At 59.4% G+C, this 57,671-nt stretch carries 45 protein-coding genes and 1 pseudogene (2 of these 46 cut by a window edge); 39 read left to right on the top strand and 7 right to left on the bottom strand.

Annotated features, from left to right (window positions below):
• Nucleotides 1-94 carry the end of an isoprenyl transferase gene (locus tag OZX64_RS02715; RefSeq protein ID WP_277156161.1) on the top strand. 707 nt of this gene lie to the left of the window's left edge, so 94 of the gene's 801 nt are visible here — the last part of the coding sequence; its start codon lies off the left edge, out of view; it ends in the stop codon at nucleotides 92-94.
• A gap of 152 nt (nucleotides 95-246) precedes the next feature.
• Here OZX64_RS02715 and OZX64_RS02720 read toward each other — a convergent pair whose 3' ends face one another.
• Complete coding sequence (locus OZX64_RS02720; protein ID WP_277156160.1) at nucleotides 247-1,296, bottom strand: LacI family DNA-binding transcriptional regulator; 1,050 nt, start codon at nucleotides 1,294-1,296, stop codon at nucleotides 247-249.
• Nucleotides 1,297-1,384: 88 nt separating this feature from the next.
• A complete protein-coding gene (locus OZX64_RS02725; protein WP_277173668.1) occupies nucleotides 1,385-1,762 on the bottom strand; it encodes a thiamine-binding protein in 378 nt (125 codons plus the stop codon).
• A 153-nt stretch (nucleotides 1,763-1,915) separates the two neighbouring features.
• Between OZX64_RS02725 and OZX64_RS02730 the strand changes: the two genes are divergently transcribed.
• The 19 genes from OZX64_RS02730 to glnA all read left to right on the top strand — a co-directional run bounded on the left by OZX64_RS02730 (nucleotide 1,916) and on the right by glnA (nucleotide 24,046).
• Entirely contained in the window at nucleotides 1,916-3,436 is a 1,521-nt protein-coding gene (locus tag OZX64_RS02730; RefSeq protein WP_277173670.1) for a glycine--tRNA ligase, read from the top strand.
• Between the two features lie 375 nt (nucleotides 3,437-3,811).
• The gene (dusB, locus tag OZX64_RS02735; RefSeq protein ID WP_277173672.1) at nucleotides 3,812-5,125 is read left to right on the top strand and encodes a tRNA dihydrouridine synthase DusB; all 1,314 of its coding nucleotides are present in this window, start codon (nucleotides 3,812-3,814) and stop codon (nucleotides 5,123-5,125) included.
• A gap of 343 nt (nucleotides 5,126-5,468) precedes the next feature.
• Entirely contained in the window at nucleotides 5,469-6,653 is a 1,185-nt protein-coding gene (gene ftsZ / locus OZX64_RS02740; RefSeq protein WP_277156156.1) for a cell division protein FtsZ, read from the top strand.
• Nucleotides 6,654-6,674: 21 nt separating this feature from the next.
• Nucleotides 6,675-7,163: a cell division protein SepF gene (locus tag OZX64_RS02745; protein ID WP_277156155.1), complete on the top strand. Its 489-nt coding sequence runs from the start codon at nucleotides 6,675-6,677 to the stop codon at nucleotides 7,161-7,163.
• 6 nt (nucleotides 7,164-7,169) lie between these two features.
• Nucleotides 7,170-7,448, top strand: a complete 279-nt coding sequence (locus OZX64_RS02750) for a YggT family protein (RefSeq protein ID WP_277156154.1) — start codon at nucleotides 7,170-7,172, stop codon at nucleotides 7,446-7,448.
• A gap of 37 nt (nucleotides 7,449-7,485) precedes the next feature.
• The gene (locus tag OZX64_RS02755; RefSeq protein WP_277173674.1) at nucleotides 7,486-7,800 is read left to right on the top strand and encodes a DivIVA domain-containing protein; all 315 of its coding nucleotides are present in this window, start codon (nucleotides 7,486-7,488) and stop codon (nucleotides 7,798-7,800) included.
• A gap of 135 nt (nucleotides 7,801-7,935) precedes the next feature.
• Nucleotides 7,936-9,204: a DivIVA domain-containing protein gene (locus OZX64_RS02760; RefSeq protein WP_277156152.1), complete on the top strand. Its 1,269-nt coding sequence runs from the start codon at nucleotides 7,936-7,938 to the stop codon at nucleotides 9,202-9,204.
• Nucleotides 9,205-9,217: 13 nt separating this feature from the next.
• Nucleotides 9,218-9,784 (top strand): signal peptidase II, encoded by a 567-nt coding sequence (locus OZX64_RS02765; RefSeq protein ID WP_277173676.1) that lies wholly within the window; start codon nucleotides 9,218-9,220, stop codon nucleotides 9,782-9,784.
• Complete coding sequence (locus OZX64_RS02770; RefSeq protein ID WP_277173677.1) at nucleotides 9,781-10,707, top strand: RluA family pseudouridine synthase; 927 nt, start codon at nucleotides 9,781-9,783, stop codon at nucleotides 10,705-10,707. Before OZX64_RS02765 ends, OZX64_RS02770 begins: the two co-directional genes overlap by 4 nt.
• 77 nt (nucleotides 10,708-10,784) lie before the next feature.
• Entirely contained in the window at nucleotides 10,785-14,354 is a 3,570-nt protein-coding gene (dnaE, locus tag OZX64_RS02775; RefSeq protein ID WP_277173679.1) for a DNA polymerase III subunit alpha, read from the top strand.
• Between the two features lie 457 nt (nucleotides 14,355-14,811).
• A complete protein-coding gene (gene hisD, locus OZX64_RS02780; RefSeq protein ID WP_277173681.1) occupies nucleotides 14,812-16,194 on the top strand; it encodes a histidinol dehydrogenase in 1,383 nt (460 codons plus the stop codon).
• 67 nt (nucleotides 16,195-16,261) lie between these two features.
• The gene (locus OZX64_RS02785) at nucleotides 16,262-16,660 is read left to right on the top strand and encodes a GNAT family N-acetyltransferase (RefSeq protein WP_277173683.1); all 399 of its coding nucleotides are present in this window, start codon (nucleotides 16,262-16,264) and stop codon (nucleotides 16,658-16,660) included.
• A 210-nt stretch (nucleotides 16,661-16,870) separates the two neighbouring features.
• Nucleotides 16,871-18,037: a histidinol-phosphate transaminase gene (locus tag OZX64_RS02790; protein WP_277173685.1), complete on the top strand. Its 1,167-nt coding sequence runs from the start codon at nucleotides 16,871-16,873 to the stop codon at nucleotides 18,035-18,037.
• Nucleotides 18,038-18,554: 517 nt separating this feature from the next.
• Nucleotides 18,555-19,157 carry an imidazoleglycerol-phosphate dehydratase HisB gene (gene hisB / locus OZX64_RS02795; protein ID WP_277156145.1) on the top strand — a complete coding sequence of 201 codons (603 nt, stop codon included), beginning with the start codon at nucleotides 18,555-18,557 and terminating at the stop codon, nucleotides 19,155-19,157.
• Complete coding sequence (locus tag OZX64_RS02800) at nucleotides 19,157-20,002, top strand: hypothetical protein (protein ID WP_277173687.1); 846 nt, start codon at nucleotides 19,157-19,159, stop codon at nucleotides 20,000-20,002. The genes hisB and OZX64_RS02800 overlap by 1 nt, the downstream gene beginning before the upstream one ends.
• A 163-nt stretch (nucleotides 20,003-20,165) precedes the next feature.
• Nucleotides 20,166-20,864, top strand: coding sequence for an imidazole glycerol phosphate synthase subunit HisH (gene hisH, locus OZX64_RS02805; RefSeq protein ID WP_277174944.1), 699 nt, complete (start codon nucleotides 20,166-20,168; stop codon nucleotides 20,862-20,864).
• 172 nt (nucleotides 20,865-21,036) lie between these two features.
• A complete protein-coding gene (gene priA, locus OZX64_RS02810; RefSeq protein ID WP_277173689.1) occupies nucleotides 21,037-21,765 on the top strand; it encodes a bifunctional 1-(5-phosphoribosyl)-5-((5-phosphoribosylamino)methylideneamino)imidazole-4-carboxamide isomerase/phosphoribosylanthranilate isomerase PriA in 729 nt (242 codons plus the stop codon).
• Nucleotides 21,766-21,911: 146 nt separating this feature from the next.
• Nucleotides 21,912-22,568: a beta-phosphoglucomutase gene (gene pgmB, locus OZX64_RS02815; protein ID WP_277173691.1), complete on the top strand. Its 657-nt coding sequence runs from the start codon at nucleotides 21,912-21,914 to the stop codon at nucleotides 22,566-22,568.
• 140 nt (nucleotides 22,569-22,708) lie between these two features.
• On the top strand, nucleotides 22,709-24,046 hold the full coding sequence (glnA, locus tag OZX64_RS02820; protein ID WP_277156141.1) for a type I glutamate--ammonia ligase: 1,338 nt from the start codon (nucleotides 22,709-22,711) through the stop codon (nucleotides 24,044-24,046).
• 156 nt (nucleotides 24,047-24,202) lie between these two features.
• On the opposite strand, the gene OZX64_RS02825 is transcribed toward glnA, so the two are convergent.
• The 3 genes from OZX64_RS02825 to OZX64_RS02835 form a co-directional block, all read right to left on the bottom strand.
• A complete protein-coding gene (locus OZX64_RS02825; RefSeq protein ID WP_277173693.1) occupies nucleotides 24,203-25,126 on the bottom strand; it encodes a hemagglutinin in 924 nt (307 codons plus the stop codon).
• Nucleotides 25,127-25,539: 413 nt separating this feature from the next.
• The gene (locus tag OZX64_RS02830; protein WP_277173695.1) at nucleotides 25,540-29,874 is read right to left on the bottom strand and encodes a DUF3418 domain-containing protein; all 4,335 of its coding nucleotides are present in this window, start codon (nucleotides 29,872-29,874) and stop codon (nucleotides 25,540-25,542) included.
• A gap of 102 nt (nucleotides 29,875-29,976) precedes the next feature.
• Nucleotides 29,977-30,630: a methyltransferase gene (locus OZX64_RS02835; RefSeq protein WP_277173697.1), complete on the bottom strand. Its 654-nt coding sequence runs from the start codon at nucleotides 30,628-30,630 to the stop codon at nucleotides 29,977-29,979.
• A gap of 151 nt (nucleotides 30,631-30,781) precedes the next feature.
• Between OZX64_RS02835 and hflX the strand changes: the two genes are divergently transcribed.
• The 5 genes from hflX (at nucleotide 30,782) to OZX64_RS02860 (ending at nucleotide 37,291) form a co-directional block, all read left to right on the top strand.
• The gene (gene hflX, locus OZX64_RS02840) at nucleotides 30,782-32,257 is read left to right on the top strand and encodes a GTPase HflX (RefSeq protein WP_277173699.1); all 1,476 of its coding nucleotides are present in this window, start codon (nucleotides 30,782-30,784) and stop codon (nucleotides 32,255-32,257) included.
• Between the two features lie 232 nt (nucleotides 32,258-32,489).
• Nucleotides 32,490-33,650: a hydroxyacid dehydrogenase gene (locus OZX64_RS02845; RefSeq protein WP_277173701.1), complete on the top strand. Its 1,161-nt coding sequence runs from the start codon at nucleotides 32,490-32,492 to the stop codon at nucleotides 33,648-33,650.
• Entirely contained in the window at nucleotides 33,647-34,540 is an 894-nt protein-coding gene (locus OZX64_RS02850; protein WP_277173703.1) for a sugar phosphate isomerase/epimerase family protein, read from the top strand. Before OZX64_RS02845 ends, OZX64_RS02850 begins: the two co-directional genes overlap by 4 nt.
• A 458-nt stretch (nucleotides 34,541-34,998) precedes the next feature.
• Nucleotides 34,999-35,958, top strand: coding sequence for an L-lactate dehydrogenase (locus OZX64_RS02855; RefSeq protein WP_277173705.1), 960 nt, complete (start codon nucleotides 34,999-35,001; stop codon nucleotides 35,956-35,958).
• 460 nt (nucleotides 35,959-36,418) lie between these two features.
• A complete protein-coding gene (locus tag OZX64_RS02860) occupies nucleotides 36,419-37,291 on the top strand; it encodes a cation diffusion facilitator family transporter (protein WP_277174945.1) in 873 nt (290 codons plus the stop codon).
• 226 nt (nucleotides 37,292-37,517) lie between these two features.
• Here OZX64_RS02860 and lexA read toward each other — a convergent pair whose 3' ends face one another.
• Nucleotides 37,518-38,303, bottom strand: a complete 786-nt coding sequence (gene lexA / locus OZX64_RS02865) for a transcriptional repressor LexA (protein ID WP_277174947.1) — start codon at nucleotides 38,301-38,303, stop codon at nucleotides 37,518-37,520.
• Nucleotides 38,304-38,391: 88 nt separating this feature from the next.
• Here lexA and OZX64_RS02870 point away from each other — a divergent pair, with 88 nt between their 5' ends.
• Together OZX64_RS02870 and nrdR are read left to right on the top strand one after the other, a co-directional pair.
• On the top strand, nucleotides 38,392-38,724 hold the full coding sequence (locus OZX64_RS02870; RefSeq protein ID WP_277173707.1) for a LysM peptidoglycan-binding domain-containing protein: 333 nt from the start codon (nucleotides 38,392-38,394) through the stop codon (nucleotides 38,722-38,724).
• Nucleotides 38,725-38,904: 180 nt separating this feature from the next.
• Nucleotides 38,905-39,366, top strand: a complete 462-nt coding sequence (gene nrdR, locus OZX64_RS02875) for a transcriptional regulator NrdR (protein WP_277173709.1) — start codon at nucleotides 38,905-38,907, stop codon at nucleotides 39,364-39,366.
• A gap of 195 nt (nucleotides 39,367-39,561) precedes the next feature.
• On the opposite strand, the gene OZX64_RS02880 is transcribed toward nrdR, so the two are convergent.
• Entirely contained in the window at nucleotides 39,562-41,898 is a 2,337-nt protein-coding gene (locus tag OZX64_RS02880) for an AAA family ATPase (RefSeq protein ID WP_277173711.1), read from the bottom strand.
• Nucleotides 41,899-42,426: 528 nt separating this feature from the next.
• Between OZX64_RS02880 and mraZ the strand changes: the two genes are divergently transcribed.
• The 12 genes and pseudogenes from mraZ to OZX64_RS02940 all read left to right on the top strand — a co-directional run.
• Nucleotides 42,427-42,918: a division/cell wall cluster transcriptional repressor MraZ gene (mraZ, locus tag OZX64_RS02885; RefSeq protein WP_277174948.1), complete on the top strand. Its 492-nt coding sequence runs from the start codon at nucleotides 42,427-42,429 to the stop codon at nucleotides 42,916-42,918.
• An 8-nt stretch (nucleotides 42,919-42,926) separates the two neighbouring features.
• Nucleotides 42,927-43,907, top strand: a pseudogene (rsmH, locus tag OZX64_RS02890) (16S rRNA (cytosine(1402)-N(4))-methyltransferase RsmH); the annotation flags it as partial.
• An 80-nt stretch (nucleotides 43,908-43,987) separates the two neighbouring features.
• On the top strand, nucleotides 43,988-44,434 hold the full coding sequence (locus OZX64_RS02895; protein WP_277173713.1) for a hypothetical protein: 447 nt from the start codon (nucleotides 43,988-43,990) through the stop codon (nucleotides 44,432-44,434).
• A gap of 1 nt (nucleotide 44,435) precedes the next feature.
• On the top strand, nucleotides 44,436-46,235 hold the full coding sequence (locus OZX64_RS02900) for a penicillin-binding protein 2 (protein WP_277173715.1): 1,800 nt from the start codon (nucleotides 44,436-44,438) through the stop codon (nucleotides 46,233-46,235).
• Between the two features lie 91 nt (nucleotides 46,236-46,326).
• Complete coding sequence (locus OZX64_RS02905) at nucleotides 46,327-47,214, top strand: UDP-N-acetylmuramyl peptide synthase (protein WP_277173717.1); 888 nt, start codon at nucleotides 46,327-46,329, stop codon at nucleotides 47,212-47,214.
• A 141-nt stretch (nucleotides 47,215-47,355) separates the two neighbouring features.
• Complete coding sequence (gene murF / locus OZX64_RS02910; RefSeq protein ID WP_277174951.1) at nucleotides 47,356-48,942, top strand: UDP-N-acetylmuramoyl-tripeptide--D-alanyl-D-alanine ligase; 1,587 nt, start codon at nucleotides 47,356-47,358, stop codon at nucleotides 48,940-48,942.
• Entirely contained in the window at nucleotides 48,939-50,042 is a 1,104-nt protein-coding gene (mraY, locus tag OZX64_RS02915) for a phospho-N-acetylmuramoyl-pentapeptide-transferase (RefSeq protein ID WP_277156129.1), read from the top strand. Before murF ends, mraY begins: the two co-directional genes overlap by 4 nt.
• A gap of 130 nt (nucleotides 50,043-50,172) precedes the next feature.
• Entirely contained in the window at nucleotides 50,173-51,600 is a 1,428-nt protein-coding gene (murD, locus tag OZX64_RS02920; protein ID WP_277157442.1) for a UDP-N-acetylmuramoyl-L-alanine--D-glutamate ligase, read from the top strand.
• Entirely contained in the window at nucleotides 51,593-52,996 is a 1,404-nt protein-coding gene (locus OZX64_RS02925) for a putative peptidoglycan glycosyltransferase FtsW (protein ID WP_277173719.1), read from the top strand. The genes murD and OZX64_RS02925 overlap by 8 nt, the downstream gene beginning before the upstream one ends.
• A gap of 59 nt (nucleotides 52,997-53,055) precedes the next feature.
• Nucleotides 53,056-54,228, top strand: coding sequence for a UDP-N-acetylglucosamine--N-acetylmuramyl-(pentapeptide) pyrophosphoryl-undecaprenol N-acetylglucosamine transferase (locus OZX64_RS02930; protein ID WP_277173720.1), 1,173 nt, complete (start codon nucleotides 53,056-53,058; stop codon nucleotides 54,226-54,228).
• 448 nt (nucleotides 54,229-54,676) lie between these two features.
• On the top strand, nucleotides 54,677-56,347 hold the full coding sequence (gene murC, locus OZX64_RS02935; protein ID WP_277174952.1) for a UDP-N-acetylmuramate--L-alanine ligase: 1,671 nt from the start codon (nucleotides 54,677-54,679) through the stop codon (nucleotides 56,345-56,347).
• Nucleotides 56,347-57,671: the 5' portion of an FtsQ-type POTRA domain-containing protein gene (locus OZX64_RS02940; protein WP_277173722.1), read on the top strand. 64 nt of this gene lie beyond the right edge of the window; only the first 1,325 of its 1,389 coding nucleotides appear in the window; it begins with the start codon at nucleotides 56,347-56,349; the stop codon falls past the right edge of the window. Before murC ends, OZX64_RS02940 begins: the two co-directional genes overlap by 1 nt.

A 57,671-nucleotide genomic window follows, 5' to 3' on the forward strand; every position in this document is an offset into this window, starting at 1 on the left:
CCCGGACTACGGACGCGAGGCGCTCTGGCGTTCCATCGACCACTATGTCCACCGCGACCGTCGTTTCGGCGGCGTGAAGACCAAAGCAAGGTGATGGCTGTTCAGCCGATGAATGGACGGTAGGGATATATGCGAGTAGCGGTGCTTCCAAAAAGGTTTGGAAGCACCGCTACCGTGTGAAAGACCGAAATGCGGCCATCATATACTCAACGAGATGATCGATGCACAATCGAGCATCTCATCGACTTATTCCGCGCCGATAACCGACTGGTTTTCGATAATCTGGCAATGGATGCAGGCCGGAATGGCCGAATTGATCGGCGGCAGATCGATAAGTTCCTTGGGGAACGGGTCTTCGCCCAGCGAACGCTTTTCGATCAGCGATACCAGCTTGCAGACCGCCCAATACCCCATCTCGTAATAGGGCACGGCGACCGAAGTCAGCTTGGGGGAGAAGGTGTCGACGATGTTGCTGTCGTTACCCACGCCGATAACCGACAGATCCTTGCCTACGGTCAGGCCACGGCGTGCCGCGCATTCGTAGATGTACCAGGCGCGTGCGTCATCATAGCAGAAGAACCCGTCGGGATGTACGTTATCGAATAGCGAGGAAACCATGCCGAGTGCGTCGCCGTCCTGTGAAACATTGACGACCATCTCCTGATTGAAGGGAATCTTCGCCTCATAGAGCGCCCGACGATAGCCCTCAAGCCTGGTGGCCTGGGCGATGGTCGGAGCCGCATTGCCGATATAAGCGATTTTCTTGGCGCCGGAATCGATCAGCCTCTTGGTGGCATCGTAGCCGGTGGCGAATTCGTCCGGCTCGACGATGGGGAAGCGGTTGTCGACGGTATTGGTGGAAATCAGCACCAACGGGGAATGGACGAGATCTTCGGGAACCTCGGTGACCTGGCTCGACGGCTTGGAATAGAGGAATCCGTCCATCCCATAACGTTGCAGCACCGAAATCTGATCCGTCTGGCTTGCGGAACCATCGGTGTCGACGAACAGGATGATATAGCCGTAGTGGCTTGCTGCGTCCTGCGCGCCTTGCAGGGTCTGCGCGGTATAGGGGATGTCGTATATTTCATCGGCGACGAAACCCAGAATCCCGGTTTTGCTGGTACGTAGGCTGCGTGCCATCGGATTGGGCTTATAACCAAGTTCGTCGGCTATCTCTCGCACCTTCGCAGCGATTTGCGTTTTTACGCGCCCGGCATCTCTGTTGTTGAGTACCAAGGAGACAGTGGAGATCGAAACTCCGGCCTTCTCCGCGACGTCTTTCATTGTCATCATGTGTTTTAATCTATACCTATTTACGGACTAACTAAAACCTGACGGCTTGTATTTGAAATAAATGCTCGTTTCATTGGAAATTGGCGGTTTATTTCGTTTGACTTAAAATGTCGTCAACAAGTTGTTGTTTCTCTTTGATTTGTCCGGAAAAACCGGGACGTATATCGAGTTTAAGTGTGACGCCGGTACGGTATCCCTGGGCGGCCAGCACCATCGTCGCGTCTCGGACGGTCTTGAGCACGTCGTCAAGATCGCCTTCGATGTTGGTGAACATGGCGTTCGTCTCGTTCGGCAATCCCGACCTGCGAATCACATCGATGGATTGGGCGACGTAAGTGCTCAATTCCGATCCGGTGCCGCTGGGGGCAATGGCCACGGCTGCCACCGTGTTGATATAGGGCTTGCCGGTTTTCGGATCGGTGGGTACGTCTTGCCTGACGGCGTTGCGGTCGATGTTTTCACTCATCTTCACTCCTTGAATCGTTGATTGCATGCTACCTGCAAGGCTTCGCATTGCCGCCGTTGCGTCTGCCGGGTGTGTCACGCTCTGCCGATAAAGTGGGCACACAAGCAAATGTCATGGAACGGCTGATTAAAGCCGATAATCGGAAGGTGTGTCGTGGCTCAATCCAAACTTGATGAAGTCGTATCGTTGGCCAAGCGTCGTGGTTTCGTGTTTCCCGCCGGAGAGATCTACGGCGGCACGCGTTCCGCATGGGATTATGGCCCGCTCGGCGTCGCTCTGAAAGACAATATCAAACGTGAATGGTGGCGTTCGATGGTGGTCACCCGTGGCGACGTCGTGGGCGTGGACACCTCCATCATCCTTCCTTCCGCAGTTTGGGAGGCCTCCGGGCATGTCAAGGTCTTCAACGACCCGTTGATCGAATGCCTCAACTGCCACAAGCGCCAGCGCGCCGACAAGCTGCAGGAATCCTACGCCGAGAAGCACGGCGACAAGATGCCTGAGGATGGCTTGAAGTCCATCGTCTGCCCCGACTGCGGTACCCGCGGCCAGTGGACCGAGCCGCGTGACTTCAACATGATGCTGCGCACCCACCTGGGGCCGGTGGACGACGAGAACTCGCTGCACTATCTGCGTCCGGAGACCGCTCAGGGCATCTTCGTGGACTTCAAGAACGTGATGACCTCCGCCCGTCGCAAGCCGCCGTTCGGCATCGCCAACATGGGCAAGTCGTTCCGCAACGAGATCACCCCCGGCAACTTCATCTTCCGCACCCGTGAGTTCGAACAGATGGAGATGGAGTTCTTCGTCGAGCCCGGTACCGACGAAGAGTGGCACCAGTACTGGATCGACACCCGCACCCGCTGGTACACCGATCTGGGCATCAACCCGGAGAACCTGCGCCATTACGAGCATCCCAAGGAGAAGCTGGCGCACTACTCCAAGCGTACCGTCGACATCGAATACAAGTTCGGCTTCAAGGGCAGTGATTGGGGTGAGCTCGAAGGCGTGGCCAACCGCACCGACTTCGACCTTTCCGCGCACCAGGAGCACTCCGGCGAGGACCTCAATTTCTTCGACCAGGCCAGCGGCAAGAAGTACATCCCCTACGTCATTGAGCCGGCGGCGGGCCTGACCCGTTCGTTGATGGCCTTCCTTGTGGATGCCTATGCAATCGATGAGGCGCCGAACACCAAGGGCGGCGTCGACCGCCGCACCGTGCTGCGTCTCGATCCGCGTCTGGCCCCTGTCAAGGCAGCCGTCTTCCCGTTGAGCAAGAAGGCGCCGCTGCAGGGCATCGCACACGACCTGGCCGCCGAACTGCGACAGCACGATTGGATGATCGACTACGACGAGGCCGGTGCCATCGGACGCCGCTACCGTCGTCAGGACGAGATCGGCACCCCACTGTGCATCACCGTCGACTTCGACACGGCCGACGACCATGCGGTGACCATCCGCGAACGCGACTCCATGAAGCAGGAGCGCGTGGATCTCGACAACGTCGCCAAGTACGTGGCCGACCGCATCGGTGAGAAGCGCGTGCGCTACCCCGAAGGCCCGGCCTCCATCGTGGGCAACGCCGCTGCCGACGGCGGTGTCGATTTTGCCAAGGAATCCGGCATCGACGAGTCCGCCCCGGTAAAGATTGCCGAAGCCGGAGGCCTCTACTGAGTCGCTAAAATTCCTGCGATTAGTTCCCAACTGTTGGCAGATTTAGATTGGCGTGGTTGGGCGGAGATATACAATGCTGAGGCACCCTCCAGGCCGGTAGGCCAAGCTTTATGCCACAGCATCGCATATCTCCGCCCAACCACTCAACACATTCTGATTCTATAGTGAATAACTCTATGACAATTCAATGCATGAGGCTTTTAGATTTGGATATCGATTGAGTGTTGGGCGTCGGGATATGCGATGACTAGACGTAAAGCTTGGCCTACAGGCCTGGAGGGTGTCTAGGCATTGTATATCCCGACGCTCAACACGTCAGTTGGAATATTGATGAATACCGTTGACGAATGAATGTAATAAGCGAATAGGGGATACGTGAAGAACTTTGAGGAATGGCTGAAGAAAGTCGATTATTCGGAGGCTAGACAGCACTTTGATAAAGGCTGGGACGAAGCGCTCAAGGCGCTGCCGGGGCTCGATCCGAACGACACCAGTGCCCAGGCCGGCGAATACGAGGCCGCTGACGACGGCAAGCCGCTGCCGAAGATCGCTCCGGTCGACTTGGGACCCATCCACGTTCAGACGCCGGTGGTGCTCTCTCCGATGGCCGGTGTGACCAACTGGCCGTTCCGCTCGATCTGCCGCGCCTACGGGCCCGACGGGCTCTATGTCGCAGAAATGGTTACCGCGCGGGCGCTGGTGGCCCGCAATCCCAAGGCGCTGCGCCTCTGCCGGTTCGCCCCTACTGAGAAGATTCGTTCCTTGCAGCTCTACGGAGTCGATCCCAACATCACCGCGCAGGCCGCGCGCATGGTCGTCGACGGCAAGTTGGCCGACCATGTCGACCTGAACTTCGGCTGCCCGGTGCCCAAGGTCACCAAGCGCGGGGGAGGGTCGGTGCTGCCGTGGAAAATCGACCTGTTCCGCGAGCTCATCCACCGTGTGGTCGAAGTGTGCCGTGATGCCAATATACCGGTGACCGCCAAGATTCGCGTCGGTATCGACGCCGACCATACCACGTTCCTCGATGCCGCCCGCATCGCCGAGGACGAGGGCTGCGCCGCAGTGACCCTGCACGCCCGCACCACCGCCGAATATTATGGTGGTCACTCCGATTGGAGCCGTATCGCCGAGCTCGTCCAAGCCGTTGATGTTCCCGTGTTCGGCAACGGCGACATCTGGGGAGCCGAAGATGCGCTGGAAATGGTGCGCCAGACCGGTTGCGCCGGCGTCGCCATCGGTCGTGGCTGCCAGGGCCGTCCGTGGATTTTCTCGGACATCAAGCATGCGTTCGCCGGTAGTGACGAACGGTTCAGCCCGACTCTGGGCGGGGTCTTCAAAATCATCATGGCCCACGGCCAGTTGCTGCGGCTCTTCTATGACGGTGACGAAACGATGGCCGTGCACGACCTGCGCAAGCATATCGCCTGGTATCTCAAAGGATTCCCGGTAGGCGGATCGACCCGTCGAGCATTCATGGAATCGGAGACCTTGGACGATGTCAGAACGGTGATGGACCGGCTCGACCCCACCGTCGAATATCCGGAACGTGTCACCGATAAGCCCCGCGGACGTGTTCGCTACGCGAAAAAGGTTCATGTCCCATACGGTTGGTTCGATTCGCGCACCACGACCCACGAAGAGCGCGAGCGGCTGTTCGGCGATGACCCGATGGACGCCAGCTACTGATTCGGATTCCGTTAACAATCAGTGCGGTTGAGTGGCGGAGTGGAGATATACGATGTTCGGGACGCTCCGGGCTGAGCCGTTTCGCAGACAGTCCTGTGGGCTGTCTGTAGGCGAAGTGAGTGCGACGTATCGAGCGCGAAAGCAAAATCTCTGATTTTGCAGGCCGTGTCTTACGCCCGAACATCGCATATCTCCACTCCGCCACGTCAGTCGTATATCCATATCGAGATTTCGAATACAATCATAAAAAATAAAAAATATGCGGTACACCCCGGGAAATAGTCTTAATATAGGCGTGTTCTGCGATAGAGTAATAGGCATAACCGTGAAGTGACAGGAGACTATGGTGAGCGAGATTGCCCAAAATGACAATTTCAACGATAAGACGAGTATCAAGGTAGTCGGGGTTGGTGGCGCCGGTGGTAACGCCGTCAATCGCATGATTGCCGAAGGCTTGCAGAATGTTGAATTTGTAGCGATTAATACCGATGCGAAAGATCTGCTCCGCAGCGACGCGGATGTCAAGATTTCCTTGAGCGACCATTCCAGCCGTGGGCTCGGGGCTGGGGCCGACCCGGAAAAGGGCGCCAAGGCCGCGCAGGATCATCAGTCGGATATCGAAGAGGCGCTCAAGGGCGCCGATATGGTCTTCGTCACCTGCGGTGAAGGCGGTGGCACCGGTACCGGTGCAAGTCCCATCGTCGCTCGTGCGGCGCATCAGCAGGGCGCCTTGACCATCGCGGTGGTCACCCGTCCGTTCGCTTTCGAAGGCCCGCAGCGTGCGGCTTCGGCAAAGCTCGGCATCGAAAACCTGCGCAAGGAAGTCGATGCGCTGATCGTCATTCCCAACGATCGTCTCCTCGAGCTTTCCGACAAGACCATCGGCATCGTCGATGCCTTCAAGACGGCCGATACCGCACTTTTGGCCGGCGTGCAGGGCATCACCGATCTCATCACGATGAACTCCTACATCCACGTCGATTTCTCCGACGTCACCGCCATCCTGCGCGGTGCAGGCACGGCGCTCTTCGGCATCGGCTCGGCCCGCGGCGAGGACCGCGCCACCCAGGCCGCCGAGATCGCCATCAGCTCCCCGTTGCTCGAAGAGAGCATCGAGGGCGCTCACGGTGCGCTGATCAACATCGCCGGTCCCACCGACCTGAAGTTGCAGGAAGCCAGCGACGCCACCGAGCTGGTGCGCAAGGCCATTCACCCTGAAGCCCAGATTATCTGGGGTCTTGCCCTGGACGATGCCTATGGCGACGAGGTTCGTGTCACCGTCATCGCCGCCGGCTTCGACACCGACGGCAAGAAGGACGCCGAGAATCTGGATACGGTCTCAACGTCAACGGAATCTGCAGGCCACGGCTTTGAAACCGAATCGCAGACCCCGCTGGTGCGTCACGTGCCCGATTTGGACACCCCGACCGTCGCGCATACCCCGGAAGCCAATCCGTATGATGATTCAGATGAATCGTCCTCACCTGACGATCCCGGCGATCTCGATATCCCCGATTTCCTGCGCTAAAAAGTAGACGAAAGGATTGTTATGGCTGGATATATGAAAAAGGCGATGTCATATCTCGGCATGGCTGACGTCGTTGATGACGATGACGACGAAACGCAGGAAACCGAAGACACCGCACTCTCCGATTTCGATTCGGACACCACGGTCACGCCTATCACTCCGCAAACGACTCCGGCAGCCCGCAGCCAGGATAGTGCGTCCTCGACGCGAACCGCCAAGCCTTTCCCTACAGGCCGTATCAACCGTATCACCACGATTCATCCCAAGACCTATGATGAAGCCCAGAAGGTCGGTCGCGCCATACGAGACGGCATTCCCGTGGTCTTGAATCTCACCGGCGTCTCGGAAGCCATCGCCTACCGGATCGTCGATTTTTCGGCAGGCGTGGTCTTCGGTGTCCGCGGGTCGCTGGAACGAGTCACTCCAAGGGTCTTCCTGCTGAGTCCCGCGCAGGTCAACATCAAGGTGGACCAGTCCTCATCCGATGAATCCGAAGACGACCTGTTCTGAGGTGTTATGCTTTCCATTCTCCTGTATCTGATCAAGTGGCTCATCGGCGTTTATGAGACGGTGCTTTTTATCAGGGTGCTTATCGACTGGGTGTTCGTGCTGATGCCACGTTGGCGTCCGGGTCGCGTGATCGGGTCGATCGTCAACGTCTTCTATGTGCTGACCGACCCGCCGTTGCGCTGGTTGCGCCGCTACATCCCGGTCATCCGTATGGGTAACGGTGGATTGGACGTCACCCCGATGGTTTTATGGTTCATCTTGGCAGTGGTGGAATTCATCATCTAGAAAGTCAAATCCGACTTTTGCATAGTGAAAGGGCATTATGGCATTGCTGACCGCGCAACAAGTAAGCGAAAAATCGTTCAAGATAGTTCGTTTCAAAGAAGGCTATGACCTCGGGGAGGTCGATGATTTTCTCGATCAGGTCGTAGCGGCCATGACCCAGCAGCAACAGCGGATTGCCTATTTGGAGGGCAGGCTTTCAGGCTCGGCTTCCGGTGGCACTGATTCCGGCATGGGTGCGCTTGATCGGGCGACGGCCTCGGAATCAATGCCACCACTGACTTCGCCGGATTCCAAAACCTTATCGCAAAGTGATGGGTTCTCGTCCTCGCAGCAGGTTTCGTGGGAACAATAAATATCTGTCAACAGTAAACATATAGTAAGTATCACATGCGCAGTTGTATGAACTTCGGGTACACTGCGTAGTGTAGGATTTGTATAAGAGTCCAAAAATCAGAGGCATTATGCCCAAAGTGAGGTGTAAAAGTTTATGGCACTGTTAACGCCGAAAGATATCAGGGAACATGCCTTCCAAACCGTGCGTTTTAAAGAAGGATACGATGTCGAAGAGGTCGATGACTTCCTCGATCAGGTCACCGAGACCGTAGAAGCTCTCGGCAAGCAGGCCATGGCGAACGGCAACGGTCAGTCGACGCAGTCGCTCGGACCGGATGTCAGCAAGCTCAATTCCAAGATTTCCGACCTGACCAGCCAGGTACAGACCCTGAGCCGCGAGAACCAGACTCTGAAGACGGCGGCAAGCCAGCAGAACACCGCCAATCAGCCCGGCGCAAGTGTGGATGCCTCCAAGCTCGCCGAGGCCGAGGAAAGCAACCGTGCCTTGGCCGAGCAGAACAAGCAGCTGAAGGATCAGGTTGACCGCCTGAATTCCCAGATCGATCAGCTCACCGCCCAGGCAGCCCAGGCTGCGGGCAAGAAGGACATCGGCAACCAGCTCGCCGCGGTCCAACACGAGCGCGATGAATTCCGCAACGGCAACGAAAAGCTTTCCCGTGAGCTGGAGCAAGCCAAGAAGCAGCTTTCCAACGCCAGTCAGCAGACCAAGCAGCTGCAGGATCTTTCCCGCCAGCTTGAGGAATCCAAGCAGCGTGAGAACCAGCTGCGTGCCCAGGTCTCCAAGATCGAGCCGAACACCGAGACCGGCAGCCTTCAGAAGATCGCGGGGGCAGCAGCCGGGGCTTCAAGCGAGCCTGAGCGCGCGACCGCTATGCTGACGCTCGCCATGCAGCTGCACGATCAGTACGTGGACAAGGGCAAGGCCAAGGCCAAGGAGATTACCGACGCCAGCCAGAGCAAGTATCAGGAGCTGGTCAGCAAGGCCAACGATTATTCGACCCGCACCCGCAGCGAATCCGACGAGTACGCCAAGCAGACCCGCGGCAAGGCCGAGGAATATTCCAAGCAGACCCGCGCTGATGCCGATACGTATGCGCAGAAGACCCGCACCGCCGCTGACGATTATTCCACCCAGAAGCATTCCTCTGCCGATACCTATGAGGCCGAGGTCCAGCGTCGCGCCGGCGAATATGACCAGAAGACGCGTGCCGCTGCCGAGACCTATGCTCAGCAGGTGCGCGACAACCTCGCATCCCAGTCCAAGGTCATCGAGTCGAATATTCAGAGCCTCAAGCAGTTCGAGACCGAATACCGTACTCGCCTGACCGAATTCCTGGGTCAGCTTGTCTCCCAGGTAAGCGATACGAATACATACAACAAGATGGAAGAACCCAAGGACTGATTCGGCCATCGATATGAAGAAGGTATCTCCTCAACGGCCGCGCAATCGTGTGGCCGTTTTCGCTATCGTCGCGCTCTTGGCGCTGTTGGCCGACCGGCTGACCAAACTGTGGGCGCAGGTCGCACTGGCCGACGGCAGGACTGTCGTCATCATCCCCAGGGTTCTGTGTTTGACGTTGCTGCGCAATCCCGGGGCGTCGCTGGGGATGGGCTCGTCGGTCACTTGGCTGATTTCCTGCTTGGCGTTCGTGGCCTGCGTAGTGTTGGCCTATCTGTCATTGACCAGGACCTCACTATGGTGGACGGCTGCGCTGACGTTGGCGTTCGCCGGGGCGTTCGGCAATCTCATCGACCGTGTTGTTTTCGCCCATGGGTTCCTCAACGGTTCGGTGGTGGATTTCCTGAACTACGGCTGGTCTGTCGGCAATGTGGCCGATATAGAGCTTGCAATCGCCGCGGTGCTTATCGTTCTTCTCCTCTTGGCGAACGTGCCATTTGGCGATCAAGAAAGCGACGATGGTCAGGATGCCGCAAAAGAACCGGCCGGAAGCGTCGAGAGTAGGGGAGCGGACAGCCGATGAGCCGACTGGTACCTGCCCCGGATGCTTTGATCGGCAAGCGATTCGATGTTGCCGTCGCCAAGATGCTTGGTGTCTCGCGTTCCAAAGCCGTCGAATTCATCGAAGCCGGTGAAGTGTCCGTATTGCAAAGAAGCATTTCGAAATCCGGAACGTTGGCCAGCGGCGATACCGTCGAATTCGATATCGTCGAGCCTGATCCCGAACCTGAACCGTTGGCAGAAGGCATGGCCGTCGTCTATGAGGATGACGATATCGTTGTGGTCGACAAGCCGGTCGGTGTCGCCGCGCACGCTTCCGCAGGTTGGACGGGGCCCACGGTGTTGGGCAGTCTGCTGGCCCGGGGAGTGCATATCACCTCTATGGGGGCTCCCGGCAGGCAGGGCATTGTCAGCAGGCTTGATGTCGGCACCAGCGGGCTTATGCTGGTTTGCAAATCCGATCTGGCCTATCGTGAAATGCGCCGCCAATTCGCCAATCATGAAGTGACCAAAATCTACCATGCCTTGGCTCAGGGCAACTTGACCCACGACAAGGCGACCATCGAGGCCCCTATCGGACGTGCCAAGGTCTCGGATTTTCGTTTTACCGTCACGCCGCTTGGCAAAAAGGCGATCACGCATTTCGATGTGTTGGAACGGTTCAGCGAAGCGACGCTGGTGAGCGTCAACCTTGAGACGGGCCGTACCCACCAGATCCGCGTGCATTTCTCGTCCATCGGCCATCCGCTGGTAGGTGACCCGATGTACGGGGCCAATCCCGTATTCGCGCAACGTCTGGGACTGACCCGCCAGTGGCTGCACGCGATGCGTCTGGAGTTCAGGCATCCTCGTACCCACTTACACACCGTGGTGCAGTCTCGGTATCCCGCCGATCTGGCGCATGCCCTCAATGCCGTGCGTGAGGACAAACGCGAAAAAGAATAAATGCGGCAAAAGCGTATAACCTCAAAATGATTCGCTGAAGGCTTTCCGGGTCTCGCCGGCTCGGTATCGTGGAGACCATGGCCAATTCCGGAAATTTTGTTCAGTTGCATAACCACACGCATTATTCGTTGCTCGACGGTGCGTCCAAGATTCCCGACCTGATCAACCGTGCCAAAGAACTTGAAATGCCGGCCATCGGTATCACCGACCACGGCAATATGCACGGTGCCTACGAGATGTGGAGCAACGCCGTAAGCGCCGGTATCAAGCCGATCATCGGTATCGAAGCCTACGTCACCCCCGAAACGTCGAGGACCGACAAGACCCGTGTGCACTGGGGGACAGAAGCCCAACGAAGCGATGACGTCTCCGGTGGCGGCTTCATCACCCACATGACCCTTTGGGCCGAAAACGACGAGGGGCTGGTCAACCTGATGAAGGCCTCGTCCGTTGCCAATCTGGAAGGCCGCGTCGGCAAGTGGCCCCGCATGGATTACGAGGTTCTGGAACACTACCACAAGGGTGTCATCGGCACCTCCGGCTGCCCCTCCGGCATCATCCAGACCCGCCTGCGCCTAGGGCAGTACAAAGAGGCCTTGCGCGCCGCGCACCAGCTGCAGGATATCTTCGGGCGCGATAATTTCTATATCGAGCTGATGGACCACAATCTCGAAATCGAGAAACGTGTCTCCACCGACCTGCTCAAGATCGCAAAAGATCTCGGTGCCCCCATCATCGCCACCAACGATTCCCATTACGTCCACGAGGCCGATCGCGGTTCGCAGGATGCGATGCTCTGCATCAATTCCGGTTCGCATCTGGATGACCCGAACCGCTTCAAGTTCGACGGTTCCGGCTACTACATCAAGTCGGCCGAGGAAATGCGCGAGCTGTTCCGCGACCTGCCCGAGGCCTGCGACAACACGCTGGAAGTGGCCGAACGCTGCAACGTCATGTTCGACGACCACGAGGACGGCGCGTTCATGCCGCTCTTTGACTGCCCGGAAGGCTGGGACGAGACCTCGCTTTTCCTTCACGACGTGCAGGCCGGCCTTGAGAAACGCTACGACGGCAATGTGCCCGACGACGTGCGTCGCCAGGCCGACTACGAATGCGGCGTGATCTGCCAGATGCAGTTCTGCGGCTACTTCCTTGTCGTCTCCGATTACATCAACTGGGCCAAGACCCACGGCGTGATGGTCGGCCCCGGCCGTGGATCGGCGGCAGGCTCGATGGTGGCCTACGCCATGGGCATCACCGAACTCGACCCGTTGAAGCACGGTCTGATCTTCGAACGCTTCCTCAACCCCGAGCGTGTCTCGCTGCCTGATATCGATATCGATTTCGACCCTGAGGGCCGCCAGAAGGTGCTCGATTACGTGGCCGACAAATACGGTCATGACAAGGTGGCGCAGTGCGTCATCTACGGCACCATCAAGACCAAGCAGGCCCTGAAGGATTCCGCGCGCATCATGGGCTACGAGTTCTCGGTCGGCGACCGCATCGTCAAGGCGTTGCCACCGAGCAAGAACGGCAAGGACGCGAGCCTCAAAGAGATGTTCGACCCGACCAGCAAGAAGTATGCCGAGGCGCGCGAGTTCCGTGAGCTTTACGATTCGGATCCGGACGCCAAGCGCATCACCGAACAGGCCAAGGGCATCGAGGGCCTGATTCGCCAGACCGGTGTGCACGCCTGCGCCACCATCATGTCGGCCACGCCGATCACCGATACCTCGCCGTTGCTGGAACGCACCGACGGCACGGTGACCACGACCTTCGAATACCACACCTGCGAAACGCTGGGGCTGGTCAAGAACGACTTCCTCGGCCTGTCCAACTTGACGGTCATCCGCGATACGCTGAAAAACATCGAGCTCAACGGCAAAAAACCCATCGACTACACCAAGATTCCGTTGGACGATAGGCCGACCTACGACCTCTTAACACGAGGCGACACTCTCGGCGTCTTCCAGCTCGATGGCGACGGCATGCGCGCGCTGCTCAAAAGCCTCAAACCCGATAACTTCAACGATATTTCGGCATTGATCGCCCTTTATCGCCCGGGCCCGATGGATGTGGATTCCCACAACAACTACGCCAAGCGCAAGAACGGCCTGCAGCCGATCACCCCGATCAACGACGAGGTGGCCGAGGCGCTCGCCCCCGTCCTCGACGAGACCTACGGCCTGATCGTCTATCAGGAGCAGGTGCAGTCCGCGGCGCGAATACTGGCCGGTTACTCGCTCGGCCGAGCGGACGTGCTGAGGCGCGCGATGGGCAAGAAAAAGCCCGAGGTACTGGCCAAAGAGCAGGTGCCGTTCTTCGAGGGTATGAAGGAGCACGGATACTCACGCAAGGCCGCACAGGACGTCTGGGACATCTTCGTGCCCTTCGCCGGCTATGCGTTCAACAAGGCCCATTCCGCCGCCTACGGCCTGATCTCCTACTGGACCGCCTATCTCAAAACCCACTATCCGGTTGAATTCATGGCCGCCCTGCTGCAGAACGAACGCAGCAACAAGGACAAGACCGCGCTCTACCTCGGCGAGGCGAGGCGCATGGGCATTAAGGTGCTGCCGCCGGATGTCAACGAATCCCGGCTCGAATACGCGCCTGTCGGCGACATCATCCGCTTTGGCCTGGGCGCCATCCGCAATGTCGGCGACAAGGCCGTGCAGGACATCATCGCCGAACGCGAGACCAAACGCGGCAAGTTCGTCAACTTCATGGACTTCATCCGCCGCGTGCCGCTGACCGCGCTCAACAAGCGTCTTGTCGAATCGCTGATCAAGGCCGGCGCCTTCGACTCCATCGACCCGAACCGCCGCGCCCTCTTCCAGATTCACGAACCCGCCATCGACTCGGTGGTGAGCCTCAAGCGCAAGCAGGCCGAAGGACAGTTCGATCTGTTCAGCGATCTGGGTTCCGACGGCGATGACGGCGGAGCTGGAGCGGACGCGATGGGGGACGCCCAGGTCAGCGTTCCCGATATCGAGGAATGGGACAAGAAGACCAAACTCAACTTCGAGCGCGAGATGCTCGGACTCTACGTCTCCGACCACCCGCTTTCCGGCATGGCGTCGGTGTTGAACAGCCTGCGCGACATGTCCATCGCCCAGCTGATCAACAGTGCGCCGAAGATGGACGACCGGCAGCAGGTCACCATCGCCGGACTCATCACTTCCGTTGACAGGCGTGTCTCCAAGAAGGGCAATCCCTGGGCCATCGTCACCATCGAAGACATGGAAAGCTCCATCCAGTGCATGTTCTTCGGACGCGCCTATACGTCGGCCGCCGAATCGATGGCCGTTGACGAGGTGGTCCAGATCCGCGGGCAGATCGAGCTGCGCGACGAGACGGTGAGCTTGCGGGCCAACGAAATGGAAGTGCCGAACCTGGTGGACGAAGACGAACGCCCGTTGGTGCTTACCTTGCCGCAGACCGCGCTGAATCGTTCGCATGTCATGCATCTGGGGCAGATTCTCACCAAGCATCCCGGGGTCTGTGAGGTGAAGCTGGCGATCATGGATTCCAATGGCAATGCCCAGGTGCTCACGTTCGGTGACCGGTTCCGCGTCAAACGGGATACATCGCTGTTCGCCGAAATCAAGATTCTTTTCGGCCCCAAGTGTCTGCCTGCGGCGTAGCCTGCGCCATTTTTGTTCCAGCACATGTGGTGAATGGATGACGCCAATATATTCGGGCGTGCTTCTATTCGGGCGTGCTCATCGACGGATGCTCATTGAAACCGGTTCTTTTCAATGAGCATTTGTTCATCTTTAGCCATCTTGGTGCCGCCAACCCCCTCCAAAAATGACGAATGAGTGTGAAATTCGCGTTTTTTAGGGGTCTTGGTGCACCAAGATGGCTGAAAATGGCGAATATGGTGTGGATTCTTTGATTTTTAGGGGTCTTGGTGCCACCAACATCTCTAAAAATGGAGAATGTGTTGCTGCTTCGTGACTTGTTTGGCGGAAATATGGAGTGGCGTTCGAATACACGAGAGAAATCGCCGCTGCATTCCGAAGATATCTCAATATATGAGTGTTTAAGAAGATGGACGCAAGGTCATAGCTACCATGAACGAGTATGGATAATCAAACTATGCGAATTATCGATCTGCGCGGAAAGCGCCTCACACGCGCGCAAATGCTGGAGGCCATGCCTCGTGCCGAAATGGGCACGAACGAAGCCAGCAGCGCTGTGCGCCCTATTCTCGATGATGTCAAGGCCCGTGGAGCTGCGGCCTTGCGTGATTTCGAGGAGAAGTTCGATCATATTCGCCCGTACCATCTGCGCGTGCCCGTCGAGGCGATGCAAAGCGCGCTGGAAGAGCTGGATCCGGAGGTTCGCGCCGCCATCGAGGAATCGGTGCGTCGTATCCGCAAGGTTTGCGCCTCGCAGGTGCCGAAAGATTTTTATACCGATCTGGCCGAGGGCGCACGTGTCGCTGAGCGCTGGATTCCCGTCGAACGCGTCGGTCTTTACGTGCCCGGCGGCAAGGCGGTCTATCCCACTTCCGTGATCATGAACGCTGTGCCGGCCCAGGTTGCGGGCGTCTCCTCTCTCGCCATCGCCACGCCTCCGGCAGCCGATAACGACGGTCTGCCGAACAAGACCATCCTCGCCACCTGCGCCATTCTCGGCGTCGACGAGGTCTACGCGGTCGGCGGGGCACAGGCTGTTGCCATGTTCGCCTACGGCGCCAACGGCAGCGAACCGCAGGACGGCGAAGTGCTGTGCGAACCGGTCGACAAGATCACCGGTCCCGGCAACATTTTCGTGGCCACAGCCAAATCGATGGTCTCCGGCATCGTCGGTATCGACGCGGTCGCAGGGCCTACCGAGATCGCGATCCTTGCGGACAAGACCGCCAACCCGAGCTGGGTGGCCGCCGACCTGATCGGTCAGGCCGAGCACGACGAGCTGGCCGGTTCAGTGTTGATCACCGACAGCGAGGAACTCGCCAAGAAGACGCAGGAAAGCCTTGATGATCGCGTGCCGCGCACCATGTCGCACGAACGCGTCGCCACGTCGCTGACCGGTCGCCAGTCCGGCATCATCCTGACCGATGGGCTTGACCAGTCGGTGGATGCTGCCAACGCCTACGCCGCCGAGCACTTGGAAATCCAGACCGCCAACCCCGATGAGGTCGTGCCGCGCATCAAGAACGCCGGCGCCATCTTCCGCGGTCCGTATTCGCCGGTCCCGCTGGGTGATTACATGTCCGGTTCCAACCACGTGTTGCCCACCGGCGGCACTGCCCGCTTTGCCTGCGGTCTGGGGGTGCACACCTTCATGAAGCCGGTCGAGGTCATCGAATACGACGAGCAGGGCCTGAAGCCTTTGGCATCGCTGATCAACGCCTTCGCTGTTTCCGAGGACCTGCCCGCCCACGGCGAGTGCGTGCTGAGCCGCTTTGTCGACGATCCTTACGACAAGGCCACCTTGAAGGAACAGGAACGCAAGGCCGGTCTGCGCAAGTAGCTAGTTCGATGCTCGGAATCATGAGATGCGTTAGCGGCAAGGATGATTCTTTTGGAAAGGCATGTGCATGATTATCGTTTCAGATGACCGGAAAATCGACGCCAAACAACTGGCATCGGTGTTCGACAGGTCGACGATTCATCGGCCGACCGGTGACCTGAAACGATTGCAGACCATGCTCGATAACAGCGATATTCTGCTGACTGCGTGGGACGGCGATAAGCTGGTCGGCGTCGCCCGCGCGTTGACGGATTTCAGTTATGCGTGTTATCTCTCCGATCTTGCCGTCGATGCGGATTATCAACGACAGGGGATTGGCAGGAAACTGGTCGATGGCGTTCGCCGGATCATCGGGCCTGATGTGTCGTTGGTGCTCTTGGCGGCAAGTGGTGCGATGCAATATTATCCTCGTATCGGTTTCCGTCATGTGGACAACGCATTCACCATTGCCAGACGTCCATTCTAAAAGGTGCTTATTAGCCGCTTTTCGGCACGAATGATATCGGATGCGGAAAAGTGTCCACGAGCTGTGGCTTATTGATTGCTTTTGGCGAAGAAACGCTAAAATGCTAGAAAATGTTTAATTTCAATTATCCAGTAACGCTTCCCGGCACGAACGAGGTTGTACGTCGGGAATGCGTGAGTATCGCAATGAATGATTGCGATGAAGGGAAAGATGATGAGCGATACCATTCCTACTGGCCTGCCGCTGCGAAATGACTTGATCGGCGAGGTACCGTATGGTGCGCCGCAGCTCGACGTACCGGTGTGCCTGAACGTCAACGAAAACCCGTACCAGCCCGCGCCGGCGGTGGTCGATGAAATCGCCGAGGACGTCCGTAGGATCGCTCCGAGCTTAAACCGTTATCCCGACCGCGAGCATACCGCGCTGCGTCAGGCCTTTGCGGATTATCTCGAACGCGAGTCGGGTGTGAAGCTCGGCGTCGAGCAGCTGTGGGGCGCCAACGGCAGCAACGAGATCATGCTCCAGCTCTTCCAGGCCTTCGGCGGGCCGGGTCGCAAGGCGCTGGGCGCGGACCCCACCTATTCGATGTACCCCGAATATGCGCGCGACACGTTCACACGTTGGGTCACGGTTGATCGCAATCCCGATTTCTCGCTCAATCTTGAGGCTTTGCTTGCGGCGATGGAACGCGAACAGCCGTCGATCATACTGCTGACCAGCCCGAACAACCCGACCGGCACCATTCTGCCGCCCGATCAGCTTGAGGCGGTGCTTAAGGCCGCACAAAACGCCAAGGTGGATGGCGCTGCAGCCGGCGTACACCCTGTGGTCGTGGTGGACGAGGCCTACATCGAATTCCGCACTCCCGGCACGCCGAGTGCGCTTGAACTGCTGGCTGGTTACCCGAACCTTGCGGTGAGCCGCACCATGAGCAAGGCCTTCGCTTTCGCCGGCGCTCGTGTGGGCTATCTGGCCGCGGCACCCGGCATCATCGATTGCGTGCGCATCGTGCGCATGCCCTACCATCTTTCCGCCGTCACCCAGGCCACGGCGCTCGCGGCGTTGAAACACACCGACGAGCAGTTGAGCCAGGTTGAGCATCTTCGTAAGACACGCGAAGCGACCGCCGCATGGCTGAAAACGCTGACCTGGCATGGCAAGCCGATCCGGGTGGCGGATTCGCAATCCAACTTTGTTCTCTTCGGCGGAGCGTTCGAAGACCGGGAACGTATTTTCGATGAACTATTGAAACGTGGCGTCCTCATCCGGGTGGTCGGGCCTGCCGGTTGGCTGCGTGTGTGCATGGGCACCGACGAGGAGATGACCCGTTTCCGCGAAGCATTAACGCAGGTGCTGGCACAGCTTGAAAACGAATAGCGGCCATCGCGATTCGTTGTGTCGGACGAATCGGGTCCTCTGCCACGTACTCATCGGCAACGCCGGCTATCGCAATCCATGGCGTTGGAGAAGGAGGAAACCGTTGGGAGGGGAGGTTTTCTTCGTCTTCCGTGCGTCGGCAGAGGACGTTGTCGCAGCGTGTTGTATTGGTCACGGTCACTTGGTTCCTGGCCTGCCAGATAGCCTGACGACAATGGCAGATGTTTGGCATAGCGCGCAAGAGCAAGTACATATAAACGGGAATCGGTGACACGGTCGCATCCCGCGAAAAACTTTCGATTTTCCATCGTATACTTAAGTTGCGCATCTTCTGTTTTGGCTCGCCTGTTGCGTCATCGGCGTGGAAGGCTGCTGGTGGGGACAGGCGCTATTATCTGATGGAGGCTGGGTTTGCGACTGATCGTCGAGACGATGCGTAAGAGGCGATTTCACTTGGCCTCGCGATGAATTATGATGGTATGAGCGTTGCGTTGTGTACAGCGACAAAGGAGTGGATATGGCGAGAGCGGCTACGATAGTACGCGAAACCAGCGAATCCAAGGTGGAGTTGAGCCTGAATCTTGATGGCACCGGAAAAACCGACATCGACACCTCGGTGCCTTTTTATAATCATATGATGACCGCGCTCGGCAAGCATTCGTTGATCGACCTCAAGATTCGTGCAAGCGGCGATACCGACATCGACGTGCACCACACTGTCGAGGACACGGCCATCGTCTTCGGAGAAGCGCTGAAGCAAGCTCTAGGCGACAAGCGGGGCATCCGCAGGTTCGCCGACGCCACCGTGCCGCTTGACGAGGCGCTCGCCCGTGCCGTGGTCGACATCTCCGGGCGTCCCTACGCTGTGTGCACCGGAGAACCGGCAGGGTTCGAATACGCGATGATCGGCGGCCATTTCACCGGTTCGTTGGTGCGTCACGTTATGGAATCCATTGCCTTCCACGCCGACCTCTGCCTGCATATGCAAGTGCTCGCCGGCCGCGATCCGCACCATATTGCCGAAGCCGAATTCAAAGCACTGGCCCGCGCACTGCGGTTTGCGGTCGAACCCGATCCGCGCATCGCCGGCATCATTCCCAGCACGAAAGGGGCGCTGTGATGAACGAACGCAGCGATGACAACGAGCAAAACAACCATTTCGATGGTTTCGACAATTCCAACGACGAAAACGGCGGGTTGTTCAGCGATGAGGAGCTTGAAGCGGCACTGGCCGGTTTCGAAAAGGAATTCGCGGATGACCCTGACGGCAAGGATGTTGACAACAACGACGGGACGGATTCCGACGGCTTAGACCTTGACGGTGACGCTTCCGGCGATACTCGAGGCAGCGGCTCCGACATGCAGTTCGGCGCCGCGAATGCCGGTGCGGCCGGTGCAGCCGGTGCGTATGGAGCGGGCGACGCCTCCGGGCAATCCGACCGTAAGATTACCGATGAGCTTGAGAAGATGGACTTTGACGAGGAGCTCGAAGGACTTCTCGGCAACCGTGCCAAGGTGGCCGTGCTCATTACCAGGCTGATTTCGGCGGAACTGCTTGCCGCATTCTGCCAGATCGCCGATATCTCCGCCGATTGCATTGCCGATGAGAACGGTGCCGTCGCCATTTTGCACAATCTCGACGGCGATGCGCCCGAAGGAGCCGCAAGGGATCTGACGAGCGTGGTCAACGGCATGCCGGCCGTGCTCTCGGTCAACCGTGCGGACAAGCTTGTCTCCACCCTGTACATGGGAGGGGAGCCGGGCCAGCAGTTCGCGCCCCCGGTGCTTTTCGCCACCACGCCCAAATGCGTCGAAGACCTGATGCTGGGCATCACCGACGTCTCCAGGCTCAAAGAGCAGGGCGAGCATATTGTGATGACTGCTGATTTCGACCGTAAGAAGGCCATGGGAGTGATTGCCGACCATACGCGTTCGCGTGGGCGCGGCAAACCCGATATCGAGTAGGGCGTTTGAGCTGGGCGAAGCATAACCCGACGGTGTGCCGCGCAGGAGATGTCGGCAGCGAACCCGGCCGATCCGTTTCGCATGGTGAATGATTCTGATGTGCTGCAAGAATCTGGACGATACTTGAGATATCCGGACAAGTCCATGGAAACGAGGAATGACAATGACCGCAGTGGTGGTGTTCGATTACGGCTTCGGCAATGTACGCTCGATGATGCGCGCACTGGCCCATATCGGTCTTGAGCCGACCCTGACCAGCAATCACCGTCAGGCACTTGAGGCCGATGGGCTTGTAGTGCCCGGTGTCGGTGCGTTCGCGGCATGTATGGACGGTCTCAAAGCCGTTGGCGGCGACCGAATCATTATCGAGCGTCTCAAGGCGGGGCGGCCGGTGCTGGGCGTGTGCGTCGGCCTGCAGATCATGTTCGTGCAAGGCAGCGAAGGCGGAACGGTTGCGAAGGGCCTTGGCATCATCGACGGCAGTGTGGACCTCCTTGACGCGGATGTGGTGCCGCATATGGGCTGGGACACCATTGCCGCACCGAAGGGTTCGGTGATTCTCAGAGGGCTTGAGGACCAGCGCTTCTATTTCGTGCATTCCTACGCTTCCATGAGCGCGTCCGTTCCCGCAAGACCTGTGGCTGCGGCGAATGCGACGGCCATGCAGGCCGATGAATATCACGGTCACACACAATCCTCCATCGACGAGGTCGATACGCAAAAGGTGGGCTTCTGCGATTACGGACGCAGCCATTTTGTGGCCTCCTACGAGCGCGGCCCGCTTTCGGCCACCCAGTTCCATCCGGAGAAATCAGGGGAGGCCGGGGCGCAATTGCTCAAGAACTGGGCGGCGACGCTCTGAACCGACAACGACATTGGGGCGTACCTTGTCGCTGAACGATGTCGCTGAACGAAGTTGCGGGCCTATGCGACAGCACTATCGGCGGCGTTGCGCAACGGTCCCGTTTTGGTGTTCGCTATGATGAAGTAACCGGCGATTGACAAGATCGCACGGCATGGTTAAGGAGAACAATATGCTGACATTGCTTCCGGCCGTTGATGTCCGGGGTGGCAGGGCCGTGCGTTTGCGGCAGGGCAAATCCGGTTCCGAAACCGATTACGGCAGCCCTTACGAGGCGGCGCGGACATGGTTTGACGAGGGCGCGGACTGGATCCATCTGGTCGATCTCGACGCCGCGTTCGGCTCTGGTGACAACCGTTCGCGCCTGCGTGAGATCGGCGAAAAACTGGGCGACAAGGTCCATATCGAAATGAGTGGCGGCATTCGCGATGACGCCAGCCTCGGAGCCGTCTTCGCAGCCGGAGCGGCACGGGTCAATATCGGCACCGCCGCGCTGGAAAACCCCGAATGGACCGCCGAAGTCATTAAAAAATATGGAGACAAAGTGGCCATCAGCCTCGATGTCAAAGGCCATACCCTGGCCGGCCGCGGCTGGGTGAGCTCTGGCGGCGACCTCTTCGACACCATGGCCATGCTCGATAAGGCCGGCTGCCGGCGCTACGTGGTCACGGACGTCGCCCATGACGGGATGATGGACGGGCCGAACCTGACATTGCTACGGAAGGTCGCCGAACGCACGCCGGCCCGCGTCACCGCTTCCGGCGGCATCTCGAGTCTTGATGACATCCGTGCGGTCGCGGGACTGGAGGATATCGGCGTCGATGCCGCGATCCTCGGCAAGTCCCTGTATTCGCATGCCTTTACCTTGAAACAGGCGTTGGCCGTGGCGCGGCGGCAGTAGCGTTGTAGCCGCTGGGCTGGTTGGATTTTCGGGCACGACGTATAGCGATATTTTCGGTATGCTGAAAAGTGATCGAAAATGATTGCCGGATGTGTATGATGCCTTCTTGGATGCAATCATGCGAAGAGCAGGGAAAGAGGAAAGCGATGAAAGGTGCGCTTTTTGATTTGGACGGCGTGATCGCCGATACCGCCGTCTATCATTTTCAGGCGTGGCGCAAGCTGGTGCGAGACCACTTCGGCCGCGAGCTGCCGGATGCGCTGGAGGAGAAGACCAAGGGCGTCAGCCGTGTCGACTCGCTCAAGGTGATTCTGGACTATCTGGGCGTCACTGTTCCGCAGGAGCAGTTTGACGCGCTGGCCACAGAAAAGAACGAGGCGTACCGCGCTCTTTTGGCCGGGCTCACCTCGGCCGATATCCTGCCGGGCATCCCCGAACTGATCGAGCAGATGAAACAGCACGGCGTGAGGCTATCGCTGGCCTCGGCGAGTATGAACGGGCCGTTTATCCTTGAAAAACTTGGACTTTCGGATACGTTTGACGCTATCGCCGACCCGAGCAAAGTGGCGGCGGGCAAACCGGCTCCCGACATCTTCCTGGAGGCGGCATCCGAAATCGGCTTCGACCCGAGTGATTGCGTCGGTCTTGAGGACTCGGTCGCAGGCATCACCGCCATCAACGCCGCCGGTGCGTTTTCGGTGGGTGTAGGCGATCCCGACGAACTCGGCCATGCGAAGATGCTGGTACCGGATACCGCAGCGTTGCGTTTCGATGACATCGAAAATGCATGGGAACGTCGGTAATTCCTGGAACATATCGCAGGTCGATAGAGGTCGGATTGCGAATGGCAGAATTCCGCCAATCCGAAACATTCATCGGCCGACTCTAAAGCCGGACTGCGGGTTTAACTGGAATGTAATGTGAGGGTGAGACCATAGTAACTATGGATAAACAGCAAGAATTCGCCTTGCGTACCGTCGAGGAACGCGATGTGCGATTTATTCGTTTGTGGTTCACCGACGTGCTGGGGACGCTGAAGTCCGTGGCCATCGCCCCTGCTGAGCTCGAGGACGCGTTCGAGGAAGGTCTGGGATTCGACGGTTCCGCGATCGAGGGCATGACCCGCGTCTCGGAGGACGACATGATCGTCAAGCCCGATCCGTCGACCTTCCAGCTGCTGCCTTGGCGCGACGGGCCGCAAGGCACCGCCCGCATGTTCTGCAACATCCTGACCCCTGACGGCGAACCGTCGCTCGGCGACCCCCGCCACGTCCTGGAGCAGGAACTGGACAAGGCCAAGGAGAAGGGATTCACCTTCTACGTCCACCCCGAGATCGAGTTCTATCTTTTCCAGCAACAGGATGACTGGGGGGTGCCGCCAACTCCCGTCGACTACGGCACCTACTTCGACCATGTGCCGCGCAGCCCCGGGATGGACTTCCGTCGCGCCGCCGTCAACATGCTCGAGCAGATGGGCATTTCCGTCGAATACTCGCACCATGAGGTCGGCCCCGGCCAGAACGAGATCGATCTGCGCTACGCCGACGCGATGGCGACCAGCGACAACATCATGACCTTCCGCACGGTGGTCAAGGAGATTTCGCTGGAACGCGGCATCCACGCCAGCTTCATGCCCAAGCCCCTGACCGACCAGCCCGGCAGCGGCATGCACACCCACCTAAGCCTCTTCGAAGGGGATTCGAACGCCTTCTACGAAGCCGGCCAGGAGTTCAACATGTCGCTGATCGCCCGCCAGTTCGCCGCGGGCATCCTCTACCATGCCCGCGAAATCAGCGCGATCACCAACCAGTACGTCAACTCCTACAAGCGGCTGTGGGGCGGCAACGAGGCTCCGAGCTACGTGTGCTGGGGCCACAACAACCGTTCCGCTCTGCTGCGCATCCCGCAGTACAAGCCCGGTAAAGGCAATTCGGCGCGTATGGAATACCGTGCGCTCGACCCGGTCGCGAACCCGTACCTCGCATTTTCGGTGCTGCTGGCCAGCGGTCTTGACGGCATCGAGCAGAAGATGACGTTAGCCGAACCCACCAGCGACGCGGTCTGGGACCTGACCGGCGCGGAACGCAAGGCCATGGGTATCGAGCCGTTGCCGGAGAGCCTCGATGAGGCGTTGAAAGTGATGGAGAAATCCGACTTCGTCGCCGGAGTCCTCGGCGAGCATGTCTTCGAATATTTCCTGCGCAACAAGCGTCAGGAGTGGAACGATTATCGTCGTCAGGTGACCCGCTACGAGCTGGAGAAGTTCCTTCCTAAGCTCTAGGAACCGCCTCTTCTGCGGCTCCATACGAATTGCGCCATAAATAAGCCGTTGCTCGTCGGGAAATGGCTTAAATATGGCGTATTTTTGTTTTCCCGTCATAATTGAGCTGATGAGCGCCACTCAGAGGCTCAATTATGACGGAAATGGGTGTGTGGTTTATTGGCGTGGATCGCCGAACCAGTTGTTGTAGATCAGGGCGAAGTTGCGGTTGCCGTAGCTGGAACAGGAGTCGCCCTCGCCGAAGCCGGCCTTCAGCGAAGCGGTATTTGGCTGGTAGGGCGTGTAGACGTAGAGCAGGGCGGTAGCTTGGTTGCGGATATAGACCTGTGAGCCGCCGCAGCTTTTGTTCGGATGGTACTGCACGTAGTTGAGCGTGCCGACATGGTAGCCGTACTGGCTTTCGTGGGCCTGATAGTACTTGAACCGTTTGGCCGAGCCGTAGACCTGGTTGAAGAAGCCGGCATATTGCGGGTCGCAATCGGCGTCGTCCGGGCAGCTCAGGCCCATGGCGGCCTTGTATTGGAAATCGGTGGGGTTGGCCGAACCGATGAGATGCTGCTCCTTTTGCATCACGGTCAGGAGCACTTTTTCGCTGACGCCGCAGGCCTGCGAGGATTTGTAGATGATGGCGCTCGCGGATTCGGCTTTGGCGCCTTTGTAGGCATTGCAGAGACTGTTGGCGGCGATGTCGGTGGTGTCGAAGGTCTTGACGGGCAGGCAGTTCGCCGAGGTACAGTTCGGTCCATGCTTGATAATGAAGGCCTGCACTTCGGCCTGGTTCATGGCGTCCGCATTGAAGAACTGTGCGTCGGAGATGATGTCGCCGGGGTCGAAATCGTATTGCCGCACCATTTCTTCCTGTCGCTTCTGCGCATCCGTGACCTCGATATGCCATTGGACCAGGCGAACGAGTCCCATCACCAAGGCCATCACGCAGATGACCGCAACGATGCCGCCGAGAACGACACTTACTTTCGCAGGAACACTGGCCTTGCGCCACTTGCATTTGTAGCTCGCAAGGAATGCGGCGTGGGAACGGGAACGACTACGAGACTTGGAAGATGAGGTCACAGCAACCATGCTATCGTGCGCCCCTGAGAGTTTTCGGGGGAGTGCGGTTGGAGGTTTGGCGACGCTGGTGGGCGGTTGCGCGTCATGTTTCCTCCGGTAGTGTGTGTTGCTGGAGGTTTTGCGACGTCAATGGCCGATAAAGTGTCGCAAAACCTCCACTAGCTTAGGACGCTGGAGGATTCACGACGCCAAGTGGCGGGAAGGTGTCGTAAGTCCTCCAGTTGTCAGTGTTGGTGGAGGATTCATGACGCCAAGCGGTGGAAAAGTGTCGTAAGTCCTCCAGTTGTCAGTGTTGGTGGAGGATTCACGACGCCGATGGTCGGTTTAGCGTCATAAATCCTCCAGCAGCATAAGCTTAAAGCCGGATTCGACCATGTCGAGCTGGCGATGAAGCTGTATCGGGCTCTAGCAGTCGAGGCGGCTCAGGCTAGTGTCTTGCGGATGCGTTTGAGGCTGGCCGGTGTTTTGGTGCCCAGCTCCTGCGCCCAGAGCGAGACGTGGAACTCCTCGAGCATCCAACGTGCCTGCTCCACCTGTTTGCCAAACGTCTCCCGGCGAGGACCGGCGGGTTCGGCCTTGAGCTTTTCCTGTGCCTTGGTGACCAGATCTTTGGCTTCGTCGGCTTCCCACGCCCAGCGCACGTCGCGGTTCTTGTCGGCCTTGGCCTTGTCGAGGCGCATCAGATCGGCGTGCAGATAGCGTTCGATATTCGGCAGGGCGAGCGGAGGGGTCTTGCCGATGAATCCGGGGTAGACGAGCGTGGCGATATGTTCGCGCACCGATTGCAGCACGGCCAGCATCGTCAGGTCCGCTTTGCCGCCTACCGCAGAATCGACGGCGGCGTAGCGTTTGAGGATGGCGATGACATCGTGGGCGACGGCATAGACCGTGTCTTCGAAGGTCTGCGTCACGCCGCTTACCGCCTCGGCCAGCGCGGTGTCATCGGGGAGCTTGTCGATTTGAGGAAGCAGACGCTTAACGGCCGCCAACTCAAGGTCATCGACCAGGAGTTTGGTGGACTTGTAGGGTGCGCTCGCCAGCATCAGTGCCTCGCCGCCAAGCCAACGTGAGGAGATGCGGTCCTCGGGCAGCTTCAGCTTTTCGTATGCTGCCTGCCACAGCATCTCGGCACGGGAGATGGTGGTAGCGCCGGCCTTGTTCAACAGGTTCGCCTGCGCGACCACCAAGCCCCGCGACTTGGCCTTGCTGGCCTGACGTTCCACCGTTTTCCGTGCGCTGGCCTGGGCCTGACGGGCGAACTTGCGCTGCAGCTCAACGAGCGATTTGCCGCAGCCGAGCACTCGGTAGCGTTGTGCTTTGCCGTGGCGTTGGGCACGGAAAGTCGCGTCATCGATGATGGTCGGATTATTGGCGCTGCCTGAATTGTTTCGGCTATCCCGTCCCGATTGGGCGTCGGCCTTGCCGTTATCTTTGCCGTGAACCGAGTCGGAACCATTTGCGTACTTATTGTAGGGTTTCGCTGTATTGCTGGCATCAATGTGATTGCGTTTGCTTTTACCGTCATGTTTGCCGCCGTGACGCCCCTTGACTGGTGCTGGTGGCAATGGTTCCTCGACACTGAACATGACGCGCAGATAGGGTGAAAGCTTGCCCAGCTGGTCGCTGTTGAAATCCTCCGGGTGGATGGTGGCATTGACGCTCGTGATGGCGGCATAGGTGAAGGCGTGCGCGAAATCAGGCCAACGCGCGGTTCCGGTCGCTTCGTCTACCGGTGGCAGGTTCGGTTTGCCTTCCGAGCCGGAACCGGGCAGGTCCGGGTAGCGTTCGTCGATGGCCGCGCGAATTGTGCGGGCCGTGTCGGGAGCAGGGACGAACTGGACGCGCAATGATTTCGGCAGCGATTTGATATAGCCAAGAATGAGTTCGTCTAACAACCCCGGCACGTTCCAAGTGAACTGCTCGGGAGTCAAGCGAGACAAGGCCTTGATTGGTATATGCACCGTCACGCCGTCGGCCGGGTCGCTGGGATTGTAGATATAACTCAGACGCAAATCGATGGGGGTGCCGTCGCTGCCAAGTGTATGCCATTGGTCGGGATAATCGCGCAGGTCCACGGATTTGTGCGATTGCAGGCGTTCGACCTTCTCCGGATCGAAATCAAGCAGGTGCGGCTGAGAGTCGTGGATGGACCTGACCCACTTGCCGAGGTTGGCCACGCTGGTCACGTCGGCCGGAATGACGGCGTTGTAGAAGTCGAAAAGATCCTCGTCGCTGACGCTGTCGGCAATCTGGCGGGTGCGGTTGGTGTCGTCCACGGCGTCTTGCAGGATGTCGCGGTTGGCGACGATGAAATCATCGTAGGAGAAGCGCTGCTGGATATCACCTTCAACCAGGCCCTGACGGATCAGGAAATCGCGGGCCTCGCCGGGGTTGATACGTCCCCATTGCACCGGACGGTCGGCCACGATCGGCAGGCCGTAGAGCAGCACCTTCGAGCTGGCGATGGCGCTGCCACGCGAGCCGGACCAGTGCGGCTCGGCATAGGTGACGCGGGTGAGGCTTCCGGCCAGCGGCTCGGCCCATGCCGGGTCGATGGCGGCCGAGTAGCGTGCCCAGAGACGCGAGGTTTCGGTCAGGTCGGTCGACATGACCCAAGGCGGGGTCGACTTGGCCACGCTTGAGGCGGGGAAAAGTGCGAAACGGGTGCCGCGCGCACCCTGATACTCGTTCTTCGACTGCTTCGCTGCACGCTTCATGGCTCGTGCCTTGGCGGCGCCCTTGAGACCGGAGAAGTCCGAGGCCTTGGGTTCGCGCACCACCTGCATGCCCATCATCGACAGCAGACCGGCCAGCATCGAGGAGTGGATGTCCTGTGCATCCCACGAGCAGCACAGCGCGTGCGCCGCCTGCTGGTTGATCGGCAGCATGAGGATTTCGGGCGCCGGACGCGAGATCGGTTTGGGTATGCCGACCTTGAAATGCATCTGCCGGCACATCTGCCGCAACTGGGAGACCAAGTCACGCCATTGCCGGAGCCGGATGAAGCTGAAGTATTCGGACTTGCAGATCTTGCGCAGTTTGGCGTTGCCGGTGTGATTGCCGTCGTTGCCTTCGTCAGGGCCGAAGATATGGTCCCACATGTTCAGGGCGGTCAGGAAGTCGCTGGTCTGGTCGGCGTAGCGGTTGTGGACGCGGTCGGCTTCCTCGCGGATTTCGTCTGGTCGTTCGCGCGGGTCCTGCAGGCTTAAAAAGGCGACGATGACGATGACCGCGGCGAGTGTGTTCGGCGTGGTGGAATGCGCGGCTTCGAGAATCATGCGACCGAGTCGGATATCGATGGGGATGCGCGAAAGCTGCCGGCCGATGTGGGTCAGGCGAACCTCGCCGTGCTTGCGTGCAATGGCCTTGAGTTCCGTGAGCTCGTTGAAGCCGTCGGAGACGGAACGGGTGTCGGGCGGGTCGATGAAACCGAAATGGGTCACGTCATCGGCCGTGCGTGCCACGCCCACCGAAAGCATGTGCAGCACTACAGCGCCCAGTGAGGTGCGCAGGATTTCCGGCTCGGTGAAGCGCGGACGAGCCTCGTAGTCGTCCTTGGAGTAGAGGCGGATGGCGATGCCGTCGGCGATACGTCCGCATCGGCCGCTTCTCTGGTCGGCGCTGGCCTGGCTGATGGCCTCGATGGGCAGGCGTTGCACTTTGGCGGATTTGGAATAGCGCGAGATACGGGCCTCGCCGGGGTCGACCACGTAGCGGATACCCGGCACCGTCAGCGAGGTCTCCGCCACGTTGGTGGCGATGACGATGCGTTGGTGGGCATGGTGCTCGAAGACGCGGTGTTGCTCCTTGGATGAAAGCCGGGCGTAAAGCGGCACGATTTCCAGCGCGTCCGGGCGTCGCATATCGGCGGCTCGTGGGCCGAAATGATGGCGAATGGCATCCTCGTATTCGTGGATGTCGCGCTCGCCGGAAGCAAAAACGAGAATGTCGCGCGGGCCGCGGTCGTGCGAGGAATGGATGACCAGCTCGGCGCAGGCGCGTGCCACCGCTCGTGGCATATCCTCGCTGCCGGTGGAGCCGGAGCCGCGGCCTGTGCCGCCACCGTTATCCGTTCCCGGAATCTCGCCGTTCTGGTCGGGCAGCGACCCGTCGGCGAAGCCTGGCACATGCCGCATCAATGCGGGCATGCCGCCCAGCGGTTCGTAGACGATCTGCACCGGGTAGGTGCGGCCGGAGACTTCGATGACGGGAACCTTCGTATGCAGCGCGTCTTCGAAATGCTCCTTGAATTTCACCGAGTCGATGGTGGCCGAAGTGATGATGAGTTTCAGATCGCGGCGCTTGGGCAGAAGCGCGGTGAGGTAGCCGAGCAGGAAGTCGATGTTGAGGCTGCGTTCGTGCGCCTCGTCGATGATGATGGTGTCGTAGCGTGAAAGCCGCGGATCATGCTGAATCTGGGCCAGGAGAATGCCGTCGGTGACGATGCGCAGACGGGTCTTCGGCGAGCTTTCATCAGTGAATCGGACCTGATAGCCGATTTCCTCGCCGAGTTTCACACCCATCTCGTCGCAGATGCGCTCGGCCACGGTTCTGGCGGCCAGGCGGCGCGGCTGAGTGTGCACGATCTGATGGCCGTGGGTGCCGCGCCCCATTTCCAGAAGCATTTTGGGGATCTGGGTGGTCTTGCCCGAACCGGTCTGCCCGGAGACGATGACGACCTGCGAATCACGCACGGCACGTTGAATTTCGTCGTGTGCCGCACTGACCGGCAGCTCTGTTGGATAATGGTATTTCATGTGTTTCTCTATTGTACGCACACCCAAAAAGCTATTGGAAAAATGAGGCTTAGGATTCTGGGATTCTTGTTTTCAATGGTCTCTTTTGGGTATGCGGATTTTTCAGTGTCGAACTTCGATGACGCGGTAGCCTTTGGAACTGGCGTATTTCGTGACGCTAAAACCGTCGCCGAGTTCCGCCGACAGCCACTTGATCAGCGAGTCGCTGCCCAGGTTTTTCTGTACGACCAGATAGGCGCATCCGCCCGCTTTGAGTCTGGGGAGCCAAGCCATCAGCAACGAGTGCAGCTCCGGTTTGCCGACACGGATGGGAGGATTCGACCAGATCAGATCGAAGGTGAGATCGGAGGGGATATCGGCGGCGAGGGCGGTATGAATGCGTCCGCCGAGTCCTAGCTTTTCGGCGTTGGTCTTCGTCAGTTCCAGCGCGCGCTCGTTGACGTCAAGCGCCCATATATCGGCTTTCAGCGACTCCAGCCCCATCGCCAGCGCAATGGGTCCCCAGCCGCAGCCGATGTCAAGAAAAGTGCCGGTTGCAGGAGGTTCGGGTGCATGCCGCAGCAAAACGGAGGTGCCCAAATCCAAGCGGTGCGCTGAAAACACGCCGTTGGACACCTCTACGTCCACCTCGTGGCCGCGCAATGAAACGTGCAGGTTGCGCCGCACGTCGCGCGATGAGGGCTGTGCCGAGAAATACTGCTCGTTCGACTGGTTTCCCGAGTCGGTGTTCTGCTGCTGTTTCGTTTTTTCGCTCATTTCACCCCGAATGTTCCCGAATTCTCTGACTTCGGCCATATCTGAATAACAGATATTCAATATTAGTTGTATACCGGAACAGCGAAACGAGTTCACCGCACCGAATATGCTTGACTCAAAGACGGTGTGTCAGCTTTCGAAAGGAAATTTATTGGCAGCAAGCGAGAGGCATAACGATGACCAGAATGCGGTGTTGGGTCGCCAATCCGACATTCTGCAGGAGAGCAGCGACGGTCGTGCTCCCGGAGCCGAGGAATGGAGCGAGCGTGAGTCACGCAACCAGCTCAAGCATGTCGTCGGCTTGGGCGAGATGCAGGACGAGACCGACGTCGAATACCGTAAGGTGCGTCTTGAACGCGTCGTGCTGGTGGGGGTGTGGTCGAACGTCGAGACCACCATCGAGCAGGCCGAGGAATCGTTGCGTGAACTGGCGGCGCTCGCGCATACCGCAGGTGCCGTGGTCTGCGATGGCGTCTTGCAGCATCGTCTGAAGCCCGATGCGGCGACCTACGTGGGCCGTGGCAAGGCCAAGGAAATTGCCGGAATCGTGGCGCAAAGCGAGGCCGACACCATCATCGTCGATGGTGATCTCGCGCCAAGCCAGCGTCGTGCGCTTGAGGACGCCACCAAGGTCAAGGTGGTCGACCGCACTGCCGTCATCCTGGATATTTTCGCCCAACATGCCACCAGCCGTGAAGGCAAGGCTCAGGTGGAGCTGGCGCAGCTCGAGTACATGCTTCCGAGGCTTCGTGGCTGGGGCGGTTCGCTTTCCCGTCAGGCCGGCGGTCAGGCGGCAGGCGTCAACGGCGGCATCGGCTCGCGTGGCCCGGGCGAGACCCAGATCGAGATGGACCGCCGTGTCATCCGCACCCGTATCGCCCGCCTTAAAAAGCAGATTCGCGCGATGGCCCCGGCCCGTGCCGTCAAGCGCGGCTCGCGTCACCGCTATGGCCTGCCCACAGTCGCCGTGGTCGGTTATACCAACGCCGGCAAATCCTCGCTCGTCAATCGCCTGACCAATTCCGGCGAACTGGTCGGCAACGCTCTCTTTGCCACCCTCGACACCGCGGTTCGTCGCGCCAAAGCCGCCGACGGGCGCCTGTACGCCTACGTCGATACGGTCGGATTTGTGCGCCGTCTGCCCACCCAACTGGTCGAGGCATTCAAATCCACGCTTGAGGAAATCGGCGAGGCCGACATCATCCTGCACGTCGTCGACGCCTCCACCACCGACCCGTTCGCACAGGTCGTCGCGGTCAACGACGTGCTCGCCGGCATCGACGGCGTTTCCGACATCCCGCGTATCCTCGCCTTCAACAAGGCCGATCAGGTCGACCGTGGCACGCTTGAGCGTCTGCACAATATCCGCCCCGACGCGCTCATCGTTTCCGCCGCCGACGACAGTGGTCTGGACGATCTGCGAGCTACCGTCGAAAAGGCGTTGCCCGTCCCGTCGGTACATGTCGAGGCGTTGCTGCCGTATACCGATGCGGCCGGTTCGCTGCTGTCCCGTGTACGTGAATACGGAAAGGTCGAGAAAGAGGATTATCGGGCCGACGGTGTTGCCCTCGAGGCCGACGTGGATTCGCGCTTGGCGGCTCAGGTGATGGAACAGGCGGTCGGCTAGGTGTTTTAGACAAGGTTGCAATTGGGTGCCAGAATTTGCCTCCAAGCATGGTTCGACGAGACAGGCAAGGCATTAAGCCGGACTTCGTGGGTAGTCGCAGCCTCGTAGAATCGATGGTCGAGCGTTGGCGTTTCCTGCCGATTCTCTTGCGTGATAATCTTTAGTCCGTTGTGATGTGTGTGACGGATTTCGGCACGGGTGCCGATGCCTCACCACCTGGCGAAGGAGCGTTATGGCGGGAAAATTCAAAATCGGCATATCGATGAAACCGGGTTTGCCGGAGATGCTGCTGACGGATTCGATGTGGGAGCGATTGCGCAAAGTCGCGGATTTCACGCGGCACCAAGAGGTGATGGACTACGGCAATCCGGCCGAAATGGCGCGTCTTAGCGATATCGACTACCTTTGGTACGGCTGGGAAGCGCCCGAGGTCACGCCGCAAGTTCTTGCCGCCATGCCGAATCTCAAGGGCATCGTCGCCTCGCAGGGCAGCGCATACGTGAAGTTCACGACGGAAGCGCTTGAGGTCGCCAAAGAGCGCGGTATCTTCGCCACCAACGTCCAGGTCGCCAATTCCCTTCCTGTCGCCGAATATTGCCTTGGCGTGACGTTGCTTGAGAGTAAGTATTACATGCTTTCGCAGCGCCAATACGAACGCGACCGTAAGCCGGTCGACCGCGAACAGGCTTATCCGGAAGCCGGAACCTTCGGCAAGACCGTCGGCATCGTCACCGCCACTTCGCAGATCGCCCGTGACTTCATGACGCTCTTGAAACCCTTCGATTTCAAGGTGATCGCATGGAGCCGCCACTTAAGCGACGAAACCGCGGCACGCTACGGGGCCACAAAGGTCAGCCTCGATGATGTGTTCCGCTATTCCGATATCGTTTCGATCCACACGCCCGGCATTGCGCAGACCAAAGGCATGATCGGCGCGCATGAGCTGGGCCTGATGAAGGACGGGGCTCTGCTGATGAATACCGCCCGTGGCATCGTCATCGACCCGGAAGCCCTCGAAAGGGAACTGGTTTCCGGGCGTATCCGCGCGGTGCTCGACGTGACCTATCCGAGCGAGCCGTTGCCGCCGGACTCGCCGCTGTGGAACCGCGACAACGTCATCCTCACCCCGCATATCGCCGGGTCGATGGGCTGCGATTTGAAGCGTATGGGCGAATCCGTGGTGCGCGAATTCGAGCATATCGCCGCCGGTGAGCCGCTCGACCATCCCGAGCCGAATCCGCTGGGCGACGCGAATCACCCGATTGTGGAACACGATCCCAAAGATTGCAACGCTACTGAGGCCGATACCGGTGCCCATGGAGTTGGCAGCAAACGCTCTGTCGCCGGCCAATCGGCTGCAAGCGCCGACAGTGGGAAAGGCGATCGGCGATGACGTGGGAATTGGCCGCGAGCACGCTCGGTGCGCCTTACGATTCGATTGACGAGCTGGCTGAGACGTTCAGGGCGACCGGGGTAAAGACCATCGAGGTCTCAGTAGGCGAGGAGATGCTGTTTCGCATGGATTCGAGTGATGACGAGCTCAAGGCCATGCGCGATCGCTTGGCCGATAAGGCGTCGGTCGGCATCGTCTCACTCGATTCCCGCGTACAGATATGCAATACGTCACGCAAGGACGACGAGCTGGTCGAAAGTCTCGAACACTGCCTCAACATGGCAAGCGTGCTGGGTGCGCGATTCGTGCGCATTTTCCCGACCGCGCCGCTCGATGCCGGTAGCGCCGCCACGCCCGACCGATTGCCCGGCCTTGATCTGCCGGATGGCATGAACCTTGCCGGGGTCTCGAAACGCGGCGCGCAGATTGTGGTGCGGGCCTTGCCGCTTGCGGACCGACTCGGCGTCCAGCCGTTGATCGAGACGCACGACAGCCACACCAACGGTGCCCGCAATGCGCTGATTCACCATTATCTTGACAAGATCGCTCCCGGCAACCGCGTCGGCTCGATCTGGGATATCGCGCATCCGTGGAGGGTAGGTGAGGACCCGCAGACGACGTTTGACTATATCGGCCGATATCTGGTCGATGGCCGTGGGCTGGTGCAGATCAAGGACTGCGCGTATCCCGGCGACCAGACGCCGGTGCTGCAAGGTTCCGGACGTGTGCCGCTTGCGCAATGCTGCCGGGTGCTGAAGGCGGGCGGCTACTCCGGTCCGCTTTCCTTGGAATGGGAGCGACGCTGGTACCCGGACGTCGAACCGTTGCGCGAGGCGCTTGTGGCCGCGCGTGCCGCCATTGGTGCGTTGCCGGCCGATGCGCAACGGTGAAAGGTGCATTGAACGTCTTGACGGGTTGAACCATGGCGATACAATATGGCCCGGCTTGCCGGTTGATTGCAGTTTGCCTGCATGGTGCCCTTGGGCGGTTTGTCCGATCGGCGCGTTTGCGGGATACCCGATGTATTAGACGGGCCAAAAGACATACGTACAAAAGGTTATGTATGCCACCTGATAAAATAAGTGAAGTCACAAGGTTTCGCTTTGACGCCGATTTGGATTCGACTGGGCGATTGCCAACGGTGCGAGGACGGATGATTCATTCCTTGCGATTCGCGCTGGTCGAGTTTGTGGCTATCACAATGGCGAGAAGCATGGCGCTGCTATACCGCTGTGTCATGGTCTGCTCGCATGGCTGTGTGAAAGAGGTTTGGATGAAGAGACGAAGAAAAGCGCAGCCGATTATCGTTCTTCTTCAAAGTCATTCATGCTGAAAGGGGTTCAATCATATGTCCAATTCCGTTAAACCAACCAAGCTTGCCATCATCGGAGCAGGGGCCGTCGGTTCCACGCTCGCCTTTGCCGCCGCCCAGCGCGGCGTTGCCCGTGATATCGTGCTTGAAGACATCAACAAGGAGCGTGTCGAGGCGGAAGTCCTTGATATGCAGCACGGTTCCAGCTTCTATCCTTCCGTTTCCATCGACGGATCGGACGATGTGGAGATCTGCCGCGATGCCGATATGGTGGTCATCACCGCAGGTGCTCGCCAGAAGCCCGGGCAGACGAGGCTCGATCTCGCCGGCGCGACCATCAGCATGATGAAGTCCATCGTGCCCAACGTGGTCAAGGTCGCCCCGAACGCCATCTTCATGCTCATCACCAACCCGGTCGATATCGTCACTCATGTGATGCTCAAGCTTTCGGGGCTGCCGGCCAACCAGATCTTCGGTTCGGGGACCAACCTCGACACCGCGCGTCTGCGTTTCCTGATCGGTCAGCAGACCGGCGTCAACGTCAAGAACGTTCACGCCTACATCGCCGGTGAGCACGGTGATTCCGAAGTGCCGCTCTGGGCCGAGGCCACCATCGGCGGTGTCTCCATGTGCGATTGGAAGGCGTTGCCCGGTCATGAGCCGCTCGATGCCGCCAAGCGCGAGGAGATTCATCAGGAGGTCAAGAACGCCGCCTACCGCATCATCAACGGCAAGGGCGCCACGAACTTCGCCATCGCCATGTCCGGCGTCGACATCATCGAATCCGTCCTGACCGACTCGAACCGCGTGCTGCCCGTGTCCTCGCTGCTGCAGGACTTCCACGGCATCTCGGACATCTGCATGTCGGTACCTACCTTGGTCAACCGTTCCGGCGTCAACTCCCATATCAACACCCCGCTTTCCGACCATGAGCTCTCGTTGCTGCGCAGTTCGGCGGAAACGCTGAAGGCTGCTGTGGCCAAGTTCGGTTTCTGATTTCGGCCTGCCGATAAAAGCGTTTCATCGATTGTTTTTTCGATACGGCGAATGCCGCCCTTGCCTTCTTGGCGGGGCGGCATTGTTTTTCGCGGCTTTTGACACGGCATTTCCTGAAACGTTGGCAATGAGAAGGATTGTCGGTTTCAGTGTCAAATAACAATGAAATTCACAATATTGTGCGACCTGTTTGTTCTTCGGCTCTGAGCCGTAAAACCCAAGTCTTGTATAGGTTTTGACGCGTATAGTGTCGTCAATGAAGGGATGCGCGGATACCGAAAGCGCATTACGTCAACAGGCGAAGTCCAATAGAACCATGAGCGTTGACTTCGTTGATGGCGATGATTGACGGCAGGGAGAGGGCATGACTGTGCAAGCTCAGAAGAATAATCAGCAGGCCGCCGCAGGCAAAGGGCCGGGCGATGGAGGAATCAGGGCGAAGGAGCATCAGACCCGATTGATGGTCACGGTGGGGCTGACCTTGACGATTTTCGTCGTCGAGGTCATTGGTGCGGCCATCACCGGATCGCTGGCGTTGCTGGTCGATTGCGCCCATATGCTTACGGATGTCGCGGTGCTTACCGCCTCCACCATCACGGCCGTGCTGATGCGCAGAAAACCCGACAAAGAGCGTACTTGGGGCTGGGCCAGACTGGAGCCGATCACCGCGGGTCTGGGTGCGCTGATATTGATGGCCGTAGGCGTTTACGCCTTGGTCGAAGCGGTTCTGCGTCTGGCCGGTGTCTCCGGTGACGAGGTCCAAAACGTGGGGATGCTGCTGGGATTCGGCATTCTGGGTTTGGTGTTCAACGTGATTTCCGTTCTTGTGCTTTCCGGCCAGCACAAGGACAACATGAACATGCGCGCCGCTTTCCTGGAGACCATGAACGATGCGCTTGGTTCATGTACCGTCGTGATCTCCGCCATCGTCATCATGACCACCGGCTGGCATGGTTTCGATGCGCTCGCCGGTGCGGTTATAGCCTTGCTGATCGTACCCAGGGCTTTTGTGCTGATGAAGAATGCCGTCAAGGTGCTGCTCGAGGAGACGCCGGAAGGCCTTGATCTGGACGAGGTGCGCAACCATATGAAAAGCGTCGACCACGTCATCGACGTCCACGATGTGCATGCTTCGACCGTAGCGACCGGCATGCCGATTCTCACCGCACACGTCGTGGTGGAGCCGGGTCTGACGATGGAGCAGGGTGCCGACATTCTGCGCCATCTGCACACCTGTCTGACCGATCATTTCTCGGTTTCGATTCCTCACACCACCTTCCAGCTGGAGCCGCAGGGCTTCAGCCGTTCCCAAAGCGAGGAAATCCATCGCTGAACGGGATGAGATCGTGTTCTTTCATGGCAAACGGCACATCTGAATGTGTGTGCTGGGCTCTGTGGTTCGGGCGTATGGGTCGTAGGAGTTGCATGGAGAAAGCGACAGCGGTGCCGCGTGCTGTGGAATCTGATGTCTCCCGGGGGCCTACGATTCGCCTGCTGAAACACGGGTGCCGGTATGCGCATTGACTGCGATGCCAGCATCTTGCTCGATGGGCACTTGTTCAGATCTTGCGCAGGACCGTGACGACCTTGCCCATCACCTTGGCATACGTGCCGTCGATGGGGGAGTAGGACGGGTTGTGCGGCATCAGCCAAACGTGGCCGTGATCTTTCTGGAAGGTCTTGACCGTGGCCTCGCCGTCGAGCAAAGCGGCCACGATATCGCCGTTTTCCGCCGTCTCCTGTTCGCGCACCACCACGAAGTCGCCGTCGCAGATGGCTGCGTCTATCATCGAATCTCCGTGGACCTCGAGCATGAAGAGATTGCCGTTGCCGGTGAGCCGTTCCGGCAATCTCATCACGTCGTCGACATGCTGTTCCGCGGTGATGGGGGTGCCTGCCGCGATACGACCCACCAAGGGAATATCGTGCGACTGGGCGATGGCCTCGTCGGCATCGTCGCCGGAGCTGAATGGCAGCACCCTGGAGGCGTGGCTGCTCTCACTGGTATTGGATTGTGCTTCCACCAATTCGATGGCCCGGCCTTTGTTGGCGTTCATCCTGATATAGCCCTTGCCTTCAAGGACCTCAAGCTGGTGCTTGACCGAAGAAGGGCTCCTCAGCCCCGCTTGTTCGCCTATCTCGCGGAAGGAGGGGGCGAAGCCATACCGGGAGACATGATTGCGCACTGCATCCAATACTTTGCGTTGCCTGTCCGTCAACGGCTGGTTCGGCGCGGCCTGGGTGAAGTCGCCATGTGGATTATGGATAGGTGGAAGGGTGCTCACGGTAATTCCTTTCGGCATTTGACTTATAGCATAACTCATGTTTCCCAATAAATCAAACAGATGTTCGATTCGGGCTTGCTTTTTTCGAACAAGTGTGCCAATATAGAACAAACGTTCGTTGGTACAAATGTTCGAAGGAGTGCAGAGGATGAGTGTGCAAGCAAGTAATTCCCAAGCCCGCAATGCCGCCAAGCGTCATCGTGTCTCGCGCAACAGGGTTGTTGCGGCGCTCGTGTTCGCCGTCGTGGTGTTCTTCGCCTGGCAGGTGATTGCCCCGCATATCGCCAATTCGGCCACGGGCGATGCCAATGTCGTCAGCTATACGGTTCGTCCCGGCGATACCTTGTGGTCGTACGCCCGTCAGATTACGCCGGAAAACAAGAATGTGGGAGACACGGTCGTCGAGATCATGGATATGAATCAGCTTGATTCGGCTCAGCTGCAGCCGGGTCAGCGGATTGTGGTGCCTGAAGAGTCCTAGGCCGTGCGGGGCGTCGTTTCCTGTTGCCCGGGATCAGGCGTTGTGCGCCGATGACAATATGGTTCGTGACATATCCGGTTGAATGGGCCGCTCTGTCCTCTGCTCAGCGGACGATATCAATCAGAACGCATCGAAGCGTCTAGACACACCGTTTTCCCGGCCTGTGGATAGGGTATCAGTATGCATTGTCCTTTCTGCCAGAATAATGATACTAAAGTCGTTGATACGCGTATCAGTGAAGACGGCCATTCCATCAGACGCAGGCGCGAATGCCCGGAGTGCGGGCGCAGGTTCACCACGGTGGAGACGACGATGCTTCTGGTGACGAAGCGTTCTGGCAATCTTGAGCCATTCGACCGTCAGAAAGTCATCGGTGGGGTGCGTAAGGCATGTCAGGGCAGGCCCATCGATGAAGACGCGCTGAAGCAGCTGGGGCAGCAGGTGGAAGAGGATCTGCGCAGTCAGGGGTTGGCGCAGGTCAAGTCGGAAGACATCGGCAAGGCCATCCTGAAGCCGTTGCGCGAACTTGATGAGGTGGCCTACCTGCGTTTTGCCAGCGTGTATCAGAATTTCAACGGACTGACTGATTTCCAGAACGCCATCGACGAGCTGAGACAAGACAAGTCCTCTGCTGAACAATAAAGCGCCGGCAACGAAGATTGCTTCAATGGTACGGGTGGTTGAACTCCTATGATTTCAACCACCCGTACCATTATGACAGTGTGGGTTATGGCGCGTTGACGCCGGCAACAGGACAATTGCTACGGCAGTCTGATTGTCGCTCGGCGGTTTGCTCATGCAATGCGTCGAACAACGGCAACCGTGTCTTTCGCGCTGTCAGATGCCCAGCAGGTTCCTGTCGTTTTCGGTTTGGACGATGACGAGGCGTTGGGTCGGGCGTGTCAGGGCGACATAGAGGTCGGCGGCCCCCGAAAGGCGAGATGGCGCGTCTTGGGCGATTGTTCCCGGTTGCACAAGAACCACTGCGTCGTATTCCAGGCCTTTGATCATCTGCGTGTCGCAGACGCTCAAAGGTGCGTCGCTGGGAGATTCGTCGAAGTCGGGATTCGCGCCGGTTGCGTTGTTCGAGTTGCCTATCTGCATGAGTTTCGTAGCGGTTGGTTGACCTTTAACGCTAACCAATCGACGATAAAGGTTTTGGCGTATCGTGGTGTTCAATGAATCCGGGGCGATGACGGCAACGCGGCCTATCCCGTCATCGGAAATGAATTGTTCGACCAAGTCCAGCGCTTCGTCGCCAATGGTCTGCAGCATTCCGCTTTCGTTGTCGTCGACGTTTCCTCTGTTCGCTCGTTTGACCGAATCCGCCATCGTACGCACGCCTTTGGTGGTGGAGACATACAGCCCCTCGCGTTCTGCGAAACGTGTCGCCAGTTGCGAGACTTCCTGAGGATTTCTATAGTTGATGGTCAGCTCTTTGAGATCCCAGCCGTCGGCACCGAACAGGCGGTCCATGGTCTTCTCCCAGCGCCGGGTGCCGCCCAAAGCCGAGGTCTGTGCCACATCGCCCACGATGGTGAACGAGCGCGAGGGGCAGCGACGCATGAGCATTCGCCAGTCCATCGCCGTAAGCTCCTGGGCTTCGTCGACGACGATATGCCCGTAAGTCCATTCGCGGTCGGCTCCGGCCTTCTGGGCCACGGCCTCGGCGTCCAGGCCGTTGATGTTGTCGACCAGCATGGAGGAAGTCACGATGCCCGAGCCGATGCCGGCCTGAGCCAGCGTATCGCGGGCGAAGCGTTCCTCCTCCTCGCGCTTGGCTTGAGCCGCGGCTTCGCGCGCCGAGACCTTCGGGTCGGGGCCAAGCAGTTCCATGGCTTCGTCGAGAAGCGGGATGTCGGAAACGGTGAGCGGCGAATGCTTCGGCCGGGTCAGCGCTTCGATGTCGGCGTCGGTGAGCCACGGCGCGAATCGTCGCAGTTGCGTTGGTTTGGCGAACATCTGATCGATCAGCCATGGCGCGTTCATCGGCAACCAGGCGAGATTCAGCGTTTTGCGAATCTCGTCATGCATTTTCAGTTGCATTGCCACATCGGAGATTTCCGATTGCTCCGGTGTGTAATCGAGATTTTCGACGTACCGGTTGCGCATTGCGCTCAAGACGCTGCGCACAAAGGTCTTCCGGGCTTTGTTGTGAGGCGAACGGGTGCGTTTGGCGTCCTCGAGCGCACGTATTACGTCGGATTTGCGCATGGGAACGCTCATGCCGTTGATTCGCACGTTCGGCAGATGCTTCGGCACCCTTTCGCGTGCGGCGACGGCGTTGGCGACGGCATTGGCCATGCGGGCCTCGCCTTTCAGCTGGGCGGCACGGGGGGTGTCCGATTTCTGGGCGACGAAGCCCGGGACCAGATCGCCGATGGTGCGCGACACGACGCCGGTTTCGCCCAACGATGGGAGCACCTGATTGATATATCGCAGAAAAGCGGAACTCGGCCCCACGACGAGCACGCCGGAACGTTCGAGCCTGCGACGATGGGTATAGAGCAGGTAGGCCGCACGGTGCAACGCCACGGCGGTCTTTCCGGTCCCAGGCCCGCCCTGTACCACGACGGCACGATCCATAGGTGCGCGGATGATGCGGTCCTGCTCGCCTTGGATGGTGGCCACGATGTCGGTCATCTTGCCGGTGCGCTTGGAATTGAGTGAGGCGATCAATGCCCCTTCGCCCGTCAGCGTCCCGGCCTGTTCGGCCTGACCGACCTGGCCGGAGTTGACGTCAAGCACTTCGTCCTCGATGCCGACCACCTTGCGGAAATTCAATGTGATATGCCGGCGCATGACGATGTCGCCGTGATGGGAGGGCGTCGCCTCATAGAACGGTCGGGCCGCCTCGGCCCTCCAATCGGTCAGGATCGGTTCGTGACTGGCGCTCGAAAGTCCCATGCGTCCGATATAGCGTTTCTCGCCCTTGTCGCTGTCGATGCGGCCGAAAACGAGTCTGTCTTCGACGCCGCGCAACTGGGTGAGCCGGTTTTCATACATGGTGGCGAACGAGTCCCGTTCGGTGCGCATGGTCGGGGAACCGTGTGCACCGGCTGCACGGACCGTATCGAGGCGTGAACGGGTCTGGGTGCGCAGTGAATCCAACCGTTGATATGCACGATCCACCGCGTGCTGTTCTTCGTCGATTTGCGAGGAGTAGCTCGACATCTATAGGTTCCCCTTTATCCGGGCAGTTCCGGTTGTGTTGGTTGCTTGAAAACTCGAATTAACGATTCTAGTCTGTGCTCCCTATTTCCGTGGGGGCGATTGTGCTGTTGGGAAATGAGCTCTGGCCTGTGAGGATTGTGCCGTCAAACCCGTCCGGGGATGAAGCGGCCGGCCCGGGGATGATGGCTCGACCGCGATGGTGCGCCTAACGCCGTACTCGGCAGGGCGAAGCGTCAAAGCCTCCTTTGGCGACGGCAGAAATCTGTAAAGCCGGTGCTGCGTGATTATTTTTGAAGAAAAAATGAGTTTTTTGCGTTTTTGTGGGGAAGAATGGTGATAAGTGGGGTAAAGTGGTGAGCTAGTGTAAGACTGAGCACAAAAGTTGGTAAATTCGAATAAGGAGGCGGAATGGCGGGACCAAACGACAACCCCATCAATGACAAACCGTCTTCTGTTTCCTCGAACCCTGCTATTGCTCCCACGGATGCCGCCATCGCTTGCGTTCCTGCGGATTGCGCAACCTCGTCGATGCATACGCCCGCGATGGCCGAAGGCGTCGCGGTGCCGAATTTTCCAAACGAACCATTACTGCTCGGCACGTACACCCCGAAAATCGACCGGAAAGGGCGTATGGCCTTGCCTGCCAAGATGCGCGCGCAACTCGGTGCGGGCATGGTGATGGCCCGCGGTCAGGAAAAGTGCGTATATCTGTTGCCGCAGAACGAATTTCGTCGTATAACAGCGCGTATCCAGCGTGCCTCGATGGGCAACAAGGCGACCAGAAGCTACCTGCGCGTCTTCCTTTCCGGCGCTGTGGAAAGTGAGCCGGACAAGCAGGGTCGCGTTTTGGTGCCGCAGACCTTGCGCAGCTACGCAGGTCTGGGTGACGACATCGTGGTGATCGGCGTGGGCACGCGTGCCGAAATCTGGAACAAGGAATCCTGGGACGCCTATCTTGCCGATCAGGAGGAAGGCTATTCCGACATAGCCGATGACGTATTGCCGGCGATGGAATGGTGATGGGCGAGATGACTGATTTGACCAACATCCATACCCCAGTTCTGCTCGACGAATGCGTCCGGCTTGTCACGCCTGCGCTACAAAAGCCCGGAGCCGTCGTGGTCGATTGCACGCTTGGTCTGGCAGGGCATGCGACCGCGTTTTTGAAGGCCGCCCCGAACGCCCGGCTCATCGGTATCGACCGTGACTCCGAAGCGCTGGGAATGGCCCGCGAACGCATGAAGGAAGAAGGGCTCGAAGCCCGGTTCACCCCGGTTCATGCGGCGTTCGACGAATTCGACAGCGTACTCGAAGATCTTGGATTGAGGCGTGTGGATGCCGCCTTTATGGATCTGGGACTTTCCAGCCTTCAGATCGATGAGACCGACCGCGGGTTCTCCTATTCTCACGATGCCCCGCTGGACATGCGCATGGACACCAGCCAAAGCCTCGACGCCGCGCGGATTCTGGCCGAATACTCGCAAGACGAGCTTGTCCGGATTTTCCGTGAGTACGGGCAGGAACGCTTCTCCAAACCGATTGCCCGCGCCATCGTCCGGCAACGCGACAAGGAACCTCTGACAACCTCGCGCCAGCTTGATGAACTGGTCGACCGTGTCGTTCCCAAATCCCACCGTGCCAAGGGCAACCCCGCCAAGCGCGTCTTCCAGGCCCTGCGCATCGAGGTCAACGGTGAACTCGACAAACTCAAACGCACGCTGCCGCAGATAGCCAACAGGCTGGACCTCGGCGGCAGGCTGGTTGTCGAATCCTACCATTCGTTGGAGGATCGTACGGTCAAGACGTTCATGGCCCAGGGGCTCAACATCGATGCGCCGGTCGATCTGCCCGTGGTTCCTGCAGACGCACAGCCGTTCTTCAGTGAATTGACCCGAGGAGCGTTGAAGGCCGACGAGGCCGAAATCGAGCGTAATCCGCGTTCCGCCCCCGTCAGGTTGCGCGGGGTGGAGCTGAGCCGGGAGATACCGGAGCGTTGGCGCACCAGATTCGAGCATGACCAACGGCAGGATAGGGGCAAATATAGCCAAGACACCCGCAATCGGGACCATCGAGGGGAAAGGAGGAGATGATGAGCGCGTCAACAGCCAGATCAGTTCGTTCCCATGTCGCACCGGCCGGGCGTGACGACGAGAGCCGCACGGCGTATGCCCGTCCGCGGCTTCAGGTTGTTGCCGGAGGCAAAGGCAAACAGGAAAGCGGCAACGCGGCTTCCGAGATTTTCGGCCGCATCAAAACCGTTTCGGTGGTTCACGTCATCATCTCCGTGGTCTTTCTTTTTGCCGCACTGCTTGGCTCTTTGGCATTGCGCACCCAAATGGTGCAGGATTCCTTCGAAGCGGCACAGGTGCAGTCCAACATCAGCAAGCTCAATCAGGACGTCGAAGACGACCAGGCCCAGCTTGACGGCTTGCAGGCGAGCCTTCCCGACCGAGCCCAGAAGATGGGCATGGTGCCCCAGTCCGGTCCGTTGTCAATAGATCTTCAAGGCTACCAACCCAAGGATAAGGGTCAGTGATATGCGAACACGTGCCAATAAGAGCAAAAGCAAGCAATTCGTGTCGCGTTGCACCGTCATCGCCACGGTGCTCGCGCTCGTGTTCGTTGTCTGCTTCGGGCAGTTGGCCAATCTTCAGCTGCTCAACGGCCGCGAGATGGCTGAGGCCGCCACGGCAGGGCGCACATTGAAGGTGCCCGTCCACGGTATGCGTGGCAAGATACTTGATGTCAACGGGGCGGTTCTGGCACAAAGCGTGGAGCGCTACACCATCATCGGCGACCCGAAGGCCGCGCAGGAATATGACCCGATCTGCAGCACGCAGATCACCGACAACTGCACGCAGAGCAAGAAACAGGGCGGCAAGACGATCGGCGTGGTCGGTGCCGCGCGCGTGGCGAGGATGGCCGCCCCGATACTGGGCGTCAATGCCATGGAGCTGGGAGGCAAGCTTGCCGGTTCCGGCCGATACGTGGTCCTGAAAAAGGACGTGGAGCCCGCCGCCAAGCGCAAGCTCGACAAACTCGGCCTCGGTGGCATCGTCTACGGTGAACTCTCGCAGAACCGTGTCTACTCCGACGGCACGCTGATGGGTGCCTTCCTCGGTGGCGTCGACGACAAGGCGAACGGGGCTTCCGGCATCGAACAGGTTCAGAACAGGGCACTCGCCGGCAGGGATGGCTACAAGATCTATCAGCAGGGCAACAACGGCGTCGAGATTCCCGGCACGGTGACCGATTCCAAAGCCGCCCGCAACGGCAGCGATGTCAAACTGACCATTGATTCGGACGTGGACTGGTTCGTCAAAAAGGTACTGACCGACGGCAAGGCCCAGTATCACGCGGATTGGGCGATTGCCTGCGTCGAGGACACTCGCACGCACCAGATCATTGCCCTTGACGATTCCGACGACATCCAGGCCGGCAGCGACCAGGCCAAGCTCAACGTTTCCCGTGCGGTTTCCGAAACCTTTGAACCCGGTTCGATCGGCAAGACCTTCTCGATGGCGGGCCTCCTGCAGCACGGCATCCACCAGATGACCGACCAGTTCCAGGTCCCCGACCGATTGGACAAGAACAATCAGATCTTCACCGATTCCGACACCCATGCCCCTTCCAACTGGACGCTTGCCGGCATCCTTCAGCAGTCCTCCAACGTCGGGATAGTGATGGCCTCCGACAATTACAAGGATCAGGACCGCTACGATATGCTCACCAAATTCGGTATCGGGCAACCCACCGGTCTCAACCTACCCGGCGAATCCCGCGGAACGCTCAACAACCCCAATGCTTGGGACAAGCGCACCCGCGACACCATCCTCTTCGGACAAGGCTACGCCACCAATATCCTGCAGATCACCAACGCCATTGCTTCGATCGCAGACGGCGGCATCTACCGCAAGCCTTCCATCGTCGCCTCGACGCAGGACGCCGACGGCCATGTCACCGCCACCACGCAGGACGAGGGCACCAGGATCCTCGATCCCAACGCCGACTCCCAGCTGATGAACGCCATGGAGTCTGCGGCCGAGGAATACCACAGAACGGCAGGCGTCGACGGCTATCGCATCGCAGGCAAGTCCGGCACCGCGCAGGTGGCGGGCCCGAGCGGCGCCCTCGACAGCATCGTCGGCGATTTCACCGGCATCCTTCCTGCAGACAACCCGCGCTTCGTGGTGACGGTGGCGATGAAAAATCCGCAAGGCATGTTCGGTGGCCTCACCAGTGGTACGCTCTTCAAGCAGATCGGTGAATTCCTTATGCAGAAGTATGAGGTCCCGACCTCTCAGCCCCGCAACAATGCTATTCCTGTGTCGTGGTGAGAATGGCAGCGGGCTCTGGCAATCGTTTATCATCGCCCCGGGCGGCGGTGGTTGTCGGCAATCCGAAGTGTTCAACGGGAAAGGTCGAAGCATGAGCGTGGTGAACGAGTCGATTTCGCGGCGTGTGACCTTGGGCTATATCGTCAGTCATTATGGTTTTGAACTCGAGCCGGGGTTTTGCGGCGGAGTCACGGTCACCTCGATCGCCGACAGTCCCGATTCGGTGCGACCGGGGGCTCTCTACGTACTGAAAAGCGCAGATGACCCATCGTCGCTCTCCTTGGCTGTGGCACGCGGCGCGTACGCGGTCATGGTGCCGCCCGCGCTTGCCTCGGCGGCACGATCCGCAGGGGTTCCGGCCTTGCTCGCCGATCCAAATCCTGAGACCATGGGAGCTTTGGCTTCCGACATCGCGGGGACGCCGGCCAACACCATGGCGGTGTTTGTGGTGTGCGGCGATGACGACCAGGAGATTCAGGCCGATGTGGTGCGGCTGGCCAATTTCCTGCATATGCTCGGCAACCCCGTGGGCATCATAAGCGCCTCCGGTTCCAGCTCTTTGGAGCGCGAGCTGGAGATGACCTGCCCTTTGGGAATCCTTGACGTTCAGCATGCGTTGGCCGTCTGCTCGGAAGACGGGGCGGCGGCGATGGTGATTTCCGCCGACGGCGAGACGTTGCGTCCCGGAGCCCTGGAAGGCGTCAATGTCGATGTGCTCGGATCCATCGAAACGTTGAACAGAACCCAGTCGGACGATATGCTTGAAACGTCTCGAAGCCGTTATGGCTTCAGCATCGACGAGCGCAAGCGTTTGGTCACCTGCACCGAGGAATCCGGCTGGTTGGTCGGGCAGACCATGGTGTCCGGAGGCCTGCAAGGCCAACGCAGGCTTTCCTTGGCCATTGCCATGGCCCTGGATGCGGGCGTGCGGCGCAGCAACATCCGCAACGCACTTCGCGTCTCGAAGGAAATGCAATGATGGCTTTGCCGGCCGGTTGCAGGTGGAGTATCGTGCACTGGCCGATCGTGGCATGCGTGGCAACAATATTGGAAAAGACAAGACAAAAGGTGGCTTGCGGTGAGTGCTAAGATGACGGGGATTTCGGAGAGCCGATCCGGAATGATGCCGATGACGATCGAGGAGGTCGCGCAGGCGGTCAATGGCCGTGTCGTTGAAGCGCCCGGTTACCTCGCTGCCGACGGTCTCGTCGCCACTTCGGTGTTCAGCGATTCAAGGCAGGTCAAGGCCGGCTCGGTTTTTGTCGCGATTCGCGGCGAGCGTGTGGACGGCCATGATTTCGTTGCCGGTGTCGGGGCACTTGGCGCGGTGGCCGCGTTGGTCGACCACGTTGTGGCCGGTGTCGAGGACATCGCACAGATCGTGGTTGCCGATACGGTCGCGGCTCTGGGGCTTTTGGCGCATCATAATATCGTGCGCCGGCGTGAGCTTGATGCTGATTTTTCGGTCATCGGCATCACCGGCTCGGTCGGCAAGACCACCACAAAGGACCTGCTTGATTCCTTGCTATCCCGGTTGGGCGAGACGGTGGCGCCGGTCGGCTCCTTCAACAACGACATCGGCCTGCCCTTGACGGCGTTGAAGGTCGGGGAGCACACCCGCTTTTTCATCGCCGAAATGGGGGCCAACCATGTCGGCGAAATCGCCAATCTGACCCGTATCGTGCCTCCGGACCTGGCCGTCGTCCTGAAAGTCGGTGTCGCCCATCTGGGGGAATTCGGTTCCGTAGAACGCATCGCCCAGGCCAAAAGCGAGATCGTGCAAGGCTTGCTCCCGGATGGCATCGCCGTCTTGAACGCCGATGACCAACGTGTGGCGGGCATGACGACATTCGCGCCGGGCAAGGTGCTGTTCTTCGGATTGGACGGCAATGCAAAGCCGGAAGCCCCGCGAATGAGCGCTGCCGACATCGCCGTCGACGCATTGGACCGTCCGAGCTTCACTCTGACGGCTCCCGACGGGTCCAGCGCGTCGGTCCAGCTCGGTATCGGAGGCGCGCACAATGTGATCAACGCGCTTGCGGCGGCGACCGTCGCCGGCCATTTCGGCATGTCGTTGGCCGATATTGCCACTGGTCTCGGTGACGTGAAGCATATCAGCCCGCATCGCATGGCCGTTTCCACCGTTGATCTCGGCGATGCCGCATTCACGCTCATCGATGATTCCTTCAACGCCAACCCCGATTCCATGCGGGCCGGTCTGGACGGGCTTGCACGCTGGGATGCCTCGGCGACGTCTGCGGGCCAGATGACAGGAAACGCAGACGCCGCCGGCACGGAACCTTATCGCATCGCCGTACTGGGGGCCATGCTTGAGCTTGGCGACGACGAGCTCGAACTGCATCGGCAGATCGGCGCCTATGCCGCCGGCCTCGATATCGATGAAATCATCGCCGTGGGCAACGAGACCGACCGGCATTTCGACCGGTTGGCCGAGGCGTTGGCACAGGGCGCCGAACAGGACGAAAAGGGCGCAGGCTCGGCGGAAAGGCACGGGCGTACCCCCGTCGTGGTGCAATGGGTACATAGTTCAGTGCAGGCCGATCGATTGGTCGCCGAGGCTGCCCGCCGGCACGGCAATACCGTCGTGCTGCTCAAGGGATCGCATGTTTCCGGTCTTTCCGCCTTGGCCGAGCGTTGGGCGCATGAGCAACAGCAGAAACGTACAGAAGTGGAGCCGAAACATTGATTTCCCTCATCATCGGCATCGTGGTCTCGCTCGTAGTCACGATGCTCGGCACGCCGGTCATGATCAGAGTGGTGCACCGGCTGCACTATGGCCAATACATCCGTCAGGATGGACCGCAATCGCATCTGCTGAAGCGCGGCACCGCCACGATGGGCGGCGTGGTCATCATCTTCGCCGTCCTGCTCGGTTGGGGTGCTTCGGCGCTCTATCGTGGGCTTAGCGGTGGTCAGGCCGTTTCATGGTCGGCGGTTCTGGTGCTTTTCGCCATGGTTTCGATGGGCGCTCTGGGATTCATCGATGATTTCGCCAAAGTGCGCAAAAAGCAGAACACCGGGTTGAGCGTCGGCGGCAAATTCTTCGGCCAGTTCGTCTTCGCCACCATCTATGCCGTCCTCGCGCTTCTGCTTCCTACCAAGTCCGGATTCCCCTCCGCACAGGCGGGCATGAGCTTCATTGAGCATCCGTTCTTCAGCTTCGAGTTCGCTGGCAAGATCGTCGCCATCGTCATCTTTGTGATCTGGGTCAATTTCCTGATGATCGCATGGACCAACGCCGTCAATCTGACCGATGGGCTGGACGGTCTGGCCACCGGCTCGTCGATGATCTCCCTGGCCGGCTACACCATCATCGCCTTCTGGGAGAGCTATCACGTCAAAGGCGGTCCAAAGCCCGGCTACTCCTACGCGGTTTCCGATCCGCTTGACCTGACGATCATCGCGGCCTGCGCCGCCGTGGCATGCTTCGGCTTCCTCTGGTACAACTCGAACCCCGCCACCATCTTCATGGGCGATACGGGTTCTCTGGCGTTGGGCGGGCTTTTCGCCGCGCTTTCCATCGCCACGCACACCGAATTCCTCGCTGTGATCATCGGCGGGCTTTACGTCATCGAGGCGATGAGCGACGTCATCCAGGTCGGCTGTTTCAAGCTCACCCGCAAACGTGTCTTCAAGATGGCGCCGATCCATCATCATTTCGAATTGCTGGGTTGGAGCGAGCAGAAGGTCGTCGTGCGCTTCTGGATGATCGAATTCATGTTCGTGCTCATCGGACTCATGGTTTTCTATACCGATTGGGCGTCACGTACCGGCTTGCTGATCTGACGCCGATCAACGGACAAGGCATCGGCGGGCAAGATCCAAGGGAAGGAAGATTGAGATGCAGGCAGCAGAGGATTCCGGTTTTTCATCAGTGCATCAGGCAGACGCGGCGAACGGGTCGTCGTATCTGGACATGACCGGCAAAACGGTGTTGGTCGCGGGCCTCGGGGTTTCCGGCCGCGGTGCCGTAGAGGCCTTGCAAGGCCGCGCGGGACGTGTGGTGAGCGTAGACGAGAAGAAGCCCGAAGCCGACCTTAATTCCTTCGATGATATCGATTGGGACAATGTCGACATCGTGGTCGCCTCTCCGGTTTTCAATCCGCGCACGCCGTTTATTCTTGAGGCCCAGAGCCGTAACATACCGGTTATCAGCGAGGTGGAACTGGCCTGGGCCTTGCGGGTTCCGGCCGAGCATTCCGCGGCGCACGAACCCGCACCCTGGGTCGGCATCACCGGCACCAACGGCAAGACCTCGACCACACAGATGGTCTCGGCCATGCTCACCCATTGCGGTATGAATGCCCCTGCGGTGGGCAATATCGGCAAATCCGTCAGCCTGGCTGCGAGCGACCCGAAACACGATGCCCTGTGCGTGGAACTGTCGAGCTTCCAGATGCATTTCACCGATTCCCTGGCGCTCGATTGCGCGGCCATCACCAATATCGCCGCCGACCATCTCGACTGGCATGGAGGCATGGCCAATTATGCGGCCGACAAGTCGAAGGTCTTCCACAACGCCCAACGTGTGATGGTCTTCAACGCCGATGACGAACGCGTCACGGCTCTGGCGCTTGCGGCGCAGACCGGCCCCGAATGCCAGAAAATCGGTTTCACCCTTCATACTCCGAAGCCCGGTCAGATCGGCGTTGCTGACGGCTGGATCGTCGATGCCAGCGGCCTGGCCGGAGCGCCACAGGGGGATATGAACGCGCTGGCCCAAGTCACGGAGTTCTCGCATCTGTGCGAGCCGGACGGCACCGTATACCCGCATCTGCTCGCCGATGCCATCACCGCTCTCGCCCTGGCGATGGGCTTGGGGGCCGATCCGGGCCGTTGCCTCGACGCCCTGCGTGCCTTCGCCCCCGGCGGCCACCGCATCCAGACCGTCGCCACCGCCAGGCTGAAGGATGGCGGCACCGTGCGCTTCGTCGACGATTCCAAGGCCACCAATGCCCATGCGGCCCACGCCTCGCTTTCCAGCTACAAGCCCAAGTCCGTGGTATGGATTGCCGGAGGATTGGCGAAAGGCGGCCATTTCGAAGAACTCGTGGCCGATCAGGCCAAGACCATCAAAGCCGCGGTCATCATCGGCGTCGACCAGAAACCGATGCTCGACGCGTTCGCCGCCAGCGCTCCCGACATTCCCCTGACGGTGATCGACCCCAAAGACAAGCCCAGCGTCATGGCCCGTGCGGTTGAGGCTGCGGGTGGCTATGCGCAAAGCGGGGACGTGGTGCTGATGGCACCGGCCTGCGCCTCGATGGACCAGTTCGTCTCCTACGCCGAGCGCGGCTCGCAATTCGCCGAGGCCGCCCATGACTGGGTGCAAAAGCATGGCTAGACGCGTATACAATCGTGATGAACAGCAGCCGGACCAGCCAAAGAAAAAGGCTCGTGCCGCTCGCAATGCCATGTCCGGAATCGGGTGGGGCGAAGTCACGGGTTCGCGAAACAAGAAAGATGACAAGGACACGAAGAAGTCGGGATCGCGTCTCGCCTTGCTCTATCGCAACGCCGAAAGCAAGCGTGTCGCCGATGAGCCTGCGGAAACGGATGCGTCTGATGTGCTTGTGGTCGACGATTATCGAGGCATCCACGCGTTGTTGAATCCGTTGTGGTGCTATTACGGTTTCCGCATCGCCGTGATCGCCCTGACCTGTTTCGGCGTCGTCATGGTTTTTTCCGCTTCTTCGGTGACGATGATCGCCAGAGGGGCCTCGCCATGGAAACAGGCGTTGACGCAGGGAGGCTATTGCCTGTTCGGACTGGTGGTCTGCGCGTTTGCGATGCGTCCTCACGCCAGCGGCTATCGGAAGTTTTCGTTTGCGTTCGTGGTGTTCTCGATTTTCCTCCAGCTGTTGACCGTGACCCCGCTGGGTATCGAGGTCAATGGAAACAAAGGCTGGATCGGCATTTCCAACAAGATCACCATGCAGCCGGCGGAGGTGATGAAGCTTGCGCTGTGCGTGTGGATGCCGTGGGCGGTGGCGTCGGCCGTAAAACACTACAAGAGTGATGGGCTGAAAGCCTATCTGCCCGTGGGGCTCATCTTTCTGGCCTGTCTGGCCACGGTCATGCTGGGCGGCGATCTCGGCACCGCGATGATTCTGGTGGTGATCGGGGTCACGGCGATGTTGGTCGGAGGGTTCCCCGCGAAATGGCTGGTCGGAGCCGGTCTTGTCCTGGCGGTTCTGGTCGTGCTGTTCGTAGTGACCAGCCCGAACCGCATGCTTCGTATCACCTCCGCTTACCGTCCGTGCCCGGCTTCCGCGTTGCAGGGGGAGTGCTACCAATCAATGCATGCCAAGTACGCGATGGCTTCCGGAGGCTTTTTCGGCGTCGGTATCGGCAATTCCCGCGAAAAATGGAACTATCTGCCCGAAGCGCACAACGACTTCATCTTCGCCATCATCGGCGAGGAAACCGGGTTTGTCGGCGCCGCGGCCGTGGTCATACTCTTCGCCATCCTCGGTTGGTGCATGTTCGTCATCGCCTTGCAGACGCCGGACAAATACGCCTCACGGGTGCTGATCTGCATCGCCATCTGGATCGTTGGCCAGGCGTTGGTCAATATCATGGTCGTCATCGGCCTGTTACCGGTGATGGGCGTCCCCTTGCCGTTCGTCTCGGCAGGCGGGTCGAGCCTGGTGATGTGTCTGTTCGCCGCAGGCGTGGCCACCAGTATGATGAGGATGCAACCCCAGGTCCAAGCCAGCATCGCCGCGTCGCAGGTATGAGCGTTGAGTATAAGGGATAACGAGGAAACGGAATGGATACAAGCCAAGGAAAAGGGAAGATGAAGCATATCGTATTGGCCGGAGGAGGCACCGCGGGGCATGTTAACCCGTTGTTGAGCGTCGCCGCTGCCATCAAACACGATGACCCGCAGGCTTCCGTCAGCGTTATCGGCACCGACGTCGGCCTTGAAAAGGATCTGGTGCCGCAGGCCGGCTTCGAGCTCGACCCCATTGCCAAGGTTCCCTTCCCGCGCCGTCCCAATATGCAGGCGCTGCGTTTCCCCGGTCGTTGGCGTCAGGAACGCAACAAGGTCCGTTCCATTCTTCAGGCTCGCCATGCCGACGTGGTGGTCGGTTTCGGCGGCTACGTTTCGGCACCTGTCTACACGGTCGCGCATTCCATGGGCCTTCCCATCGTCATTCATGAGCAGAACGCCCGCGCCGGCATGGCCAACAAACTGGGTGCCCGCTGGGCCGATTTCATCGGTACCGCTTACGGCAACACCGGGCTCAAAGCAAAGGGAAGCACCGAAATCCGTCGTGTGGGGCTTCCGTTGCGGCCGGTGATGGCGGATCTGTGCCGGAAACTGGAACATGACCCTCGAGCCGCACGCAGACTTGCCGCCGCCCAGCTCGGCATCGATCCCGAACGCCCGCTGGTGGTCGTTACCGGAGGTTCCCTGGGGGCGGTGAGCCTCAATGAGGCCGTCAGTGGTGCGGCCGCGCAATTGCTGAAGGTCACGCAGGTCATCCACTTAACCGGGCGGAAGAAAAGCGCCGAAGTGGGGCGGCGGGTGAAGGCCGGGGTAGGCGAGCATGCGCTCACCGATCTGGATCCGGCCCATGCAGGTCTCGGTGACTATCATATGGCGGAATACTTGGAACGCATCGATTTGGCGTTTGCCGCAGCGGATCTGGTGATTTGCCGCGCCGGTGCGGGAACGGTGAGCGAACTGGCTGCCATCGGCATGCCCGCGGTCTACGTGCCGCTGCCCATCGGCAACGGCGAACAGCGCTTCAACGCACAGCCGGTGGTCGATGCCGGAGGCGGGCTGATGGTCGCCGATGCTGATTTCACCTCTTCGTGGGTGTGCGAGCATGTACCGTCTTTGATTGCCGATCGCGAACGGTTGCAGGCCATGGGTCGCAAGGCTTACGATTACGGCATCCGTGACGCCGCCGAGACCATGGCCGGCATCATCCTTGACAAGGCGGCTGCGGGCGCCGAATGACGTCTCAGTCCGTTTGATGTCGACGTTACCGACGATTGTCGGCAATGCCATCCGGGTAGGCCAATCGCGTCCGTTCGTCCGTTGCTGCATGGAAACTGCATATTAACGGTTCTCAGGTGCGGTTTGCCAGCACTAGTGGATTTTGCTGCTGGGAAACTGCATTTTGATGGCGGTTAGGTGCGGTTTGCCAGCACTAACGGAATTTGCTGCTGGGAAACTGCATTTTGATGGCGGCAATATGCGGTTTGCCAGCATTAGGGTGGGGTGGTTAAGCCAAGCGGGGGCCAAGATAGGCGTTGTATGCCGATACCGGTGCCGACAATGGTCGGTTTACGGCGCTTCTCGTCAATGAGTTCCGCCGTGTTGGCAGATGAATTGCAAGCAGTCTGCGTGGGTTTGCGGGTTCGGCGTCACAAAGCCGCGCAACGAGTGTATAACGGCATCAGTGATGTTGTCATCGTCAAACCTAGCGTCCAAGGAGCGTATCGTGCAGTCAACTACCGGCTCTGAACCCATTGTGCTCGACCCGACGAAAGCCGCGTTCGGCCCGTCCGACACGTTGGACTCACTCGGGCCCACCCATTTCATCGGCATCGGCGGGGCAGGCATGAGTGTGCTCGCCGAGATGCTCAATGAAGAAGGCGTCGCGGTCTCCGGATCCGATCGTGAGGCCAACGCCAAAACCGATCGGCTCACCGCTCTTGGCATCAAGGTTCATTTCGGCCAGCGCAGCGGAAACGTGAACGGTGCGCACACAGTCGTCTATTCCAGCGCCATCAAACCCGACAACCCGGAGATCGTCGCCGCAGCCCGGGCCGGGGCGCATATCGTGCATCGCAGCGACATCCTTGCGTTGCTGATGGCCAGCAAATGCGCGGTCAGTGTGGCCGGCGCGCACGGCAAGACAACCACCAGCTCTTTGATTTCCCATATCCTTGTCAATGCCGGAGCCGAGGCCGATGCTCAGGCGCGCGCCGAAAAGCAAACTGCCAGACTCGCCGATCCGAGCTACGCCATCGGTGGATCCATCCAGGGCCCGGACGGTGCCGCCATCGACGGTGGGCATGCCGGCAGCGGTGACGTACTGGTAGCCGAAGCCGACGAGTCCGATGGCAGTTTCGAGAAATACCGGCCGCAGTTCGCGCTGATCACCAACGCCGAAGCCGACCATCTCGACCATTACGGCGACGCCGAGCACTATCAGCAGGCGTTTGTCGAATATGCCGGTCACGCCAAGGGCTACGTCATCTTGTCCGTTGACGACAAGGGGGCACAGGCCATTGTGCGCCGGCTTCCGTCCGAAGTGGCGTCCAGGACCATCTGCTATACCACCGACCCGAGTGGCGATGTCGCGCAAATCGCAGGTCTGCATGGTATGGGGGCCGATGAGGGTGCCCATCCCAAGCTGGTGCGCATCCTTGCGGAACAGGAAAGCGCAGGTGACGGTACCGAACGTTTTACCATCGAGCTGCCGGCAGGTTTGGCGGGATGCTCCGAACAACGCCGCGTACCGGTAACTTTGCGGATTCCGGGCATCCATAACGCGCGCAACGCGACCGCGGCCATCATCGTCACCACACTGCTGGGTATGGACCCGGTGCTTGCAGCACGCACGGCCGCAACGTTTAGGGGGGCCTCTCGCCGTTTCGAAGTCAACGGAGTGGCAGACGGGGTGACGCTCGTAGACGACTATGCCCACCATCCCACCGAAATCGCGGCCTTGCTCGATGCCGCGCGCCGTCGTTACCCCGATTCCGCGATTCGTGTGCTTTTCCAGCCGCATCTGTTCAGCCGCACAAAATTTTTCATCGACCGGTTCGCCGCCGCGCTGTCCAAGGCGGACGATGTCGTCGTCGCGCCGATTTATCCCGCGCGTGAACGTCAGGAGGATTTTCCGACCATCACCTCGCAGGTCATTGTCGATGCCGCCGGCAGCTTGCATCATGAACCGTCCCAAGGATGGATCGTCGCTTCGCATGATCTCCGGGACGGTGCCGAAACGCTGGTCCGTCACTCGCATCCCGGCGATGTACTGATCACTGTCGGTGCCGGCGACGTCACCACGATGGATGATGTCATGCTTGAAATGCTCAAAGCGCGTGCGGGGGAGTCGCGCTGATGGCAGGCCGTCGTGTAGCCAGCGGGCGCGGAGGTGAAGGCGATTCGTCACGGCGTGGCCGAGGCGTCGCCTCTTTCTCTGATGGACCGTCTGCTTCCGGCGATGAGGGAATGGTCAATGATTTCGGCGTGAGGACCGGAAAGCGGAGAAAAACCGGGCATTCCGATTTCCACTTGGTCAACGATTCCCACGGCGGTTCTCGTTCGTCGCGTAAGGGTATGGAAGAGGATTCGCCGCGTCGGGTTCGTTCAGTGACATCCGGCGCCTTTGCCGATGACGGCAGCATGATTGATGCGCGTCGCGCAACGCGTAGAATGGCCTCCTCGGCAACGGCTTCAGATCGAAGCCGATTTGTCGAATCCGCTGACGCGCGAACGTCTGCCGGCAAAAAATCGGTCGGCTTTTTCCGCCGCGGTCCCTTCACAAAACCGAAATACGGCATCGATGAGCCGTTGACGGATGCCGATGAGGTCTCATCATCCGTTCGTTCGCCGCGTTCGGCATCCTCGGCCGGTGCCGTCACCAAAAGCGCACCCGGTGGCTTCGTCGATGCCAGAGCGCTGAAAAACGAGGATCTGATCGGCGAGACGCTGAACCAGACTTCCGGCGCGTTAGGGGTCGCCGCCCGTCCCAAGGTCATCGATTTCAATGCTCGGTTGAAGGAACGTCGGCGCGTCCATGTGTTCAAGACAGCGGCCAAAGTCCTGATTGCCCTGGTAATCGCGGCTGTTTTGGCGTCGCTCGGCTGGCTGCTCTTCTTCTCGCCGGTCTTTTTGCTTGATGCCCATCAGATTTCGGTGTCGGGTGAAAACCAATGGGTCGGCAAGGCCCGCGTGGTCTCCATCGCCGACAAGCAGGCCGGCAAATCGTTGCTGTTGGTCTCCGCCGGTGACGTCGAAGCGGAATTGAAAGACATTCCCGGGGTTTCGATGGCCAAGGTTGAGAAAATATACCCGCAGGCGATGAAGGTGACCATCACTGCACAGGAACCGGCGGCGATGCTGAAGACCCCTGACGGCAGCGAGACCGCCGTTGACAGCTACAGTCGTGTGCTCAACAAGGTCGGCCATGTGTCGACCAAAGGCATCCCCGTCGTCGAAGTCAGAGACGTCAAGGCAAGCCTTCGTGACCGTTCCGTCCAACAGGCATTGAAGGTGCTGGGCCGTCTTGACGGCAATATGCGTGGCTCGATCACCAAGGTGACGGCCCAGACGCAGGATTCCATCACCACCGAGCTCAATGGCGGCCAGCGCGTCATCATTTGGGGCGACGCCTCCGAGATGAAGCTCAAAAAGGCCGTGGTCGACAAGATCATCAACGATCC

The sequence above is a fragment of the Bifidobacterium sp. ESL0704 genome (assembly GCF_029392075.1).
In the GTDB taxonomy this organism is placed as follows: domain Bacteria; phylum Actinomycetota; class Actinomycetes; order Actinomycetales; family Bifidobacteriaceae; genus Bifidobacterium.

Coding starts and splice junctions, on each gene's coding strand:
- OZX64_RS02720 (WP_277156160.1), bottom strand. CDS start 1,296: ATGATGACAATGAAAGACGTCGCGGAGAAGGCCGGAGTTTCGATCTCC.
- OZX64_RS02725 (WP_277173668.1), bottom strand. CDS start 1,762: ATGAGTGAAAACATCGACCGCAACGCCGTCAGGCAAGACGTACCCACC.
- ftsZ (WP_277156156.1), top strand. CDS start 5,469: ATGGTGAGCGAGATTGCCCAAAATGACAATTTCAACGATAAGACGAGT.
- OZX64_RS02745 (WP_277156155.1), top strand. CDS start 6,675: ATGGCTGGATATATGAAAAAGGCGATGTCATATCTCGGCATGGCTGAC.
- OZX64_RS02750 (WP_277156154.1), top strand. CDS start 7,170: ATGCTTTCCATTCTCCTGTATCTGATCAAGTGGCTCATCGGCGTTTAT.
- OZX64_RS02755 (WP_277173674.1), top strand. CDS start 7,486: ATGGCATTGCTGACCGCGCAACAAGTAAGCGAAAAATCGTTCAAGATA.
- OZX64_RS02760 (WP_277156152.1), top strand. CDS start 7,936: ATGGCACTGTTAACGCCGAAAGATATCAGGGAACATGCCTTCCAAACC.
- OZX64_RS02765 (WP_277173676.1), top strand. CDS start 9,218: ATGAAGAAGGTATCTCCTCAACGGCCGCGCAATCGTGTGGCCGTTTTC.
- OZX64_RS02770 (WP_277173677.1), top strand. CDS start 9,781: ATGAGCCGACTGGTACCTGCCCCGGATGCTTTGATCGGCAAGCGATTC.
- dnaE (WP_277173679.1), top strand. CDS start 10,785: ATGGCCAATTCCGGAAATTTTGTTCAGTTGCATAACCACACGCATTAT.
- hisD (WP_277173681.1), top strand. CDS start 14,812: ATGCGAATTATCGATCTGCGCGGAAAGCGCCTCACACGCGCGCAAATG.
- OZX64_RS02785 (WP_277173683.1), top strand. CDS start 16,262: ATGATTATCGTTTCAGATGACCGGAAAATCGACGCCAAACAACTGGCA.
- OZX64_RS02790 (WP_277173685.1), top strand. CDS start 16,871: ATGATGAGCGATACCATTCCTACTGGCCTGCCGCTGCGAAATGACTTG.
- hisB (WP_277156145.1), top strand. CDS start 18,555: ATGGCGAGAGCGGCTACGATAGTACGCGAAACCAGCGAATCCAAGGTG.
- OZX64_RS02800 (WP_277173687.1), top strand. CDS start 19,157: ATGAACGAACGCAGCGATGACAACGAGCAAAACAACCATTTCGATGGT.
- hisH (WP_277174944.1), top strand. CDS start 20,166: ATGACCGCAGTGGTGGTGTTCGATTACGGCTTCGGCAATGTACGCTCG.
- priA (WP_277173689.1), top strand. CDS start 21,037: ATGCTGACATTGCTTCCGGCCGTTGATGTCCGGGGTGGCAGGGCCGTG.
- pgmB (WP_277173691.1), top strand. CDS start 21,912: ATGAAAGGTGCGCTTTTTGATTTGGACGGCGTGATCGCCGATACCGCC.
- glnA (WP_277156141.1), top strand. CDS start 22,709: ATGGATAAACAGCAAGAATTCGCCTTGCGTACCGTCGAGGAACGCGAT.
- OZX64_RS02825 (WP_277173693.1), bottom strand. CDS start 25,126: ATGGTTGCTGTGACCTCATCTTCCAAGTCTCGTAGTCGTTCCCGTTCC.
- OZX64_RS02830 (WP_277173695.1), bottom strand. CDS start 29,874: ATGAAATACCATTATCCAACAGAGCTGCCGGTCAGTGCGGCACACGAC.
- OZX64_RS02835 (WP_277173697.1), bottom strand. CDS start 30,630: ATGAGCGAAAAAACGAAACAGCAGCAGAACACCGACTCGGGAAACCAG.
- OZX64_RS02845 (WP_277173701.1), top strand. CDS start 32,490: ATGGCGGGAAAATTCAAAATCGGCATATCGATGAAACCGGGTTTGCCG.
- OZX64_RS02850 (WP_277173703.1), top strand. CDS start 33,647: ATGACGTGGGAATTGGCCGCGAGCACGCTCGGTGCGCCTTACGATTCG.
- OZX64_RS02855 (WP_277173705.1), top strand. CDS start 34,999: ATGTCCAATTCCGTTAAACCAACCAAGCTTGCCATCATCGGAGCAGGG.
- OZX64_RS02860 (WP_277174945.1), top strand. CDS start 36,419: ATGGTCACGGTGGGGCTGACCTTGACGATTTTCGTCGTCGAGGTCATT.
- OZX64_RS02870 (WP_277173707.1), top strand. CDS start 38,392: ATGAGTGTGCAAGCAAGTAATTCCCAAGCCCGCAATGCCGCCAAGCGT.
- nrdR (WP_277173709.1), top strand. CDS start 38,905: ATGCATTGTCCTTTCTGCCAGAATAATGATACTAAAGTCGTTGATACG.
- OZX64_RS02880 (WP_277173711.1), bottom strand. CDS start 41,898: ATGTCGAGCTACTCCTCGCAAATCGACGAAGAACAGCACGCGGTGGAT.
- mraZ (WP_277174948.1), top strand. CDS start 42,427: ATGCATACGCCCGCGATGGCCGAAGGCGTCGCGGTGCCGAATTTTCCA.
- OZX64_RS02895 (WP_277173713.1), top strand. CDS start 43,988: ATGAGCGCGTCAACAGCCAGATCAGTTCGTTCCCATGTCGCACCGGCC.
- OZX64_RS02900 (WP_277173715.1), top strand. CDS start 44,436: ATGCGAACACGTGCCAATAAGAGCAAAAGCAAGCAATTCGTGTCGCGT.
- OZX64_RS02905 (WP_277173717.1), top strand. CDS start 46,327: ATGAGCGTGGTGAACGAGTCGATTTCGCGGCGTGTGACCTTGGGCTAT.
- murF (WP_277174951.1), top strand. CDS start 47,356: ATGATGCCGATGACGATCGAGGAGGTCGCGCAGGCGGTCAATGGCCGT.
- murD (WP_277157442.1), top strand. CDS start 50,173: ATGACCGGCAAAACGGTGTTGGTCGCGGGCCTCGGGGTTTCCGGCCGC.
- OZX64_RS02925 (WP_277173719.1), top strand. CDS start 51,593: ATGGCTAGACGCGTATACAATCGTGATGAACAGCAGCCGGACCAGCCA.
- OZX64_RS02930 (WP_277173720.1), top strand. CDS start 53,056: ATGAAGCATATCGTATTGGCCGGAGGAGGCACCGCGGGGCATGTTAAC.
- murC (WP_277174952.1), top strand. CDS start 54,677: ATGTTGTCATCGTCAAACCTAGCGTCCAAGGAGCGTATCGTGCAGTCA.